The sequence below is a fragment of the Streptomyces sp. LUP30 genome (assembly GCF_001746365.1).
Classification (GTDB): Bacteria; Actinomycetota; Actinomycetes; order Streptomycetales; family Streptomycetaceae; genus Streptomyces.
Window position 1 is genome coordinate 1 of sequence record NZ_MJAJ01000044.1, and the last position, 53819, is coordinate 53819.

The window sequence follows — 53819 nt, forward strand, 5'->3', positions numbered from 1 at the left end:
CCCGCGGAGCGGGATATGCCCCGGCAAGCCGGGGCATAGAGCGCGAATTGCGCAAGCGCAATTCGAATTCCGGCGCAAGCGCCGGAATGGAATTCCGTAAACGGAATTCCGAAAGGAAGTCAATTCGCGCAAGCGCGAATTGAGGGCACCCGCGCAAGCGCGGTCGCCTGGGCTGGCGACAGGGGGAGGTGCATCACGTGCGGGCCTGTGTAGGGCTTGGGATTCCCAGCCACCACTCTCGCACCGAATGTGACGGACCATCGGCCTGACGGGGTGCCGGCTCCACCGCAGTGACGGGCTCCGCTGCGCTCCACCCGAACCCCTCCCTTATGCTCGAACCCGCCCTGACGCGTTCACCAATGCTCCGTCAGCATACAGGAAGACCGGCCGTCCGTGGGCGAGATTGAGTCATGTATCACCCTGGGGAGCGAAGTTGGCGCGCGGGTGATGCATCACGGGTCGCCACTGTGTAGAGTCTGGGAACAGACACCACACCCCAGCGCCGCGCACCTCGCGCCGGGATTCCCTTTATGATTACGCGCTGCTTTCGCGAAAAGGAGAACACGGGGCATGGCCGTGAAACTGCGTGACCACCAGATCGAGGCCGTTGCCGCTATCGTGCGCGGCTTCGATATCCCGTCGGGTGGTATTCCCTGGAACGGCCTTCGCGGGCAGGTGCATGCCGCGTGTGGCACGGGAAAGACGATTATTGCCGCCGCGTCGGCAAAGCGGATTGTGCCCAAGGGGCGCATTCTCGTTCTGGTGCCGACGCTGGATCTCCTGGCGCAGACGGTGAAGGCGTGGCACGACGCTGGGCACAAGGGGCCGGCGGTTGCGGTGTGCTCGCTCCAGGACGACCCGGAGCTGTGGAGCATGAAGGTGCGCTCCACCACGAACCCGGTGCAGTTGGCGCTGTGGCACGGGCAGGGGCCGGTGACCATCTACGCCACCTATGCGTCGCTGGGGGTGCTCACGGAGGCGTTCGAGGGCGTCTACGGGCAGCAGTTGGCCCCGGTAGACCTTGCGGTGGTTGATGAGGCGCATAGGACTTCCGGTTCGATGGGTAAGGCGTGGGCGGACGTCCACGACCAGGCGAAGATCCCGGCGTTCCGGCGGCTGTACCTGACGGCCACGCCGCGGATCTGGGAAGAGCGGCTGAACCGCGAGGTTGCCGAGGGGGTGCGCGACCCGCTGCCGCGTGAGATGGCGGCCTCCATGGACGACGAGAAGGTCTTCGGGCCCGTCCTGTACAAGCTCTCGCTCGCGTCGGCCGTGTCGCGCGGGTTGCTGGCGCGGTACCAGATCATCGTCCTGGAGCTCCAGGACCCGGTCGTCACGCCCGAGCGGCTGATGGGCGAGGAACGGCACACGGAGGAAGTCCGCGGGCAGCGGCTCGGGGCGCTCCAGGCCGCGCTCCTGCACACGATGGCGCAGCATGACCTGTCGACCTGCATCACCTTCCACCACCGGACGATAGAGGCACAGGCGTACGCGGAGGGCCTGGAGCGCGTGGCCGCGAAGCTGCACGCCGACCAGCCGGAGAAGTACCCCGCTCGGATCTGGGCGGACTGGCTGTGCGGCGAGCACGTTCCCGAGCGCCGGCGGGGAGTCCTGGGCAACTTCGGGACCACGGCTCTGCGTGCAATTCTTTCGAATTGTCGCGTTTTGGGTGAGGGTGTGGATATTCGGGCCGTGGACTCGGTGGCCCTGCTGGACCCCAAGGGCGCGCCGCACGACATCGTCCAGGCCATCGGCCGGGCACTCCGTCAGAAGCCGGGACAAGGAAAGGTCGCCTCTTTGATCGTGCCGGTTTTTCTCCAGCCCGGAGAGCAGCCGGAAGATATGTTCACGTCGGGATCGTATCGCCCTTTGGTGAAGGTTCTTGAGGGCCTTCGGGCTCACGATGAAGAGGCCGTGGAATTGCTCGCGATTCCACAGGAGCCGCAGAAGGACGTCGCTCAGCCGTCCCAGCACATCGGTTCAGCGCCCGAAGATGACGAGGAAGAATCCCGTCTGCTGCTCCGTTTTGCCGCTCCGCGTGACCCGGTGATGGTCGCGGACTGGGTGTCCTTCAACGTGATCGACACGGAGAAGCAGGACTGGGCGCGCGGCTGGGCGGCGCTCAAGAAGTTCACCGAGCGTGAGCTTCACGCCCGAGTCCCATATGGGCATAAAGAGGGCAATTACCCCCTTGGGCAGTGGACGGCAGAACAGCGACGCGCTTACGGCGCGGGGCAGATGACCGGCCTGCGCGCCCGGCGGCTGGAGAAGCTGGGCATGGTCTGGTCGCTGGCGGATGAGCGGTTCCAGGAGAACCTGGAGGCCGCGAAGGCGTACTACGAGCAGCACTGGAGCCTCTGTGCTCCGAGGTCCGCCGTGGCCCTGGACAGGCCGGTAGGACAGTGGTTGAGCAATTTGCGCCGTCCGGGTGCGCTGGACGATCACCCCGAGTGGAAGACGGCGCTGGAGGCCGTGGACGAGGACTGGAACCCGGACTGGCCGGCGGAGTGGCAGAGGCATTACGCCGCGCTGCGCGAACTGGTGGCCGGCGAAGAGGGCCAGGCGGAGGTTCTGCCCGGGTTCACGGTTCACGGCATGGACATCGGGAAGTGGCTGGCCCGGCAGCGGACGCCGAAGGTCTGGGAGGCCCTTCACGACGGGCAGCGCGGGCGCCTGGAGCAGCTCGGCATCACGCCGCTGGCTCCGGAGCCGGAAGAGCCCGCGAAGCCGTCCATGGCGCCCGTGAGTGCCTTCGAGAGGGGCGTTGCGGCCCTGGCGCAGTACAAGGCCCGGGAGGGCTCTGTGACGGTCCCCAGGGGCCACGTAGAGGCGTTGCCGGACGGGTCGGAGGTGAAGCTCGGGGTGTTCCTGTCCAACACCAAGAGCCGCCGGGCCAAGCTGACCGTCGACAAGCTCGCCGCGTTGGCCGGCCTCGGGCTGGAGTGGGCGGCAGCGGAAGGAGCAGCGTGATGACTGCGCCCGAGGAAGAGCGGCGTGTGCAGGAGGCCGTGCGGCGGCATGTCCGCACCAGCGCCTTCGCGGAGGCGGAGAAGGTGATCTCGGCTCTGATGTCCGACCCCGGGGTGCAGGAGGCGCGGGCACAGGTCGAGGCGGCGGAGACGGAGCTCGGCATGGAGCTGCGGGCCCAACTGCAGCCGTTCCAGGACCGCTACGACCAGGCCGTGCGCGACGGCGACGCGGCCCGGCTCACCGGGATCTGTCCGGGCAAGCACGGCCGCTGGGGACGGATCTGCGTCTTGGGCGACGGTCACGAGGCCTCGATGGAGGAGCCGCATTGGGGGCGTAACAGCGAGGGCCAGCCGATCGCGTGGGTGGGCAGTGCACCCGACGACTGGTGAGTGGCGGATGACGCTGGCAGGCAGGACCCCGGGGCGCGCGGGCGGCCCGGGGTCCTTCGCTGTCCGGGGCCAGCGGCGTCGTGCCCCAGGCCCTACACGCACTTGAGTGCGATGCCGTGGGGTTTTGAACTGCGGCATCGCACTGGTGTGCGTGTAGGGCCTGGGATCTTGGGGCGCTCCCCCTGCCGAACTACGTGGCGGCCGGGGCGGGTTCGGTGAGGCGGTCCAGGCGCGTGTAGAGGGCCCGAACGAGGCGGGCGCGGTTCTGGACGCAGTGGGCGGTGCCTTCCAGAGGGGCTGCCAGGCGTCCGTCGGCTTCGCGGAGGACGACTTCGGCGAGGGCGCCGCGGCCGTCGTTCTTGGGCAGGGCGGCGGCGTGGTGGCGTACGTCGGCGGCCACGGCGCGGGCGTGCCCGGTGAGCTGGAGGGCGATCTGCTCGTAGTCGCGGGGCGCGAGGTCCGGGTTCTTCCATGCGAGGACGGCGGTGACGAGTGCCTCGTGCGGGGCGCGGTCCAGGGGGAGGTTGGCCTCGATCAGGCCGCGCGGGTCGTAGAGCACGGTGTGGGTGTCGCTCATCGGGCGCCCGCCGCGTCGTCGTCCTGGCCGTGGTCGTCGGTGTCGGCGTCGGGGGCCTGGACGGCGAGGAAGCGGGCGTAGCCGCGGTCGGCGCGGGCGATCAGCGCCGGGGAGGGCCGGCCGAAGGCGGGCGGCTGGGGGCCGGGGCCTTGTGGTGCGGGTCCGGCGGGTGTGGGTGCGCTCATGGGCACCGCCTTCTGTTGCTGGGTGCGTCGGTGTCGTTCGACGCTACGGAGGCGGCGGGCCGTTCCTCAACGAGATTGCGGAGAATTGCGGAGGTTCACTCCAAGGCGTCGATCGCGGCCTGGATGCGCCCGCGGGCGGCGTCGCCGTACACGGCCATCTCCGCGAGTCCGGTGAACGCCTTGGCGTAGTCGGCCAGTTCGCGCGGCTGCGTCACGTTGATCTCTGCGGTCAGCGTCTCCACCACGGCCTGGACGTCGTCGTGGAGGTAGAACGCCTCGAGCGGCCACACCGTGCGCTGGGCGGTGAAGGGGATGACCCCGAGGGACACGGACGCGAGGGGCATCACGGCCAGGAGGTGGCGCAGCTGCCCGCGCATGGCGTCGGGGCCGGCGGTGCGGAAGCGCAGGACGGATTCCTCCATGAGGACGACGAAGCGGTGGCCGCCCTCGTAGAGGAACCGGGAGCGGGCGACCCGGGCGGCGACGGCCTCGGTGACGTCGTTGGGGGTGCCCTGGAAGGCGGTGATCTGCTCCATGAGGGCGGTGGCGAAGCCGGGCGTCTGCAGGAACCCGGGCGGCACGTTGGAGAGGTACGCCCGACAGACGCGGGTGCGCTCGTACAGGGCGTAGAAGTCCTCTTGGACCTTGCGCATCCCGGTGCGGTGCAGGCGGCGCCATTCCAGATACATGGAGTCGACTGCGCGGGCGGTGGCGATGAGGTCGTCGGCCTGGTCGTCGGCGCCGCAGGCCGTGCACCAGGTGCGGATGTCCGCGTCCGAGGGCGGTGCCTCGCCCTTTTGCAGGCGGGTGGTCTTCGCGGGGTGCCAGCCGCACCGGGCGGAGAGTTCCTTCCCGGTGAGGCCGGCGTCCTTGCGCAGGTGCTGCAAGCGCACGGCGAGCGCTTCGCGGGCTCCTTGGGCGCTGGATGAGGGGGAGGCGGTCATAGGGCGGCTCAGGGGGTTCAGACGGTGTACTTCTCGTGGGGGATGCCGCGATCCCACACGGTCTCGAACGCCGTGGCGCACAGCCGCACCGCAGCCGGGTCCTCGGTGAACTCGAAGCCGGGGTTCGCCCAGTCGCCGTCGCCGGTGAAGTAGTGGAACACGGCCAGGCGGTCGTCGATCAGCCAGAAGTCGTTGCCCGGCAGAGGGATGTCGGAGGCGTGCCGCCTCGGCAGCCAGCGCACTTGTTCGCCGGCGCCCAGGTTCAGCGGGGTCACGGCGTGCTCCCACCGGATGTAGTCGGTGACCGGCTCGGAGACGATGCGGGCGCGGCGCATGACGACGCCCCTCGCGAGGGTGTCCTTCACGATGGCGAGCCACTCGGGCCAGAACGAGGCGGTGGGATCCAGGGTGATCTGGCCGGTGCGGGTGAAGTGCTCGATCTCTTCGACCTCGTCACCGACGCCGTAGACGTCGCGCATCTCCAGATGCACGGCCGTGTGCTGTGCGCCGCCCAGCAGTTCAGCGAAGTCGGGCACGCTGTTCTGCGACATCACAGGCCTCCCTCAGAATCGACACCATGCGGGCGGGAATCCGGATCACCGTCTCATGCGGCGGGATCCCCACCTGATGGCCGGCGACCCACTCGGTTCCGCTCACCTGTGCCTTCAGCAGTTCCTCGGCTTCCTCGCCCTGAAGGACCAGGTCCGCGCTCTCCTCTTCGACCCACACCGTCGGCGATCCACCACCGCCGGTGTTCGGGTCGATCCCGACGAACCGTAACGTCATGACCGTCTCCCCTGTCGAGCTGGTTGCGGATAGTTGCGCACCGACCGTCCCGCGCCGCTACGGCAGCGGTCAAGGCCCCGGGTGGGTTCGATTCCTCGCCTCCGATTCGAACGATCCGACTCGGATTCGAGTCACGCGGACCCGGCTTTTGTAGGGACGCCCGTGCGAGGACGTTCCCTTCAGCAAGATGGTCTTGTTGGGCACTGTTGCGGCTTGAGAGGGGATCAGATGCCTACAGGAGTGGCTGTCGTGTGCGACACCGACGACTGCTTCGCCGTCTACCTGGCGGTGGAGACCGGCGACGACGAAGACGCGCGCTCCGCATCCGTGGTCTCGCAGCTGGCGCGCGACGCTGCCCAGGGCGAGGGGTGGGTGGTCAGCTTCGGCTTCCGCCAGCCGGTGATGACCTGCCCGGGCTGCGCGGACGGCCGGGGGCCGGTGCGTGAACGCGGGGACTGCCGACGGTGCATGGGCCGCGTCGACTCGGAGTCGAAGTGCGTGTACTGCCTGCGCCAGATCGAGCCCGCCCAGGACGGGGAAGGCTGAACGCTCCATCCGGGCCCCGGGGGCGATGGCTGTTCCCCCGGGGCCCGTGGCGTGCCCGGCCCGGGGTCAGGACGTGTCGGTGGAGCCGATGGCGCCGCGGGGACGGTTGCGTGCCCAGCGCTTGAGGTCGCCGACGCGGTAGAGAAGTTCGGCGCCGCGCTTGCCGACCGAGCCGGGGAAGTCGGGGTCGTTCGCGCGAGCCCAGCGCAGGGCGGCGAGCGTGATCTCCGGCAGGTGGTCCTGCTGAGCTTTGCGCAGTCCGACCACGGCGTCATCCGGGTCTGCGGCCGGGGCCGGGTTCTCCGGCGACGTCCCCGTGGTGGCGGCCGCGACGTGACCGTGGTCGGCGGTCGGCTCGGTGGCAGGTGCGGGCGTAAGGGCCTGGGCGCTGGTGCTTCCGGCGTCGGTGATGAGGTTTGTGGCCGGGGCGTCAGGGACGGGCGGCTTCTCCAGGGCCGGGCCGGTTTGGCCGTTCGCGTGGACGCCGGACATCGCCCACTCGCGGGCCTCCGCGTTCGACAGGTTCAGCACCTGCGTCTCGTGAGCCCGGCCGCGCAGGACGACTTGGACGCGGCCGGGATGCTCGGTCGGCATCGGGATGGGACTGACCTCGGGGACCAGCATCCGCCAGGCGTTGAGCGTGTAGCGGACCAGGATCCGGGTGGAGAAGTTCTCGCGCATCTCCGGCCCGCCGATGGCGCGGGCAGTGGCGGACTGCGCGACCAGCAGCACGTGCAGGCGGACCTGGCGGCCCATGAACAGGATCTCGGCAAGCGCGTCGACGGCCGGGGAGTCCTTGGGGTCGCCGCTCTCCCGCGTCTTCGCCCAGTACCGCTTGAGCTGCGTCATGGTGGCGTTGACCTCTTCGAGGAGGATCACCAGCCGCGGGCCCACCCGCCAGGGCTCGCGCTCGAGGACGTCGTCGCCCAGCTGCTCCGCGAGGCGGATCCGGCGCCGGCCTTCCTGCGCGAGGTGGATCAGGGCATCGTGGATCTCGGCGATGTCGCGGCAGTAGGTGAGACCGGGCACGCCACGCGCCCAGGTATGGGAGATCCGCTTGAAGTCCAGGACGAACGCGAGAGCGCCGTTGTGGACGAACTGGCAGCAGATGCAGCGCAGGATGGTCGACTTGCCGCCGCCGGTGCCTGCGGAGATCAGGACGTGCGGGGAGTCGGCGTCCAGGTCGACGCAGACGGCCCTGCCGCCGGATCCGACGCCGATGACGGGTGCGGACTCCTTGGCCTTGGCCACCAGCTCCCGGATCTTGGGGTCCTTGAGGAGGGCCTTCGCCGGGGGCTTGCGGGTCTTCTTCACCAGCACGTACGTCTCGCGGCCGGCGGTGTGCCAGGAGAACGTCACGCCCTCCAGGGCGAGCTTCTCGGTGATGAGGTCGGCGACCAGGTCCTTGGAGAAGTTCAGGCGTCCCGGCACGTCCACGCGTATCTCCGCGTCATCGTCGGAAAAGTTGCGCGGGATGTGGAGGTAGCGGCGCGGATCGGTCTGCTCCGGCAACCTGAGCGGCAGCACGAGCGCTTCGTGCAGCGGAACGACCCACTCGCGCATCAGCTCCCGACGCTTGCGTGTCAGCAGCCCGTACGCGATGCCGCCGATAGCCGCGGCGCAGCCCGCGCCGATCCCGCCGGTCTCCAGGGTGGCGAGGGTCGCCTCCCGGTTCTCCCAGAGGTCTTGGGCAGTGGCGAAGGTGGAGTCCTGGTTCTCCCACAGGGCCCGGTAGCCGGTGGTGCCGGTCGCTCCCAGGGCGCTGACGCGGAAGATCAGACGCTGCCACCCGGCCCGGTACGACGAACGAGCCACGCGGCCTTCCACCTTCGGCAGAACACGGTTGCCGGAGTGCCAGAACGTCGCGTCGGTCCGCTTCACTCCGTCCATGTCCCGGCCGCCCAGGAACCGGCCGATGCCGAACATGAGGACTTCGGCGGTCTCTTCCACCTGCTTGTCGAACTTCGTCTGCGCCATCGGCCGTGCCCTTCGGTATGCGTCCCGGCACCTCACACCCGGAAGCGGACTCCGACGCTAAAACGGCGGGCCTGTGGATAGATCCTGGCGAGCCCGACCCCCGACCCATCCGAAACTTTAGTTGTCACGCGATCGGTGCGTGATCTATGGTTGTCGCATGACGGACATGTGGGATCTCGACAGCGAGGCCATCGAGGAGCGAGTCGCCTTCCGGGCGCAGGTGCGGGATCTGGTGTGGCGCGAGACGAAGAGGCGGATGCGCTTCCTGGGCTTCAGCGAGCAGGAGGGCCCCGCCACCCCGAACGCGCTCGCTCCTACCTCTGCGGCCGCCAAGGCCGTGCACCTCATGTATTTGGAGGTCGCCACGGAGGTCGGCAACGCTGCGCGGGAGCTGGCCACCGATGCCGCCACCCGCGCCGGCCGGGCTGCCGCCTCCTACGCGGACCTGGGTGAGGCTGCTGGGATCACCCGGCAGGCCGCACGCAAGCGGTGGCCCGACGCCGTCGGCACCTACTGGACCCTGTACACCCTCACCGGCAAGAGCCGCCCGCACGGCATGGCCGTCAAGGTGTTCCGCAGCAGCGGCAAGGCGATCGAGGCCGGCCGCACCGCCGTAGACGAAGGCGCGCTCGCCGACGACGGGGCCGTGGGCGCCACCGTCGTCAACTCCACCCACGAGGCCGTATGGGCCTGCTACTTCAACGATGGCACGTGGGCCCCGGAAGAGATCACCCTGCCCGAGAACCTGCAGACCGTGCCCGCCGCGGACAGCCCCGAGCACGGGGACTGGCTGCACAAGTGGGACCAGTTCATCACCCGCAACCTCTGACCGCCCGCCGGTCACACGCCGGGCCCGGACCTCCTGCGGGAGGTCCGGGCCCGGCTGCTTGTCTGTCGTTCGTCAGGAGGCGCTCTCGATCGTGACGGGGACTTCCAGCGGGACGGTCCACTCGCTGCCCTGGGACCTGGCGGTGATGCTCAGACGTACCGGCTCGTTCGCGTAGTCGGCCTGCCAGACGTCCATGGTGGTCGCCGACCACGACGGTGGTGAGGTGGGGGTCAGGCCGAACCGAGTCCACTCGCCGACCGCCAGCTGCTGCGCGGCGACCGTGCGGCCGGTGTCGTCGCGGCCGTCCGCGCTGAACTTCCACGGTCCCCAGATGTGCGCCCGCACCGTTTCGGGAGATTCGGTGCCTGCGAGTTGGGGCCCGTTGCCCCGGTGGGGGCTGTCGTTGCGGATGGACACGGTGATCTCCACTACGTCGTGAGACAGCAGCCCCGGCGGGCCTTCGAGGTGGACCCGCAGCGTCGCGGTGGAGCAGGCCTCGTTCGCCACGATCGTGCAGCGGAAGTCCGGGGTGAGATCGGTGTGCAGGCGCTGCTGCTCGATTCGGGACATGGTCTTGGCGGCCTTGTCGGAGTTGCGCGCCGCCTTCCAGGACCCAACAGCAGCAACAGCAGCAACGATCGCGGTAACAAGGGCCAGAGCCGCGATCGTGTCGGTGGTGGTCATGAGGCAGGACGCTATCCGTACACCGAGCATGTGGACTGGGTGCCAGACACAATCGTCGGGCCTGGTCCTCTGGTGGGAGGGCCGGGCCCGACGATCGTGAGAGCGCCGCCTCAGCGGGTCTCGGTGTTGCCCTGCGGCTGCACAGCCTTGTTGAGCGTGGGCGTGTCGCTCTTCTTCTCGGTCCCGATCATCGCCGGATTGGTGAAGGCGTCCACGAAGTCGGGCTGAGGCGCCGGGGCGGGGGCGGAAGCGGGGGTGGGCTGACTACTCCCCTGATTCTGTGCGTCGCTCATGGGGTCAAGTGTGCAGCAGCAGTGCGACAGTCGACAGGCCAAGTCCCACAACCAGCGTCGACAGGCTGACCGCCCAGTACCGGGCCTTCATCTCATGACGCCGCTGGTTCTCCTCGAAGATCGACGCCCGGGTTGCCGCCAGGGCGGCCAGTGCTTGGCTCTTGGGGAAGCCGACGTTGTCGGTGAGAATCACGCGGGGCTCCAGGTCCTTGTGCTCCGCCACGCGCATCGTCTGCACTCCCGCGAGCAGGGTGATGGCGTACGCGGCGAAAGCACAGTAGGCGAGGACGTCGTGGTGCTTGTGCGTCGCCAGGAACTGGGCGGCGGTGGCCGCGAACCCGATCAGGAACACCGACTTGGTGTCGATCTTCGCCAGTGAGTCCGATTGACGCGTCAGACGTGCGGCCACCTCGTTGTTGAGGAGCTCCAGCGTGTCTTTCTGCGCCTCGAGTTCAGCCGGTGTCATCGCCATGCCGAGAGCTTATGAGCCTCGGGCGGTATCGGGGTCATGGCGACCAGTCCCCTTCCTGCGTGACGGCGGGCGCTCGGCACCGACATGCTGGGGTTATGGATGACACCCTGCTGGACCGGCTGGAGACGGCGCTCAACGAGCTCAACGGCACTCCCCCGGACCGCACGCGCTTCACGAACGTCGACGAAGGCGTGCTCCAGGTCCTGGTCGACGCTGCCGAGCGCGCCGTCCGGGCACAAGCCCAGGTATGGGCGCTCGTGGAGGCGACCGCCGACCCCGAGCCCTCACTGGTGATCTGGCGTGCCCGCAGGGTTGATGATGTCCGGGCGACCGGTGAGGAAGCCGAGCGCGCCGACGCCCAGATCCGGGAGAACACCGCCGAGGCCGCGCGCACCCTCGCCCAGTCGCGGCGTGAGGCGCTCGACAGGGTGAGCCAACTGGTCGACGAAGGCCGCACGCGGCTGCAACAACAGGTTCAGCAGGCCGAAGCCGAGATCGCTGCCGGGCCGCCGCCCCGCCCGAGGCTCTTCTGACGACAGCCGTGGCAGTCCGGCCGGGATGTATGCGTGGCGCGGCGTTGTGGCGGCCGCGTCGGCCCGGCTCGCTCCTCCTGTTCGACGGCTGCCCGCAACAGCCGCCCGCTTACCGTAGGGCGGTGACGACGCCTACGGATGACACGGTCGGAACCGAGCCGGTGCCTGTGCGGGTCGTGCTGCCCGCCGATCCGGTGTTGGGGACCGAGCCGCAGGAAGTCGTCGCGCGGCTGTGGAAGCGGCGGCAGACGGAAACCGGGTGGGTCTATCTCGTGGGGTTGCCGTCGTTCCGAGACCGTGAGGACGGCGGTGTGGAGGCCGCAGAGTACCGGGTGTGGGTGCGCGCCCCCGACCACGTACGGCCGGTCGACGGCGTCGACTACGACCAGGTCGTCACCGAGAAGCTGGAGCGGTCACCGCAGGCGGTGGTCCGTGAGGTCCTCGGGGAGCGCCGGCCTTCGGGGTGGGTGCTGGCGAAGGTGCGCGACCGCGGCCCGGCCCGCTCTGTCCTGCACGCACCGGACTGCGAGGAAGCACCGCAGGGTGCGCCGCTGCTCGATGTGGACCGCGCCCTGGACGCGGCAGAGCACCCGGGCACCCAGCTGTGCACGCTGTGCGGAGCCGCGCAGGAGCTGACGCCGCTGCTCCGTGGCTTCGACCACATCACCGACTCCGCACCCGCCGACTCCTGACCCCGGCCGCCGCACCATCGGCGGCCCTGGCGCGGCGGCCCCGCCCGGCGCGCAACCCGGCGAGCGCGCCCCGATCCCCGGCTGCGTCCGCGCCGCCCATTCCTGCCCTCCCTCTCCTCTAACTCCAGCCAGAGCATGGGCAAAAGCGGTCGCAACGGGGATGTCAAAGGCCCGACCACGCCCGTACGGTGGGGGTGACCTGCACGGATGCGGCGGCGCCGGTGGGGCTCGCGCAAGAGAAGTCGCAAGAGATGCCGCAGGAGAAGGCGCAAGGGTTGGCGCAGGAGATGGTGCCGCGCGGCGAGCCGGAGCACGGTTCGAACAGCAGTACCTTTGTCTCGTGGCAGCTTCGTACGACTTCCCCCAGGACCTGACCGACGCGCAGGACGAACTCCGTCAGGTCCGCGCTGATCTGCAGACGGTCTACCGGCGGGTGCCGTGGTCGGCCGAACCGCTGGACGCGTGGGAGACGCACGAGAACGCCTGGCGGCCCGCCTCCCGTCCCGCCTCCCCTGGCTGGGATCCCCAGGACGCGGCGGAGATCGCCCGGCTGCGGGCACGGGAAGTCGAACTCGCCACGGCGATCGTCACGCACGCGTACTGGAGCGAGTTCGCCCCGGGCGACGTCCTCACGGCCCGTGACGCGCTCAAGCGCCACCACGAGCAGCAGCTGGCCGACGCCTCCAGCTAGCCGCCGACCGCTTCCCCGGCCGCCGCACCGTCTGCGGCGCTGGCGCGGCGGCCCCGCCCGGCGCGCAACCCGGCGAGCGCGCCCCGATCCCCGGCTGCGCCCGCGCCGCCCATTCCTGCCCCTCCCACTCCTCAACTCCAGCCAGGGCATGGTCGAAGGGGGTCGCAACGGGGATGTCAGCAGCCCGACCACGCCGTACGCCTGCGGTGACCTGGGCGGACTCCAGGACGCGGTGCCGGTCTGCGCAACCTCTACCGCAACACCCAGCGCAACACTTCGCGCAACCTCTACCGCAACTCCTAGCGCAACACGGGGCCTTACTCGGTCGGGTGAAGACGCCAGGATCGGAGAACTTCTGCGGGCCCCGGCGCGTAGTGCCAGGCATGAGGCAGATCACTGACGCGCACGTGGCAGAGCCGGGCCTGGCTGTGGTGGAGATCGCGGCCGCCGATGACGCAACCGCCTTCGTCATCCAGGAGCTGCTCGCCGCGCGGTGCGCCATCGCGCCGGCGGACCGTACGACCCGGGAGCCCGGCGAGCCGGGCGTGCGGTTGCGCTGCTATCTGGACCTGCGCCAGGAACCTGACTCCGAGCACCAGGCGGTGGGAGAGCCGGACCCGGTATTGGGCTGACCAGCTGTGGACGCCGACAGCGGCCCCATGGTCGGGGCTGTGGTCGGGGGTCCCCCTGGGGTGCGACCACAGGCCCGACCATGACCGGTCCGGCCGTGGCGCTCACCCGGGCGGCCGATGGTCAGGGGGGAAGGCATGGTGCGTGACGTGGACGCTGCCCGAGCCGATGCTGGCCACCCCCGTGCCTACCCCTGCCCTGCTGCCCGGGTGGGCGGGGGAGCCCAAGTGGGACGGGTTTCGGGCCCTGGTCTCCGTCGACGCGGGCCGGGTGGTGCTGCGCTCCAGGCGCGGCACCGAGATGCTCCCGGCGTTTCCGGAGCTCGGGACGGGAGCCGCGCAGCTGCCGGACGCGACGGCGATAGACGGCGAGCTGGTCGTATGGGATGCCGCGGGCCGGCTCGCCTTCGAGCAGCTGCAGAACCGGCTTCAGCGGCGCGGTGCCCGGGCGGCCCGGGCCGCTGGCGAGTGGCCGGCCTACTTCGTGGCGTTCGATCTGTTGCGGCTGTCCGGGACCGACACGACGGGATGGCCGTATCGGCGGCGCAGGTCCGCCCTGGAGTCCGTGTTCGCTGCCCGCCGCCTGTCGGCGCCGTGGGTGTTGTGCCCGTCGACCACCGACCCGGACACCGTGCGCGAGTGGCTGACGTGGGCGTCGGTCGGAATGGAGGGCGTGGTCTTCAAAAGGCTGGACGATGCCTACCGTCCCTCGAGGGGCTGGCAGAAGTACAAAGTGCACGAGACCACGGAGGCGATCGTCGGCGCGGTCACCGGCTCCCTGACAGCTCCCCGCAGTCTGCTGCTCGGCAGGTACGACGACGACGGGCGCCTGCAGTACACCGGCCGCACCACCACCCTCACCCGGACGGCCAGCACTGCGGTCGCCGGACTACTCGCCCCGGCGCAGCACGATCATCCGTGGACGGGCTGGTCGTTCTCCGCCGGGTGGGGCAGCCGCGAGACGCTGAACGTCACGCTGGTGGAACCGGAGCTGGTGGTGGAAGTCGGCGTCGACGTCGCCCGCGACGCCTCCGGCCGGTGGCGCCACCCCGCACGCCTGCACCGCGCCCGCCCCGACCTCTCCCCCACCGACGTCCCCCAATGACCACGCCACCGAACTGACGGCGGCTGCGGCAGCACAGCCGGGGGCGACCATGCCCCGCTGACCAGCCGTGGTCGGGCTCATGGTCGGGGGCTCCCACCGAGCCGACCACGCCCGCCGGTAACCGGCGCAGAGCGTCTTCAGGCAGCACTCCACTGGTGTGCGCGGCCGCCGCGCCACTCGATCCACCGGTCATCGTCCAGGATGCTGTCGGCATCGTGGATGCCCGCCCCTCGAGGAACACCACCAGGTCGTGATCGCTGTAGGCGGTGCCGAGGATTTCGTCGCGGCCGTGGGAGTGCACGGTCACCCTCCGGCCTCCCGTGTCTGCGGGCGGGTGTACGACGATCGGCGTGCTGCTCACGCTTCCCAGCGTGCATCCGACAGGCCGGCGCGGCGAGCCGCAGCAGTGGTCAGGGCGTATCGCCGGAGTAGTAGAAGCGGCAGCTGACGCCGGGGCCGGGTGTGCGGGGCTCGCCGGGGCGCGGGTCGTACAGCGACCGCCCGCCGGGGAACTGCCCGAGCTCGGTGGACAGGGCCACCACGTCGTCGACTTCCACGGTCCGCCATCCGTGGATGTCCAGCAGCAGACCGTCCAGCGGGCCGCCGACCAGTTCGGCGTAGGTCCGGTGCGGGAGCGGGCCGGGGTGGGGGTCGTCGTGGTCGCGGCCGTAGACGCGGCCGTTTCGCAGCTACTCATCGCCGTTCATCCGACCAAGCCTTCCAGCCGCCACCGACAACGAGAGCGTGAAGACGGCGGTGGGCCCGGCCCGGTGGAGGCCGGACCCACCGGATCACCGTGCCTTCGGCAGCGCGGCCAGAGAGCAGCGGTCCTCGCCGCGGCCGTTGCCGGCAACCCGCCACACCGACCCATCGGCCCCGCTGCGGGTCAGCAGGGGCAGGGTCGTCGTCGCCACCGTCATCCGGTAGTTCACGCCCCCGACGCGGCGGGCGCGGTCGTGGAAGGCGGCCTCCCTCGTTGCCGGGGCCGCGCGGCGCGGGGCGGGGGCGAAGACGAACAGCACCGGCGGGAAGGGCCTCTCCAAAGACGGCCCGGCGTAGGTCTCCTGCCAGTGGCTGCGCGGAGCTCGGGCGGCGTTCCCGCGCCCGGACGCAGGCGCGTTGCGGTAGGCGTCGTAGCGCTCCAGCTTGGCGACCAGGCGGGCGTAGGACATCGTGCGGTCGATCTCCACGAACGCGCTGGAGCTGTCGTTCAGGAGCACCACGCCGTCGGGCACCAGGTTCCCGGCCGGAGTGGGGTGGGCGACTTCCACGCGCCAGTCGGCGTGGTCGGCCATCTCCGCCTGGTGGAAGGCGATGACGGTGTCGACCAGGGCGAGGCCGTGCTCCCGCAGGCCCGTCTTGCTGGCGGCGATGCGCTTCCCGGTGGCGTGGCCGGCCCTTGGTGCGAGTTCGCCGGAGGCGGCGGCTTCGGCGAGGCCCGCCGGAGTGCAGTACCAGTAACTCTGCTGGGCCCGGTTGGTCCGGCCGACCAAAGCGGGGGATTCGGCGAGCAGGTTACGCAGCGCACGCCGGACGTGGTCGGTGTCCTGCTGGTGGGGCAGCAGCAGCGCCTTGAGCTGGCGGGGTGTGGCCAGGCGCAGCTGAGCGAGGGTGAGCAGGACCTCGCCGCGGATCTCCGCTCCGGCCTTCGCCGCCGCCTTGCGGGCCCGGGACGCTTCTCCAGGTACATCAGTAGTGGGAGAAGAGGAGTTGCAACCGGCCGGGGCGGGTGAATCGGGGGTCTGATCAGCGACAACGGTCAGACGGCGGCTCGGGGCTGCGGGGCTGGGAGCGGGGCTTGCTACAGGGCTCGCAGTGGGGCTCGCCGTCGCAGCGGTGTCCGCCGGGGCCGGCGGAGTGTGCGGGGTGGGTGCGGTGGTCATCGCGTCCTCGGGATTCTCCGGCCGTACGCGGCCGGATCGGTGACAGGTCCGGCCCGCACGCGAAGTGGTGCGGGCCGGGGCCACCGTGCGAAACCACCCCTTGTCCTCGACCTGACGATCACCGCCGATCGGCGTCCGCTTTCACCTGGTTGACCCGATAGACCAACGGGTTTGTCCGTGATCGACGTCACGACCGCCGCCTCCCGGCTCCGGAATCTATCCACAGGCAAGTGCCTGCACCGTAGGGCGACCGGCCGGGCGCAGCAGGCGCCCGGTGTGCGAACAGTGAGGAAGCGTCATGGAGACGACGACGTCGAAGCTGCCCGAGCTCGCCCCGGAGCAGATCGCGCGGGCCACCGACTACATAGAGCTGGTCTGGCGGTCCCAGGGCAGCGAGCAGGACCAGGCCGCGCTGGCGGCCTTCCACGCCGACGGCCTCGAGCTGGCACTGCTGATGGGTGAGTTCGGCGCGCTGCTGCTGGCCGACTACATCAGCGTCGTGCCCGATGAGCACACCGACTGCGACGCCGGGCACGTCCTCGGGAACCTAGTGGCCGTCACCAGCCGGTACCTGAGGCGCTGGTGCCACGCAGGCGGCGGGGCACAGGTCGCCTACACCGCGGCCGTGTTCCTGATCGAGTGCATGCAGGAGGTCGACCAGGTCCACCAGTTCCTCGTCGACATCCGCGGCAACGTCGGCGCCGGATACGGGCAGGCCACGACCTGAGCGGAGCGGAAGCCGGGACAGCGCCCGGGGGAGGGAGACTTCTCCTCCCCCGGGCGCTGTCCCGTTCGGGCGGGATGTCGCACGTAGCGAACCGGGTCAAGGAACGATGTACCGGCCCGCCCCGGCGATGGACATCGGATGCCGTGCGCTCCCCCACTGCGATGTCGTGCACTCCCGGCCGATGTCGTACATCGAGTGGAGTCCACTCTGTCCGGGCATCGGGTGCGGTGGCGCCCACCGAGTGGGATCCACTCCGCGCGATGTCGTCCACTCTCGGGCCGGTGGTGCGCGCACCCGGTGCGCATCGTCGGTGCGGTGGTGCGCACCCGGTGCGGGGCGGTGGTGCGCACCGTCGGCGCGGCGGCGGGGATGGTGCGCGCACCGCCCGCACCTGGCGCGTATCGCGGCGCGCGGCACGCTCGGAGTGGCGCGCGACGCCGCCGCCAAGAGGAGCCGGATCGAGCCGAGTTCCTATATCACACAGCCCCTTGTCCGCTGTCCGGCCAGAGTCCCGAATGCGCGATATGGGGCCCGCGCGTGTGCGGCAGGTCACATGGAATGGGTTCGAGGGCGGTCCGGCGGGCGCGCGCCGCATCCCCGGCCGGGCGGTGCGCACCTTCTCGGGCAGGCGGTGCGCTCGGTGCGCGCACCGAGGATGTGGTGCGCCCGCCTGGGGCCACCGGTGCGCGCACGATGCCGTGCATCGTCATCGCTGGTGCCCGCGATGCAGTGGATGCCGGGATGTTCCACTCCCCACCGGCGAGCGCTCACCAGAGTGGAGCCCACTTCCACTCGATGCGCACCACGGTGGACTCCACTCTCCGGGCGGTGCATCGTCGGGCTGCACGCCGGACGCCTGGTGGGGTCCGCCGTGTCCGCTCACCTCTGACGGCGTCGGCGCAGGCGCGCGGTCCGCCACGGGTTCGGCCGGCCACCGGGGTACAGCCTTGATCGGCGCCGGACCGGCGGCGGCTTCGGGGACCGGTACAGCGCCGCGACGCGCAGCCTGGACGCGTCGATCAGCTGCTGCAGGTGCTCCAGTTGCTTCGGTGAGAGGTACGGCGGGGTCGGGTCGACCATCGGGGCCTCCGTGCTTGGCGGGTCACTTCCCGCACCCTCGCCGGTCCCCGCCGTGTCCAAGACGCGCGCTGCGGCCATGTCCCCACAGGTGGCCCGGTGACTTCGTCCCCCGTCCCGCCGGACGGGTCCGCAGCTCTCACGGCTGCAAGCTCTGGCCTTGGCCAGGGCCGGGCTGCTGGCGCTGCTGCTCGTGCTCCTGGCGGCGCCGGTCGACCGGTCCGGTCGGGTCGGCGGCCGGGGCCGGGATCTCCCCCTCCTCGATGGCGCGGCGGCGGGCGTTGGCCGCGCGGGTGAAGGCGGCGAACCGTTCCAGGTTCCTTGGTGTGCGCATCCACGTCTCCGGGTCGGTCGTCCGGCCCTCCAGGTACTCCTGCGGCATCGCGGCCTGCTGGTGGGCTTGGATGGCGGCGGCCCGCTGCGCCGGAGTGAGCGCGGTGTCCCGGCCCGGGTGGTCGACGTCGTGCGGCGCGTCTGATGCCTGGTCGTGGTGCGGGTCTTCGGTGTGCGGCGCGTCCGACGCGGTCGCGTCCGGGGCGTCGTCCCGTGCAGCGTGCTCGGGACGGGCGGCGCGGATCGCGTTCTGCACGGCGAGGCTGGCGACCCGGGCCCGCTCGTACCGGCTCGACTCGCGGGGCGGCTTGCCGTCGGCACCGGCGATCCACCAGCGACCGGGCTCAGCGAAATCGGCGGCGTAGAAGAACTGGTCGGCAGCCGGGATCCGGCGGCCGGGCTGGGGAACGGTGAACTGGCGGGAGTAGTCGGACAAGGCGCGAGTGGCGATGTAGTCGTCCAGGCCGCGCGTGAACTCCTGGCCGCGCAGGGTCTCCAGCAGATGCCGGCGGGCTTCGGCCAGGACGTGACGGCGGGCGAACTTGCCGCGGACGGTGGAGACCACCGCGGCGACGTCGATGGCGGCGAGTACGGCGTCCACGTACGGATCCACCCGGGCCCGGATCGCCGCACCCGCCGCGCGGCAGCGCTGAACGAGCCCGTTGACCATCTGCTTGCCGAACTTCCACAGCGCGGACGCCCGCCACCACACGAGCAGCTGCTTCAACGGGCGCGGAGTCTTCTTCTCAGGGCGGGTGTCCTGCGCCGCCTGCCACCCGAGGCCGTTGCGGGCCTTCTCTCCTGGCAGCCGTCCATGTTCCTGCGCGTACTTGTAGGTGAGGCCCTCCAGGACGTCCTCGATCCGCTGACGGCGGGTGGAGGACCAGTCGATGAGCTCGGAGTCGACACCGGCTACCTCCATCACCGGGCGCAGGCCCGGCGTCACCTCCCGGGGCACCGTCGCCATCCCCAGCTCCTCACACACCTCGGTCGTCATCGCGAGGGTGTAGAGCGTCCCGGCCGCCACCACATTCCGGTAGAGGCGGAAGGTGTCCAGGGCGCCCCACACCGGCTCGCCGTCGTCGCCCCTGCGCTGCACGCGGTTGAGGATCAGGCAGTGGTCGTGCAGGAGCGGGAATCCGTCCCGGTTGTCGAAGTGCCGGAACGCCGCGACGACCAGGGCCGGCGTCTTGGCGCGCCCGCGGCCCGAGGACCACCGGGTCTCCGCGACTTCGTCCTCCAGCCAGCGCAGCGCCTTGGCGATGGCCCGCTCGTGCGCCCGCTCGATGACCCGGCGCGTCTTGGCGTCTCCCAGCGCCCACAACACGATCAGGGACGCCTGCGGCCGGAAGGTGAAGTCGAGGGCGAGCAGCGGTGTCTGTTTGCGGGCCTCGATCTCCTCGATCGGCTGCCCGAGCACGGTGGCCAGCCGCGCCGTAGCGGGGTCGGCGCCGTCGTCCAGGAGGTCGCGCTCGATGCGGTCGGCATCCGGGTGCCGGCCCTGACCGAACAGAAGCTCCATCTGTCGCTCGGACACCTCCGCGCCCGCGGTGAGCCCGAGCGCGACCAGGCCGCGCCCCAACCACCTCCCCGGCGGGAGGCCGGCCATCTCCTGGGCGTCCTTCAGCGACTGGCCGACCGGACGGCGGCCGTCTCCGAACGCGACTCCGCGCACGTAGTACCGCCACGCATTACGCCTCTGGACCTTCGCGACACTCAGCATCCCCACAGAGGACACCGACTCTGACCTGCGAAAAAGCGCGATCCCGTGGGGCGGGAGAGTTCAGCGAACCTTCACGGCACGTCCCGCCTCACGGGCAACAGCAGCGACATCGTGCCCACCCGGCGGACACCGACTTCTGCTCTCACCGCCCCTATACGGAGCCATGTAAATGCTGCGCACCCATCTCACCGACTCCAGACACCGACTCCGCCGTCAACTAAGCCGCCGCCCAGGAGTTCACTAATCCGGCCCGCTATCTGCAGTTGGCCCTCGATTGTCAGTGGTGAGGGCTAGCCTGCCGCTCAACAGCGGTCACGAGGGGGGCTGTTAGTGAACCTTGATCCACAGCGCTTCTTCAACGCCAGCCAGCGCCAGATCCTCTACTCGCTCGCCAACGGACTCTGTGAGCTCTGCGGTGACGAGCTCGACATCGGTTGGCACGCCGACCATCGCATTCCTTGGGCCTCGGGCGGCCCGACAGAGATCGAGAACGGGCAGGCCCTGTGCGCAGGGTGCAACAACAAAAAAGGGCGTGAGATGCAGTTCCAGGACAAGTTCAAGCCGCGGCCGTTTCAGGCTGATGTTGTCACCCAGGTGATCGACGGCATTGAGTCCGGGCGGGACCGTACGGTCGTTCTCGCCTCGCCAGGCTCCGGAAAGACGCTCGCGTACTTGTCGCTGGCTACCCGTCTGTTTCGTGAGGGGCGCATCGACCACGTCGCGGTGTTCGTGCCGCGGGTCGCTCTGGCCCAGCAGTGCGAGATCGGATGGCAGCATCTGACACAAGACAGGCGCACTGAGGGACTGTGCACGCTCTTCGAGCAGCCGCGGTTCGGCAAAATCTGGCATCGCACTAACGAGGTGCCGCTGACAGCCGGGAAGGGGACTGGCTTCGTCGCCACGTACAGCGCGCTGGCGACGAGCGAGGTGATTTTCACTGAGTGGGCTGCCAAGCATCAGGGCCGTTTTCTCCTGATCGCCGATGAGGCTCAGTTCTGTGGCGACTCCAGGGACAGCGACGGGGGCGGCACCCGGGCTGGCACGCTCATCCAGAAGCTCCACGAATTCGCGCTGCACACGTTGCTTCTGACGGGTACGCCCTACCGGGCGGACAACAACCCGCTGGTGTTGGCGGACTACGAGGATCCGCTGAACGGAGACCCGAAGGGCCTGCGGCCACTGGTCAAGCATGCCGAAGCCACCTACGCGGACGGCATCGCGGAGAACTACCTGCGCACGTTCGAGATGCACCTCACGGAGGCACGCGTCTCGCGTCGGACCCTTGGCGATCCCTCCGACCGCATGAGCGGTGACAGCCTGCTCACCTACAACTTGTCCGATGACGGTGACGGCCTGGCTGAAGTGCTGCGTGATCCCAAGACCTGGGAGCCTCTGGTTGAGCAGGTGGTCTCGAAGGTACGTGACAAGCAGAAGTTCAACCCGGCCTACCGGGGACTCATCTCGTGCATGGGGCAGAGCGAGGCAAAGAAGGTTCAGAAGTATCTGCAGAGCCGTCACCCGGGACTTCGTGTCGGCATCGCCGTCTCGTCTGACACAGATGCTCCGCGGGCACTGGCCGAGTTCCGGTCCCTCCCCATGGACATCCTCGTGACCGTGCGCATGGCCTTCATCGGCTATGACTGCCCGCAGATCAGCGTCGTAGGGATCCTCACCCACTATCGCGACCGCGGACACCTGATGCAGCTGGTCGGTCGCGGTTTGCGCGTGTGGAGTGACATGCCGCCGCGTGAGCAGTCCTGCTTGATCATCGCCCCGGACGACCCGAAGATGAAGGAGTTCCTCGAGCACCTGCGCGGCCAGAGAGAAGAAGGCTTGCGCCGCGTCGAGGAACGAGAGATCGCTGGAGAGACGGCAGGTCCGTCTCCGGAGCAGCAACTCGCCCTGTCTTACGTTGAGTCGGCCGTGGCGACGACCACGCGTGCTGCCAGCAACGACACTGATGTCGAGTCCGACGAGCTCATGCTCATCGAATCCATCAAGGTGGAGGTCGACTCTGCCGAAGACGCTACTAAGTTCGCCAGGTTCCTGGAGCTGTACGGCATCAGGACGAAGCGGGCAGCCGAGGTGCCGGGGCCGCGCAGCGACCTGGACAATGAGGTCTTCGTCCAGGTGCCTCAGCCACCGCGCACCGACAAAGAAATCATTGAGGACCTGAGGAGCAGGACCAGTAGCGCCATCACCAAATACCTACACACCTGCGGCGTGACACCCGGCTCCCCTGGCTACCAAGACGCCGTCACCAAGGCCACCTTTAGGGTGAACGAATCCGCCGGCTACACCGCGAAGACGGCCAACACCGTGGACCGCGCCGAGAAGCGGCTCAAGGCCGCACTAGCCCTGAAATAGGAGGGCATCATGAGCGTACGCATAGAGTCGAACTCGCAGCTCACACCAGAGCAGGAGCGCGTCTACAGGCTCCGGAACGCTGCAGAGCGCGACGGCGGAACGCCCGGCGGGTTCTTGGAGCTCCTTGCTGCGGTTGTAGCGGACGACACGTGGCGCCAGATTCCGTCGGGCATCAACACCGAGGAACCGTTCTCGTCCTTCGCCGACTTCATCGAGGCCAAGCCGCCTTTCGGACTGGGGCAGCGTGTCGAGGACGTTCACGTCCTGCTTCAGATGCGCCATCCGCACGAGGCGGCCGCTGACTTCCGGGCGAAGATGGAGGCCATGCGCGCCGAAGTGCGGCGCCTCCTGGCAGAGGACGGCATCACCGGTTACTCCGAGCAGCAGCGCGACCGTGACATCCAGGCATGGGCAGCACTGGACAAGTCCGGCAGCTGGTGGTTGGCGTTCTTCGTGGCCTGTCAGGTGCGTTCGTCGAAGGCGGGAACCGCGGAAGACGGAAACCGCAAGACCACCTCGAAGATTCCCGCCAGCGAGTTCGCCCGCCGCGCTGGCACATCCCCGGAGCGTGTCCTGCGCTACCTCAGGGCGTGGGATGCGGCGCATGCCGCCGGCGCTGTGCCTCTCAGCACCGATGACCTCTACCCGGGACACGAGGCGATGGACCTGCCTCCTGCAGACGACTGGACCCTCTACTACAGCAGCCGTCGCAGCGCTTCAACTGACCGAGGCGCTCTGATCAGTGCGGCGGCCGAGACGGAGGGTATCCGACCCACCAAGGCCCTGGAGGTGGCGGAAAACCCCACAGCACTCCGTGCAGCGATTCTGGGTGACCCCAAGACAGCCGACGCCGCACGGGCCGCGCTCAAGGCACTGACTGCGGAGGAACGACGCTCTGAGCATCTTGACTATGTCCGGCAGGTAGCCGAGGGCGGGAAGGCTCAGGTTTCCTCGGGACAGCTGATCGAGCTGCCCGAGCAGATCAGGGCCAAGGTGTCCGAACAGCTGGCCGCGGTCACGGAACACCCGGCTGATCCCGAGCTGGTGACAAGCGCGTACGAAGCGGTGCAAGGACTCATCACGAAGGCTGTCGAAGCGGATCCGGAACTGCACGCCAATGAACAGCGAGTGCGGTTTCAGACGGCCCTCAAGGCCACGCGGAGAAGCATCGCGGCAATCGACCCCGTTCGCCTCCCCGCAGTCGTTGACGACGGGCTGCGTGACGAGATCACCGCACTACATGAAGCAGTCAGCGCTCTCGTGGCGAGCATCAACAAGCAGTGACGAGCGCCGAAGCAGCGCTGCCCCTACCCGCTGGACGGGTAGGGGCAGCGCCATGTTCGGATCACATCAGCGTTTCTGTACGACATCGCTCCGGCGCACCAGGTAGTGCCGCTCGCATACCTCGGGGTCGCTCACCAATGTGGTGTCACCGACTTGCGTCCAGTGACGCCAGTAGGCGGCGCCTCCATGATTCTCCCCCATGCAGGAGCACACACAGTCATCTCCACCGGCGCGTTGGCATCTGGTGTCGCACCGCTGCCGGGTTGAGAACTCCAGGTACACGTCGACCTGACCGAAGCGCAACGCCATCGCCTCGATGAGAACCCGGAGATGCGGCCGGGCGATCTCCCACTGGCCGACGGTTGAGTTCCATGTCGGCCGCATGAGGTCGCCCAGTTCCGCCTGGATCCATCTCCTGTTCGAGCCCCCCTCGTACGGCATCCATGCTTGAAGTCGGCCTGGTCCTACAGGGCGTCGTACCCACGGACTCGTCACCCAGATGTCTCCCTTCGCTGCGAGAGATCCGATTTTCACCCTGCAGGGCACACCTGGCCAAACACGGGGACTCTTTGGAGTGGATGAGCAGAGATGTCGGGCAGTCAGATGACCCGCTATGGCGGGTGGACCTAGTAATGTTCGGCCGTATGAGCATCCCCAGCCCTCGTGGGGAGCGAGAGAAGCTAATTACATCCCTCACTCCCCAGCTGCGCAGACACCTGAAGATCCGCGCCTTTGAGCACGGAATGGACATCCAGGACGCCACCGAGCGCGCCATCAATGCCTGGTACGCGGCGGACGGTCTCCCGGAGGTCAAAACCGACGGCGCGAAGACGTGGGGAACATTCCTCCCGGTCGGCGAACCAGACAAGTTCAAGGCCATCTGTGCCGAGCGCGGCGTCACGTACGTCCAGGGGCTCGCGCAGGCTCTGACCTTGTGGCTGGACAACCACCCTTCCCCCACCGCGCCGTTGGTGGCGCAGCCCGTTGTGCGGGTCATAGTGGCCAACCAGAAGGGCGGTGTCGGCAAGACGTTCATCTCCTCCGGCGTCGCCCAGGCCCTCGCAGAGGCCGGCCACCGTGTTTTGCTGGTCGACTACGACCCGCAGGGACACCTCACGGCTGAGCTCGGCTTCGAAGACCTCATGTACGAGGACGATGTCGAGACGCTGATGATGCACATGGACGGCACCGCCAAGGGCGACATACACGATCTGCTGGTCGCCTTGGACCAGAAGATCTTCGGCGATCGGCTGCATCTGCTTCCCGCGTCCGACGACGCGTTTCTGCGGGACGTCGCCCTGTCCAAGGTCAGCTTCAGTGAAGCGGCACTGGAGCGCGCGCTCGAACCGCTGGAGGCCGACTACGACGTCATCATCATTGACGGCCCTCCCAGCCTGGGGCTGAACATGGACACCGCGCTGTACTACGTACGCCGCCGTGACGGGGAGCTCGCCGACCGGTCCGGTGTCATCACTCCTGTGTGGGCCAACAAGGCGTCCCACCGGGCATTCCGGCTTCTGAAGTCGCAGAAGGACGACCTGTGCCGTAAGGGTCGCATCCAGGTCGACTACCTCGGATTGGTCGTCAACGCCTACGACAGCCGGCGCGGCAAGCTGGTTCAGGAGAACAAGGATCAGTGGGAGAAGAGCAGTTCTCCTGGGGTCCTTGCCGTGATCGGTGACTTGAAAGAGGGGCGTGAGGCAGCGGACGGCGAGATCCCGCTGTTGGAGTACGCGCCCGACAGTGAACACGCGCAGGTGATGCGCGATCTGGCGAAGGAGCTTGCGGTATGACGCCCCCTAAGCAGCAGCGGGTCACTCGCGGCTTCAGCATGGATGAAGACGGAGAGGACACTGGCAAGCCGGCCCCGCGTCGCGTTCGTACCCGCCAGCAGATCATGAACGGCGAGGGTAAGCGGCCCCCCGCCAAGGTGGCGCTCGCGCTGCTGACCCACAACCCGTTCAACCCGCGCGAAGAACTCACCAACATCGAAGAGACCGCGGATTCGTTGCGGGCCAAAGGGCAGATCCAGCCTGTCACCGTGGCACGGCGAGCTGTCTTCCTGACGGCGCACCCCGGGCAGGAAGACGCTCTCGCTGAAGCCGAGTACGTCGTCATCGACGGCAACCGGCGTCTGGCTGCCGCCCACCTGGCTGGGCTCGAAGAGCTGCGGATCGACGTCAACGACGACCTCGCGGCGAGTGCGGCGGACCTCCTGGAGTCCGCGCTGATCGCCAACATCCACCGCGAGGATGTGGCGCCCCTGGACCAGGCGAAGGCGATCCAGGAGCTCGTACAGGTTCACGGGTCGCAGGGCGAGGTGGCCCGGAGGTTGGGGAAGACCCCGCCTTGGGTGTCGCAGCGTCTGGCGCTCCTGGAGCTCACGCCCGATCTCCAGGAGCAGGTGGAGGCGGGTGAGTTGAAGGTGGAACCGGCTCGCCGGATCGGCCGGCTTCCCAAGGCGCAGCAGGCGGGCGAGGCGAAGAAGGTCATCGAGGCCGCGAAGGCCCCTCGTCAGCGGCGCAAGCCTGCGGTGGAACAGACGAGCGAGGCCTCAACCGTTAACGCCGTTAATACCCTCGAGGGCGGGGCGTCGGCTGGCTCCCCCGCGCCGCCGGCCGTTAACGCCGTTAATACCCAGGAGCCGCAGGCTCCCGAGAGCGCGGGGCGGTCCGAGGCCGAACAGCCGGGCCAGTTGTCGTACGGCGATGCCCTCTCTGTGGTCACCCACCTGCACCTGAAGATGGAGCCGGAAGTCTTCGCTGACGGTGCTCGCGTGTGGCTGAGGATCCTGCGCGAGCAGCACCCGGACGCGTACGGCACTCTGCTCCAGGAGCTGAACCAGCAAGAGCAGCAGCCTGCCTGAGTTGCCAGAGCCCCGAAACGCAAGAAGGCCCGTACTCCCGCGAAGCGCTGCGGGGAGTACGGGCCTTCGTCGTGCTCAGTCGTGTGCGTCAGGGTGCCCAGGTAGCGGGCGCTCCTTGGTCAGGGTTGGGGAGGCCGGTGGTGGTTGCCGGGGCGGCGGGGTGCCGCATGGCGGTGATCGGGACGGCGTCGGGCTCGGCGGGCGGTGCCCAGACGAGGCGCCAGGTGTCTTCCCACTCGCAGCCGCACGGGTGGTCCGGGTGCGGGTGCCGTAAGAAGACGCCGTGCGTGTGGACGGCGCGCGGGATGCGGGGGATGAGCACCGAGGGGTCGTCGCCCGGGTACAGGTGCAGGGTCCGCCAGTTGTGGACGCGGTCCATGTACGCGGCCGCGGCCTCGATGATGTCCGCCCACCGCTGGTGTCCGAGCACGACGAACCTGTCCGGGTGCGGGCGGTCGTCGTTCGGGGCTCCGATGCCAGCGACGTACAGCCCGCCGTAGGTGATGAACCCGTTGTCGGCCGCGTCCTCACTGCTGGGGGTCCAGATGCCTTCGGCGGGGACCGTCGTGCCGTCGTCGGCCTCGCTGGTCTCGATCTCGTACAGGGCCGTGGTGGTCACGCGCTCACCCCCGCGATGGCGTCGGCCAGGAGCGCGATGATGTCGGTGTCGTGGGGGTCGGCGTAGCTCTCGTGGTCGCTGACGTGGAACACGGCGTCCTTGGCGGTGACGGTGAAACCAGGGATGGCGGTGGCCGCGCGGCCTTCCAGCTCGGTGTTGAGGCGGTCGGCGTCGCGGGAGGCGAGCCAGGTCTGGGTGTAGGGGCCGAGGCGGAGCAGCGTGTAGCCGGTGTTGTCGCTGCGTCGGGCTTCGACGTGGACGCCGTAGTGGGCGGGGGCCATGCCGACGTCGTCGGGAAGGGGCAGGTTCGCCGCGGCGTGGGTGAGCATCGCGTAGGCCGGCTGCCAGATGCCGAGGATCGCGGTTGTCTCGCAGCGCAGCCAGCCCCGGTTGGTGTAGCCGAGCTGGTGGCCGTGGAGGTAGGCCGCGGCGTGCGGGGTGTCGGGGTGGACCAGGGCGACGGCGATCAGGTCGGGGCCGTGGTCGTCGCCGGGGCGGGGCTGGGCTCGCTCGAGGAACGGGCCGACCCGTACGGCGACGTCCTGGTTGCAGCCCGGCGTCCAGGGCTGCGGATTCTTGCGGGCGGCGAGCAGCGCGCGGAAGGAGTCGACGACGGCCTGGTCCTCGGGGGAGATGGCGCCGGGGGCGGGGCCGCAGCGGCGGAAGGAGGGTCGCTTCATCGGGTGGGCTCCTGTTCGGGGGTGTGGTGGGCCCTTGTCGTCGACACGGGCGGGCTCAGGTAGCGGGCGGCGGTGTTCACGAAGTCGTCGTGGGCGGCCTTCGCGGCCTCGCGGGCTGCGGTCAGTTCCTCGCTGGTGGCGTACGCGTTCCGCATCGCGTACGTCAGCGTGATCATGCGATCGGCGGCGGTACGCACGGCCTGGTCCTCGATGAGGACGCGCAGCGCGACCAGCGGGCGGGTGACCGCGCTGCGGGTCATGTGGCTCTCGCCGCGCAGGGCTTCGATCCGCTCGGTGCCGGCGTTCTTGAGGACGGCGTCGCCGCGCATCCACAGTGCCCGGCGGTGGTCGCTGGCGGCGCAGGCCAGCGCGGTGACGGCCTCCAGGCGGTCGCGGCGAATCGACTCGCCGTGGTTGACGCGCACGGACCGTTCGGCGGCGCGCTCCTGGAAGCGGCCGGACACGATCGCTCCCAGCAGGGTGGCGACGATGGCGAGAACGGCGGGGCCAAGGGTGGCTAACACGGAGGCAACCTCCTGGGTGTGCTGATGGAGGGTGGGAATGGGGAAGCGCCGCGCCCAGCCGGGAAGGTCGGGCGCGGCGCTCCTGGTGGCGCTACTGGGCGGTGGCGTCGGTGACCACGAGGAACTGGTCGCTGCCGAGGTCCATCACGACGTGGGCGTCCGTGCCCTGGGCGCGCTGGGCGGCGGCGTACTCTTCCGCCGGCCATGAGCCGCGAGGGCCTCCGGCGGGGAACCGCTCCAGGACGGTGCGCTGCGCGGTGACCGCATCCATCAGCCGTCACCGCCGTTCTCGTAGGTCTCGATCAGGTCGCCGATGGCGTCGGGACTCGCGGCCTCGCCGACCCAGGCGCCGTTCTCGGTGAACACCGGGACGGTGTCGGTGTCGACGTCGAACACCACGAGGTAGGGCCCATACCTGTCGAGAACCATGTCGCGCAGCTCCCGCATCGGTGCGGCGGCCAGGACCTCCAGGGCGTCGACGGTGAACAGTGCGCCCTCGCCGGTAGCGACAGGCGGCACCAGGGTTCCGGAGACGTGCAGCAGGTCACCGGGCTGTATGTCGGTGAGCAGCGCGTACGCGATGCGGGGCTCTTCGGTCGTGCAGAAGAACACCGTGTCGTCCGCAGGGTCGTCGGTGGGTGAGGAGATCAGCTCGAACCGGGCGGTGCCCGGGCAGGTGCCGGGGGTGGGAACGGCGTAGAGGAAGCCGTCGACCGTGAAGGGCTTGGTGTCCATCAGCCCACCAGCGCCAGGTTGGTGGCGGCGTGGGCGGCGTCGTAGGCGTCCAGGACGGCCTTGGCCGGGGTGCCCTTGTCGGCGACCTGGTGGCCGTTGGCGCGCGCCCACGTCCGGATCGCGGCCAGCTGCTCCTTGCTGCGCTTGGTGCCGGTGGTCGGCGCGGGAGCGGCCGCGGGGGCCGCAGGGCGGCCGCCGGCCTTCACCGTGCGCAGCGTCTCCTGCGCCTTCTCCAGTTCCGCCTTGAGGTTGGCGACGCGCTCTTCGGCCTCGCGCTGGGCGTCGTCGCTCTCGCGGCGTGCGGTCAGCTCGTAGAGGTCGCTGCGGATCCGGGCGGCCTTGTTACGGATCACGGCGGCCGGGTGGTTCTTCGCCCAGGAGAGCAGGGCCTCGATCCCGTCGCTGTCCACCGGCCCGTCGGACGCGGGGTCGGCCGCCTGCGGGGCGTCCGTGCCGGTGTCCGGGGTGGGGGCGTCCTGGTCGGTGTACTGGAGGGCTTCGGCCAGTTCGCTCTCCGACAGTCCGAGGGTCTCGCGGACGTGCTCGGGGCTGTCGCCGTTGTTCAGCATCGAGGCGGCGGTGGCGGTGAAGGCGTTGGCGGGCATGGTGTCTCCGGTCGTCGGGGTGTCAGGGCTGGTGAGGTGCGGGAGCAGGGTCACGAGGTCGTCCTCGCCGCAGGGCAGTCCGAGCGCGCCCAGCAGGTCAGCGAGGTCGTCCTTGTCGCGGGCCTGGTGGGCCACCACCAGGGACGCGGCGGCGCTCTGGCCGCTGCCGATCGGGGTGAGTTCGAGGGCCTCCGCTTCGAGGGCCTCTTTCATGTCGGTGAACATGACGGGGTCCTCCTACGCGGCGGCGGTGCGGGGCTTGCGCTGCGCGAGGTCCAGCAGCTCGCGGTTGCGCTTCTGTTGGGCCTCGGTGAGCGGCCGTGCCTTAGCGCCGTGGCGGTGCCAGAGGGGGGAGGCGGGCGGCTCGGGGTAAGCGAGGGCGTGGTCGACGTCGCGTTGGGTGCTGCTCAAGGGAGCCTCCAGGCGGAGGGGTTCAGGCGTGGTCGTCGGCGCGCTTGCGTTTGGGCTGGAGGTCGGAGGCGAACCGTCCGAGGCGGGCCTCGGTGGGGTTCGCGGCGATCCAGTCCTCAGCGCACGCCTTGTGCACGGGCTCCCCGTCGTGGGAGCGCATGGGCGTGGGCTGCTCGCAGAGCGCGCAGGGGCGGTCCTGCCAGTGGTCGAAGTGCTGGCTGTCGCGCCAGTCGAGGAGGGCGCCGGGAGCCGGGATCAGGCCCGGCTCGAACGGCGGCTTCTCCTTCTTGCGTCGCGTGCTCACGGCCGGAAGGCGGCGATACTCACGCGGCTCGCCCCCACGCAGCGGTGCCCGGTCGGCCCGCGCGCCGGCCGTTGATGGACGGCACCGTCGCGTGTTCCTTGGTGGCGAGGACCGCGCGGCCGGAGTGCTTGCCGTCGTAGAGGGCGGCGTCGGCGGCGCGCTGCGCCACGGACAGGTCTCGGGTGCCGATCACGTCCAGGGCCGCGGCGCCGACCGAGGCGGCGACGTCCACGGCGTGGCCGTCCTCGAGGACCACCGGGATGCGCAGCATCCGCACCAGCTGCGCGAGGCGGACCTCGCGGCGGCCGGCGGGCAGGTGCAGCACGGCGGCGAACTCGTCTCCACCGAGCCGGCCGACGGCCGTGCCCGGGCCTGCCCAGGCGGTGAGCCGGTCGGCGGTCGCCCGCAGCACCGTGTCCCCGGCCGCGTGGCTCAGGCTGTCGTTGACGGCCTTGAAGTGGTCCTGGTCGACCAGGACCACGACGGTGTCGTCGCCGTGGCGGCGCAGGACCTGTCGGGCCCGGGCGGTGTAGGCGTCGCGCCGAAGGAGCCCGGTGAGGGGGTCCTTCTTCGCGGCGGCGAGCCTGCGGTGCAGTGCGAGGGCGTGCACGGTCCAGCCGGTCAACGGCACGGCGGCGGTGGTCAGTAAGAGTGCGCGCTGCCCGAACCGGGCCTGTACGCGCAGGTTGGACGCCATACTGGGGTCCTCCGTCTCGTCTTGTACGGGATGGGTGGACCCGGGACGGGCGACTGGTTTTCCGGCCTGTGACGGCCGTCCCGGGGCAGAACTGCAGCTCGAAGGTCTTGGAGTTGAGCCACCTGTACGGGCTCCTGCTGGAGCGTCCGTCAGCCGTGGACCGCTTCCAGGGCCTGCGCCTCAAGGTCGGCGCGACCGGTCAGGTCGTCCTCCTGGTCGCTGTTGTCGGCGTGGTCGTCGGCCTCCTGGTCGACGTCGTCGGCCCCGCCGTGGACGGTGCAGACGATGTCCTCGTGACCGTCCAGATCGCCGTTCAGCGCCTGGAACAGGCTGGTGATGCTGTAGGCGGGCGCCCACGCGTAGCCGGTGCATTCGTCGTCGAACGGGCACGGGAGCATCACGTCGAACCCGATGTCGCCCTCGCCGTCGACGTTCTGCCGCAGCGCGAGGGTGAGGTACATCTGACCGAGGCGGATCTCGCCGACGCGGTCGCCGCCGGCGACGTTCGAGCCGGGCTTCCACCGCCACAGCGGCACGATTTCCGGCCCGAATACCCGGCGGACGAGCAGCAGATCGCCCAGGCCGTCGCCGTCGTCCAGCCCGAGGTCGGAAGTCCGCGCCTCGCTCAGCCGCTTCAGGTACGGCAGCAGCCGGTAGAGGCTGTCGGCGAAGACGACCTCGTTGAAGCCCTCGGAGAGCAGCTGCGGGTGGGAGTGGACCATCGCCTTGTGCTGCGCGAGGACCGTGCCGTCTGGCACTGTCCGGTTGTCCGGCCTCGGGACCTGGCGCTCCACACATACAGAGGCCGGGGTGGCCACCATGACCGCGATGACGGGCATGTTGTGCCGCTTGGCTGCAGCAACCAGCGGCTCCCGCGCCGACCTGGTGACGTTCGTAGCGTCGACGATCGTGAACTTCCGCCGGGCCATCCTGCGTTCCAGGAGCAGGTGCAGGGCGTCGACGGCGTCGGCCGTCGCCTCCTGGCAGCCTTCATCGTCGCTGACCGCGCCCCTCAGGGCATCGAGCGAGAGGACCTGGGAGGCGGGCCAGGTGCCGGCCAGCGTCGACTTGCCCGCACCGGACGCGCCGATGAGGACCACCAGGCAGCTTTCCGGCAGCTGCGGATAGGTCAGCGAGGTCATGTGAGATCTCCTTGCGGGGCGAGGGAGTTGGCAGCCCAGATCAGGCGCTGCCCGGCGTTGTCGGTCATCAGGGCGGCGGCCTCGTGTAGCGGGCAGGAGGCGTCACCGTCGCGGTCGGGCTCGATCTGCTCAGCCCTGAGCGCGGCGGTGGTGACCAGCTGCGCGACGGCCGGGATGAACCCGCCGGGCGGGTCGGTGTCCTCGATGAGTTCGCGCAGGATCGCGGCGAGCTCCGCCTGGTCGACGTCGTCCGCTTTGAGGTCGTCCTCGATCTGTTGGAGGGCGAGTTGGGCGATGCCGACCGAGGCGCGGATGCGTTCCAGGCGGGTGCGGGACCGGGCGGTCGCCGTCACAGCGCGAGGCCGGTGGCGGCCAGCGCGAGCAGGGCCAGGGCAGCGAGGGACAGGTCGACCGCGCGCCGCAGGTGGGTGAACTTCCGTACGGCGAGGGTGGACAGGACCCGGATGCGGGCGGCTCGGGTGTCGCCGTCCATGCAGCCGCGGATCCCGTCTTCGTCCAGGCGTGCCCAGTACGGGAAGGACGCCTTGTCGTCGCCGCGCAGGCGGGGGCGGACGACCAGGAGCAGCAGCACGGCGGCCGCGCCCAGGGCGAGGACGGCGAGTGCGCCGAACACCTTGGTCGGCAGAGGCAGGTCCTTGTCGGCGACGGACGCGAGGCCGGCGAGGACCGCGCCGTTGAAGGCGAGCAGTAAGGACGACTTGCCGTCCGTTCGTCCAATCTCACTTGCGACGGAGGCGCAGGCGGTGTCCAGGTTCTTGTCGATCACGGAGGCGGGGACCATGACGGTCGTCATGCGCGGGGTTCTCCTTGCGGAACGTAAAGGGCGGGACGGTGCATGCTGGAGTTCCTCTGATCTCGCAGAGGGTGAAGAGGAGTTGGGGGCGGCTGGCGCGGTACGAGCGCGCCAGCCGCCCCCTTCTCACTGTCACGGCCGGGCGTCGCCCCAGGCGCGCAGCCGGTGCTGGCTGTCGCAGTCGAGGTCATCGCCGTTGTGCGGGAAGCGGCCGCCGGTGGCGCGCAGTTCGGTGAGGACCTGCAGGAGGTCGCGCTCACCGTCCAGGACGGTGTCGATGTAGCCGTTTCCGCAGGTGCAGGGTGCAATGAGGGTGAGGACGTCCTGCTCCTGGTCGCCGTCGACGGTGTGGTGCAGCCATAGGCCGCCGTCCAGGTAGGCGATGGCGCACGGCTCCAGGTCGGCCCCCGCGTGGGCGGGCCGGCCGGACCAGTCGTCGTCGTCCAGGGCCTTGCCGAGGGTGTCGGGGTAGACGTTCCAGACGTGGTCCAGAGCGGCCGTCTCCGCGTCGTCACGCTGTTCGTCCTCGCCCTGCACGCCGATCTCCAGGGCGATGTCGAAGAGCAGGGCGAGCGGTGAGTCCGCGCCGGCGGCGGCGGTGGGCGGGGTGAGGGTCTCGGTCACGTGCAGCTCCTTCGGGTGTTCCGGGCGACCGGGCTGTCCGGTCCTCCGTGCCGCCCCCGGCCAGCTCAGGAGGCTGACCGGGGGCGGCACGGGGAGCCGTCAGAACGGGGGTTCGTCCGGCCAGGGGTCCCGGACGGGCCGGAGCCGGAGGGTTCGCGCGGGGCGGTCCCAGCACCAGCACATCTCGCCGCCCGGGTAGAGGCCCTCGGACCACCAGCCGCCCTCACCCCGGCAGTCGGGGCAGTTCGGGCGGGGCCTGGGGGAGAGCCGGATGGCGTTCCGGGAGACGGCCAGCTCCCAGGCGCCGGCCTTGAGAGCAACGGCGGCCGCCGTGGCGGTGAGCGGTACGGCGGCCGCGAGCAGCAGAGCGGTTCGGGCGCGCACCGCGTTCAGTTCCGGGGCGGGTGCGGCAGGACCAGGAACTGGGTGCCCGTGCCGCGGCGCCGGGCGGCCAGGAAGTCGGGCTCCGCCTTGACGAGCTGGAGCATCGTCTCCTTGATGAAGTCCGACGGGCGCTGGAGGTCGACACGGTCCGCGTGGAAGTCGCTCAGGTAGACGGGGTGGCGGCCGGTGCCGGGCATGCGCAGGCCCCACAGCCGGTCGCGCACGATCTTCGCGGCCTGGTCGTCGTCGGGCGCGGCCGGGATGCCCCGGTCCAGCGCGCGGCAGTTGGCCGCGTGCGTGTTGGCGAGGTCGGCGGCCTCCTTCTCCGTCAGCCGGCTGCTGCGGCTGGTGCTGGCTGCGCGGTAGGTGCAGCCGAGGCACGCGGCGGCGAAGGACGACGTCCCTCGGTCGCCGTCGGCGGTGTAGACGAGGACGATCGCGCCCTCTCGTTCTCCGACGACGCCGCGGTATCGCTGGACGACGATCGTGCCGTCCGGCGTCCACGTCGCCGTCTCCTGCGCCTCGGGACGGCGGGCGAACAGGGTGCTGAGCATGGGTGACTCTCCTTCGGGATGGTCGTTGGTCAGGCCGCGAGTCGGTGGGTGGCCGGGGAGGTCATGACCGTTTCGGGGCTGGGTTCGAAGCCCTTGTGGCACGGGTCGCAGACGCCTTGGGTGCGCAGCGGGAGGCAGAAGTAGTACCGGCGCCTGCACCGGGGACAGGTGCTCCTTGCGGCCATCGCCTGGTCCAGGGCCCGCTCCTGAGCGAGCGTCGGGACGCGCTTGGGCGTCGCCAGATCGACACGGAGCAGGAAGCCCCGGGTGGGGTGGTTGCACGACTGGTCGGGCCGGTACGAGCAGTACTTGCAGCGCAGGATCGCGACCGGGCCGTCGTTGGCGCCGGGGCTGAGGCCCATGTCCCGAAGCTGACGCCTGGTGGCTAAGCCTTCGGGGACCGCGGCGCGGTCAAACTCGGGCAGCAGGGCCTCGCTGCGCGGCACCCGCTTCACCTCGCGGCGACGGCGCCGCTTCCTGGCGCGCGGCATCACTGCCTCCAGGTGCCGGGCAGCCGGACGGGGCGCTGCGGGTAGCGGGGGCCGGGACGCATGGGCCGGGGCCGGCCGATCCGGCGGCGCGGTCGGGGGATGAGCACGGGCGGTTCCTCCAGCGGGTCGGTGGCAGGGACGGCCGCGCCCCGCCGGCGAGGTGGCTGCCGGGCGGGGGCGCGGTGGTGCGGTGCGGCTGGGGGGGCTGCGGCTACGGGGCGTCGTCGGGGGCCGCCGTGGTGGGCGACGTCGTGGCCGACGGGCTGTGGGACGGGGAGGTCTGGCCGTCCGCGTTGGCGTGGGAGGCGAGGACGACGGCCAGGGCGACCCCGGCGGCCAGCAGCAGGCGCAGCAGGAGCGGCGTCTTCGCCTTGGACGGGACGGCGTGCCCGGTGGGTATGAACCATCCCTGCACCGGCTTCGGCGGGGTGTTCTGCGGCATGACGGATCTCCTTGCGGATCGGCGGTGTTGGGGGTGGCGCGCAGGCCGGTCGGCCAGTGAGGCCCTCGGGCGCACGGCGGCGCTCGAGGACCAGGCGGGTCGACGGGATGTCAGCGCTGCTGGAACTGGTGGACGTTGTCGGGGGTGTCATCGCCCGGGGCGTGCGGGGCCGGGAGGTGGATCTCGGCTTTGACCTCGGGCCGGAACTCGGGGGCCGGGTTGTGGATGTGGGTGACCCTGATCGGGCGCAGGCTCAGCCCGCGCAGCGCGAGCACCGAGGATGCGGTCCAGGCGAGGGCGGCGAGCCCAGTGGCGATGGTGCGGCCGTCGGCGGGGGCGGCACTCCACACCATGGCGATGCTGGCCGCACCCCAGGCTGTCCAGGTGAAGCGGGCGCCGGTGTTTCCGGCGAACCCGCCGATCAGGCCGAACAGCCCGGCGAGCTGCCAGACGGTGTAGACGGTGGATCCGCTGATCGCGAGCGAGGGGGAGTGGGCCGCGATGTACGAGCGGATCGGCTGGTCGATCACGGCGAAGACGCCACTGGAGGTGTTGGCGCCGACCTGCACGCGCGGCATGGCGGTCAGCAGCCGGTGCAGCGCGTCGGCCAGGACGTCGGTCGCGCCGTTCAGCAGGATGATGACCATGCAGATGCCGGCGAGTCCGACCGCCGCCTTCACCCAGTTCGCCATGCCGTGCCAGCCGAGTTCCGGGGCCTGGCGCAGGTCCTCCCAGCGGTCGTGCAGCATACCGCCGTCGTCCCACGCGTCGTCCCACCACTCGCGCAGTGCGGCGAGGCGCGGCTGCTTCGCGCTCTGGTAGTTCCCGGCCGGGGGCGGCGGGAAGGCGAAGGGCTGTTCCACGTTCTGACCGAGCTGGAGGAAGTCCGGCTGGTCGGCGTTCGGGGCCTGGCGGTCGCGGTCGTTGTGGTCAGCCACGGTCGGGATCTCCTTGGGAGTCGTTGGTGAGCGCGCGGTGCGGGCCGGGCGGCCTGCTTCGGCACCCGCTTAGGCGCACAGAGCGGCAGGTTCGGGGGCCGGGGCGGGTTGTCCGGAGGTGTGCGCGGGGATCTGTTGGAAGGGCCTGGTGGTGCGTCAGGCTGTGTGCCACAAGGTGAAAGGGGGCGGCGCGATGGGCTGGTTCACGCGCGATGAGCCGGAGGGCGTCGTGTTCGACTCGGTGATCGCCGACGGGGTGATCTGGCCGGCGTACACGGACGACGACGGCGTGCTGTGGCTCGATGTCGAGGACGACGTGGAAGTCGTCGTGGACGGCGCGATCGTCGACGGCGTCATCTACGACGCGTGGGTCGATGACAACGGGCGCATCCTGATCGACCTGGAGAGCTGACCGCTCCGGGCCACCTGGCCCGTACTCGACACCCGGCGTGCGGGGTTCGAGTACGAAGCAGGCGGCCCGGTCAGTGGTTGTTCGTCGTCGACGACGTGGACCGGCCGAACCAGCGGCTGGTGTTGTTGTTGGTCACGTGCGTCTCGTTGTGGATGTGCGTGCGGCCGCCGCCCCCGCCACCGCCCGTGACCTTGATGAGCAGCCACAGGGCGAGCCCCACGACCACGGCCCCGGTGCCGCCGGCGGCCGCTATGCCCGCGAAGGCCTGCCCCAGGCCCCAGCCGATCCCGGCGCCGGCTGCCCCGGCGCCGATGCCGCCCGCGGCGACCAGTTGGGCGCGCGGGTCGAAGAGCGGGACAGGGGTGAGGTCGCGCTGGGGCGGGGCGGGCATCGTCTCGTAGTGGCGGTAGCCGGCGGGCAGCATCTCGCGCGGCACGGCCATGAACTGGTTGCCCGGGCCCGGGATCCACACCATCTGGGCGCGCTCGCCGGAGAGTTCCACGGTGCCGGTGGAGGCGGCGAGGATCTGGAGCGTGCGGGCCTGCGCCATCGCTTCGGCCACCGGGTCGACGGCGACGGGCAGGTGCTGGGGGCTGGTGACGGCCCCCTCGTGGGGGCGCTGCGTGCCGGAGTCGTACATGGCGGTGGTCCTCTCGGATGCAGGCTGCCCGCCGCACCCGGAAGGGGTGCGGCGGGCAGCAGGGGGTGCGGGGCGGTCGGTTACGCGTTGCCGCGCCGGACGGCGGCGTCCAGGTCGGAGAGCGTCAGGTACTGCGGAAGCGGCCGGGTCGTGGCGGGCTCCGGGAGCTGGACGTGCGGCCGGCGGCCGGTGTGCACCAGGTCGTCGATGAGCGCCTGGACGTCGGGCTGCCCGGGTGCGGTGGGCCAGCCGACGATGGTGGTGGCCGCATCGAGCGTGAGGCGGATGCGCGTGACGGGGCGGCTTGTCGGTTCGGGCACGGGGATCCTTTCGCGGGGCCGGGTCAGAGTGAGGAGACCCAGCCGGTGATGTTGGTGATCGCGCCGTTGATGGCGGGTGCGATGCCGGTGGAGGCGAGCAGGAACCCGAGCAGTGCGGCCGCCAGGGCGGGCCACAGCCGCAGGTAGCCGGTGCGCAGCAGCGCCAGGACGATGACGGCGGCGACGACAACGAGGGACAGGGAGATGACCACGGCGGCGCGGGCTCCTTCGCTTGAGGGGAGGGGCTAGTTGTTCTTGAGGGCGGTCAGGGTGTTGCGGACGCTGCCGAGTCGGACCTGGCGGCCGCCGTCGGCGTTGACGGCCTCGAGGACCGCAGCTGCGTCCATGTCGCCGTCGGAGTCCTCCAGGACGGCCTGGACGCGTTCGGCGAGCGTGCGGGTGCGGGGCTTGGTCGGCTCGGGCATCGCGGGGCCCGGTGCGGCGGCGCGCTTCTTGCCGCCGGAGCGGCGAGCGCCGCCTCCGCCTTCGCCGTCCTCGTCTTCCTCTTCCATGGGGAAGATCGCGGCGTATGCCTCGGGGCCGTCCAGGCGTCCGGCGTAGGCGTCGCCCGCGTCGTCCCAGGAGGCTTTCTCCAGCTGCGCGACGGGGCCGTCGCCGTACAGGGCGAGCATCTCGGGGTCCAGGCCCTCCACCGGGGTGGTGCTGCCGACGTTGAAGAACCGGAAGCGTGAGGTGGGGGAGGGGCCGGACAGCAGGTAGCCGCTGCCCTGGGTGCCAGGCGCGTCTTCGTCGGCGGCCTCGTCGAACTGCGAGACGAGCTTGATGGCCCCGGAGTACTTCGGGATCGGGGCGAGGGACTGCCCGGCGGCCAGCAGGCCGTCGGAGACCAGCTGGCGCATCATCGTCGACGTCCAGCGCAGCAGGATGACTTCGCCGTCCTTGAGCATGCCGCGCAGCGTGTCCGAGCCGCCCAGCTCCTCGAGGTGGCCGGCCTGCGCGGACAGGTGCACACCGATACCGAGCGAGCGGCCGGTGCGGCCGATGTCCTTGATGTAGTAGGTCGCCTCGTCGCGGAACGGGGCGCCCTTCTCCAGCAGCCGGTTCGCTTCGTCGATCCGCAGGGACAGCAGCGGGTCGGGCCGGTTCATCAGGAACTTGGAACGGCCGGCCTCCGCGTAGCGAATCTGGCGTCCCTGCATGACCAGCCACATCGTGCGCAGCTGCGCCATCGCGCCTTCCGGCGTGGTGACGAACCAGTCGACGTTGTCGCGGGCCTCGGGAACGGACTGGCCGCCCTTGAGGTCCGAGAGGAACGTGACGATCCCGGAGCGCTTCTCCGCCGCCAGGATCACCTGCAGACCGGTCGACTTGCCCGCGCCGGTCGTACCGAACAGCAGACCGCGCTGCGCCGATCCGGCCTTCGGGTCGTACAGGCGCATCCTCGCGGGGCGGCCGTTGTGGTAGCTGCCGACCCAGATGCGGCCCTGGTCGTCCATGGCGAGCTCGCGGGGGTCGGGCAGTTCGACGTCGGCGAGCGGGTCGGACGGATAGATCGTGACCAGGGCGTGGTTCATGCCGTCGGTCTCGATCGCGAGCCTGCTGGGGTCCTCGATCCGAAGGGCGGAAGCGAGGCGGATCGGGTCGTAGGCGATCAGGTCCCCGGGAGGGGCCTCAACGGTGAGTTCGTAGATGGTCTCGGCAGTCATGCGCCCAGCTCCTTTTCGATGTTGACGGCGCGGATGGAGGTGATGACGGTGCCGGGCATGCCCTTGGGGGCGACGTTCTGTGCCCAGTGCGTGTACGGGTCGTCGGCCTCTTCGGCGGGGGCCGTGCCGACGGTCAGGCGGCGTACTCCGGCGCCCTGCCGGGGCACGGGGGTGATGGCCAGTTCGTCCTCCGGCCAGTTCAGGGCGGCGGACAGCTCCAGCAGGTTGATCGTCGGGACGGGCTTGCCGGGGACGGTGGAGCGGATCACGGCGCGCATCGAGCGGCCGCCGGTGTCCTCCACCTGTTCCAGCACGGTGTTGGGGGCGGCGCCGTCCTCGATGGCGACGCGCTGCGCCCAGAACGCGGCGGCGGGGTGCTGCGGTCCGGCCGGGGCGCTCTCCACCAGGAGCTCCCGGCTCTGTTCGACCGCCTGGGGGGTCAGCGACGGCTCACGGCCGGCGAGGACCTTCGCGATCCGGGCGGGGCGCACCCTGAGGACGACCGCCGTCCACACGGCGTCGGCCAGCAGGTCCCACCACCAGTCCAGGCCGGACCAGATCCGCTGGGTGGTGAGCATCGCGGCCAGCGAGAGCGACGGGGACAGGTACAGGGCCATGGCCGCGTCCAGCGCGCGGCCCTTGGGCAGCGTCGCCGACCAGACGGTGCCGTATCCGGCGGCCAGGAGGGCGCCGCACACGGTCGTGCTGTAGGTGTCCGGCCAGAAGGCTCCGGCCGCGAGGGCTCCGGTGCCGGCCACGGTGGCGGCGCGGCCGAAGACGTCGCGGGCCAGGGCGATCCGGCCGCGCAGGGGACCGAGGGGAATCATCGGGGTGCAGCTCCTTTGCGGGCATGGGGAAGGGCGGCGGGCCCCTGGGTGGGGTCCGCCGCCCTTGCGCGATGCGGGGGTTGGGGGCCGGTCAGCGGTTGCTGTAGAAGCTGCGGTCGGCCATGGGTACGGACATCCGGTTCGCGGCGTCGGCGACGGGTCCGTAGTCGGCGATGTGGGCGTCGGCGGTTTCGTGGAAGAGCGTGGACATCTCCTCGCACTCCGCCGCCATGGCTTCGGCCTCTTCGAGAGCCGAGAGCATCACGGTCGCCGCGTCGCGGTGTTCGGCGATGGTGTCCGTGTCGACGGTCTTCGCGGCGGCCAGGTCGGCGAGGCGGTTCACCTGCTTCGCGCAGTTGTCCACGTACTTGAAGGTGGAGCGCACCGTCTCGGACAGGCCGATCATCTTGGCGCTGGCGGCGGTGAGCTGCACGATGACGACGCCGTAGCGGATGCCTTCACCGAGCACCGCGCCGGTCTTGGCGAGGGCGCCGCCGATGCGGGGGACCAGTTCGGACGACGACATGGGCGTACCTCCTATTCGTTGTGGTAGTCGGCTTCGGCCGGGGCGGCGTGGCCCTGGTCGCGGGTGACGTCGGCCAGCTCCTTGTGGCGGTCGGCCGCGTTCTCTCCGGCGACGCGGATGGCCTCGGAGGCGGCGGGGAGCTTCTCCGCCACCGCCTCCGCCCGTGCCTTGACGTTCTGCGCCTTCTCCGCCAGGAGCAGCACCCAGCCCTCCAGGACGCCGGGCACCTTGAGGTCCATGATCTTGGCGTGCAGGAACTCCAGGCGGGTCGTGAGCTTGTCGCAGCCCTCCGCCGCCTCCTTGGCGTCATCCGCGCCCGCCATGATTTCTTCGGCCATGTCGGCGTCGGAGTCGATGACGTCGTAGATCGTCAAGTCGGAGTCGGCGTACTGGGTGTTGGGCGCCTTGCGCGGCACGGGCACGGTTCCACTGGCGGTCACGGGTGCTCCCTTTCTGTTTCCGGCCGGCAGCGCGGCCGGGCCGGGCGTGGTGGCCTTGGCCTTGTTGCGGCGCTCCTGTGCCCCCGGGCCGCCATCGAGGCGTTCCAGCGTCACGGTGGTGTTCACGACGTGGCCCCAGCCGGGCGGCGGAGCGAATCCGCCGCCCGTACCCGGGCCAGGGACGTCGCCGGGGCCGTGGCCGCGGCGGGCGTTCGTGCGTTCCCACCGGTCTCGCGTGCCTCGCCCCTTGTTCGGGTCCTTGCGCCGCCAGCCCCTGCGCTTGCCCTTCGGCTTGGGCGTCGCGGCACCTGCGCCGGGCGGGCCGGAAGGGCCGGGACCGGTGCTCCCGGCGGCGGGCCCCGTCGCGCCGGCGGCGGGGCCGTGCTTCCCCGGGCCCTTGGTGCCGGGCTTCTTCTTGAGGTTGACCCTCGGCTTCTTCCGCAGGTTGACCTTCGGCTTCGCCGCCCCCGCGGTGCCGCCCGAGGGGGCGGGCCCGGTGCGGGGCGTCTTCTTCCGCAGGTTGACCTTCGGCTTCGCCGCCCCCGGGGTACCGCCCGACGGGGCGGGCCCGGTGCGGGGCGCCTTCTTGAGGTTGACCTTCGGCGGTGCGGGCGGTGCGGGCGGCTTGGGCTTCTTGGTCAGGCTGACCTTCGGAGGCGTCGGCGCCGTCCCGGCCGGTGTCATCTTGCCGGGCTTCTTGGACTTCTTGCCGCTGCGAGGCCGGGCGATGACGGGCTGCAGGCGCTTGCGGCGCTTGTTGAGGCGGCGCTCGGATTCCTTCGCGATCGCCTGCGGCAGCGTGGTCCGCCCCGTGCCGGACCGGGGCGACGACCCGGACTTCGTGCCCGATCCCTGCGTTCCCGGTGTCCCGCCGGAGCCCTTCGTCCCCGGCTTCGGGGACTTCGGGGACTTCGAGCTGGAGCCCGGTGTCGTACCCGGCCCGCCCGACCCGGTCTTCTTGCCCGACGGGCCGCCGGAACTGCTGCCGGGGGTACCGGACTTGCCGCCGCCGGACTTCGACGGGGGGCCGTTGCGGATACGGTCGGCTGCCCTCTGCCGTGCCGCCTGCCGAAGGCTCGGTCCGCGGTCGCCGTTCGGGCCGCTGGAACCGTTGCGGATCCGGCCCGAACTGCGGTCCGTGGCACCCGAATTCCGGTTCGTGGTGCTCTTTCCGCCCGGCCCGTCCAGCAGCCCCTTGCGGCCCCGGGAGCCCCCGGACTGCCCAGGAGTGCCCGAACCGCCCGAACGGCCGCCAGAGCCGCCGCCAGGGCCCTTGCCGGTCGTCTTCTGCCCTGCGCCGCCCGTCCGGTTCGGCCCTGCTCCGGACTTCAAAGACGCCGGAACTGAATTCTTCCCGGAATTTGAGCGGCCTGCCGAACCGGTGGAATTCCGGGACGACTTTCCGAATTCAGGGCCCGACTGAATGCGCGCCTTCTGGCGGGCCGCGTCGGCTCCGATCCGGGCCTTGTCCAGCTCCAGACCGGCTTTTCCGGCCGCCGCGCTCTGCTGATCCGCGATGGCCCGGTGGTGATCGTGGCGGGCTTTCAGGTAGGCGGCCATGTGATAGGCGCCGCGCATTGCGGCGACGGTGATTCCCGCCATCATCACCACGGACATTGCACCCACGCCCTGACCAGGGGATTCGGAATCCCCGGAAAGGCCCGGATCGTGGTTTGTGGTGGTGGTGCCCGGCGCCGTGCCCCCGGAAAGGGTGGGGGTGCTGGCGACGGAAAGCGAGGCGGGAGGGGCGAGGGTGGCCACGGGGGCCAGGGCCGGGAAGCCGCCGGAGGCCGGCGGCGGGTCGTCCGCCACCGCCCCCGGGATCCTCAGCCCGGGGAAGGGGTGGAGCGTCCCTCCGGTGTCGTCGTCGGCCATCGGCCGCTCTCCTTCGGTTGGTTACCCTCCGTGACCGATCCGGGGTCGCTTCACGCGTACGCGTACACGCGTACGTGGCGACCCCGGATCACGGGGATGGAGTGATGATGATGAGCGCGGAGCGTTACGGCTTGCCCTGGCCCTGCTGCTGCTCGGTCCAGGTGCCGAGCAGCCGGACCAGGTCGGCCCACACGGCGTCGTCACGGCCGGCGATCGTGCGCGCCAGGTCCCACATCGTGCGGGCGCGGTCCGGGTTCGTCCGGGCCGCTTCCAGGCGCTTGTTCCAGTAGTCGAGCTGGCCCGGGGAAAAGGCCATCGGTTATGCCCTCCTCTGGTTGTCGAGGTAGTCCAGGAACGTCGGCTCCTGTCCCTCCGTGGCGTTCTTCTGGCCGCCCGGCTTGCCGTCTTTCGTCGGGTCCTCAAGTCCCAGGGCCACACCGTTGAGCTGACCGGCGGTGTTCACCGCGCGGGAGTGGGCCAGGCCCTTCTTCTGGGCCTTTTCCAGCTCCTTTTTCTCCGCCTGCTTCTCGCGCTTGGCGGGGAGTTCGACGTAACGGCGCTGGAATTCCTTGTCCAACTTTCCGGCGTCGTTCACCGCGTCACGCAGCTCCTTTTCGAGGCGGGCCAGCGGGCGGGACGCCAGATAGGCCCGGATGCGGTTCTGGAGCGGCTTGTCGCCGTCGAACTTGATGCTCTCCAGGTCGGAGCGGTATTCGCGAAGCAGCGCCTGGACCTCGTCGGCCATCTGCCGCAGCCGCTCGCGCTGCTGGGCGCCGTACAGGGCGGTCCCGCCCGGCTTCATCAGGTGGTCCGACGTCCACCGGGCGTTGTTGATCTCGGTCATGCGAAAGACCTCCAGGTCTCGGGGGGTTGGGGTGGGGAGGTAAGCAAGGTCCCCGAGGCTGTTGCGCGGGGCCGGGGTGGTGCTCGGTTCGGGCCTGGCCCGCCGCGCCCGCGCTCGGGGCGCGGGTGCGGGTGCGGTTGAACTGGCCTGCCGGCCGTGGCCGTCACCGGTCCGCGCTCACGCTCACGCGTGGGCTCGGGCCGGTGGCGACCATGAGCGGCAGGTGCCGTGCGATGGGGCGGGCGCTCAGGTGTTCGCCGGGGCGCTCGCCTTGGCGCTCATCGGGGCGCTCGCTTCGACCTGATCGCGCAGGCGCTGCGCGGTCGGGCGGGAGACCGGCTCATCGGACAGGCCCGCCTTGGTGAGCGCGTCGCGGATCTCCGTCCACTGGGGGCGGCGCCCGAGCTCGGTGTAGAGGAGCCGGACGCGTTCGTGGCGGCGCTCGGTAAGCGCGTCCCGCTCGCTGCGGCTGCGGGGGCTGTCCGCTCGGTGAGCGTCGTCGCCCTCACTGGCGCGCTCACCGGAGCGAGCGCCCGGGGCGAGCGCCGGACGCTCACGCTCACCCTCGCCGTTGCCAGAGGTGAGCGCGCTCATCTCCGGGCGAGCGTCGTGAGCGTCGCCGGTTTCCTCAACGCGCTCGATGGTGTGAGCGTCCTCGGGGGTGAGCGTGTCGGCGAGCGCGGCGGGCGCGGTGTTGAGCTTGAGCGCCATCCGCATCTCCAGCGGGGCCTTCCACCGCCACGCCATCCATCCGTACTTCTGGCGGAGCTGCGCTCGCAGGTACGTCTGCTCCTGGAGCCGGGTGAGCGCTTCCTCGTAGGAGGTGATCTCCCACAGGATCATCCGGCGGCGAAGGCGAGCGGTGGGGATCGGGGCGAGCAGCCAGCGGCTGCGGCGCACCGTCTCCATCCGCACCTTGCCGGTGACCGCGCCGATCCTCGTGGCGTACACGTGAGAGGCGATCTCCGAGAAGATCACCCACAGCAGCGTGAGGGCGGCGTGCCCGAGGCGGCCGGACGCGCTGTGCGAGGCGTTCCAGTTCAGGTAGACGGTCACCGCCGTGAGTGCCCTCGGCACCCAGCGGATCCACCGGAGCTCCATCCCCATGCGGATCAGGAACAGGTTGGCGCCGGTGAAGGCGGGGATCGCGACGTCAATGCCGACCGGCAGCAGCCACGGCCACTCCCAGCCCCACCCAGCCGCCTTGGTCTCCAGCGCGGTGTAGGAGGACAGCAGACCGAGAGTGGAGACGGTCGCGGCGGCGAGCACGATCGCGATCGCCCCCAGCAGCTCCTGCCCGGACAGCGGCGGGACACCGCCGGCGGGCCGGGCGTCGTGGCGGGCCTTGCGTCGCGCGGCACGGGCGTCGGTACGGATCTGGCGGCGCCGGGCCCGCTGCACGGTGCGCTGCGTCGCCTCGTGCAGGATCCGCTCGCCATCGGCTCGGGCCTGCGCGGCGGCGACCTGGTCGGCGGTGGCCTTCGCCGTTGCCTCCCTGCTCGTCTTCGCGTCCGTCTCCGCCTGCTCGCGCAGCCGGACGACGTCCTTTGCGGCGGAGGCCCGCAGCTCCTCAGCACACGTGCGGGCATCGGCCAGGGCGCGGTCGGCGTCCTGGCGGAGGCCGGCGGCGACCTTCTCAGCTCCGGAGCGGACCTGCGCGGCCTGGCCGTCCGCGCTCTCGCGCATCCGGTCGGCGTCCGCGCGGGCCCGCTGAAGGACCTGGTCGGCGTCCCGCGTGGCACGGGCGCGGGTTTCGGTCGCGATGCGGTCGGCGTCGGCCAGCAGCTCGGTGCGCCAGGCTTCGGCGTCCGCGCGGACCGTGTCCGCGTCCTGGTCGGCGGCGGACCGCAGTTCGCGGGCCGTCTCCTGCGCCGCGGTGACGACGTCCTGCGCCTGACGGTGCGCGTCGGCGAGGACCTGGTCGGCCTTGCCGGTCGCGGCTGCGGTGAGGGTGTCGGCCTCCGAGCGGGCGTCGGCGAGCAGCTGCTTGGCCTTCGCTTCGGCGTCGGCCAGGACCTGGTCGGCGTCGGCGGCCGCGCTGGTCGCGGCCTCCGTGCGGACCTGGTCGGCGGCCGCCATGGCGTCGGTGAGGATGCGGGTCTGCTCGGTGGTGGCCGCCTCAGTGATCGAGGCTGCCTCCGTCCGGGCCGCGTCCAGCAGTTCACCGGCGCGCTCCTGGCCATCGGCGAGGATTCGGTCGGCGTCGGCGGCGGCCAGGGCCAGGAGGTCGGCGGCGCGGTCGGCGGCGTCGGCCAGCTGCGGGTCGGCCTCGGAGTACACCGCCGGGGCAGCGGTCTCCGGCTCGGGCGCGGTGGACTGGGCGGGAACGGCCACCGCCGTCGTCGCCTTGCTGCGCCCGCCGCGGGGCTTCGGGGCCGCTGCGGGCTGGCGCCTGCGACGGGGGGTCTTGGTGTTGGCCACGGGGGTGTCCTTTCTTCTCGGGCGCCTCCGTGCAGAAGGGGCACCGTGGATCAGTGGCAGTCGGTAGGGTCGTGACCAGGCCCTCCGGGGCCCCGGCAGCTTCAATGCCGGGGACTCGGAGGGCCGTTCTGCCGTGGGCAGCTGGTCAGCGCTGGGCGTGCAGGATCGCGGCCGCCGCGCCGGTCTTCCCGCTGCCGGACGTGCCTGCGATGAGCGCGTGGCCGTCCGTGAGCCGGAGGGACAGCGCCCCGTCGGTGGGCCGGTGCGGGTTGACGATCCGACCGTCGGGGAGCAGGTCGCCGGTGTCGTCGAAGACCAGGACGCCGTTGCACAGCAGGTTCCAGCCCTGCTCCGGGTGGCTGGCCACGATGAGCGCGGCCTCGTGGTCGGAGCTGTCGGCCGACGGGCACTTCGGCGTGTGCGTGCACAAGGAGTCCGGCAGCCGACGGGCCGTGCCGGTGTCGAGCTGAGCGCTGCTGGTCATGGGCTCTCCTGCGGGGAGGATGCGAGTTCGGGACTTTCCCGGGCTCGAGGCGTGCGAAAGGCCGGCCGCCCGTGGTGTGGGCAGTTGGTCGGCGGCAGTGCTGCAGGGCAGGCAGGGAGTTGCCCGCCGCTCCCGTCCTGCGGGAGTCAGGCGGAGCTGGCCGCGGCGTGCTTGCGGGCCGCGCGGCGCTTGAGGGAGCGGCGCTCCTTCTCGGACATGCCGCCCCACACGCCCGACTCGTTGCGGTCCAGCGCGCCCTGGAGGCAGCTGTCCATCAGGGGGCAGCGGCGGCAGACGGCCTTGGCCTCCTCGATCTGGAGCAGCGCCGGGCCGGTGTCGCCGATCGGGTAGAACAGTTCGGGGTCCTCACCGGCGCAGGCCGCGCGGGGCCGTTCCGGGGCGTCGGTGGAGACGGGCGCGTAGGCGTGGCTGCGGATGACGGCGACGGACACTCGCTTCATTGGGGCCTCCCAGAAGATCCGTGAACGAGGCAGCCCCGGGCGGTATCCCCGGGGCTGCCTCATGTGTTGGCGGCGGGCTGAACTACCTGGCGTCGATGCGGCAGCGGATCTGCTTGCCGACCGGAGAGGACACGACGTCCCAGCCGGGCGCCAACATGTCCAGCAGGCCCAGGCCACGCCCGGACTCCGCGTTGTCGCTGTCCATCGCCACCGTGCTGCGGCACGGCAGCACGTCGGCGGCGGGGTCATGCACGTTCACCTGGACGCTGCGCCCGGTGACGTACACCTCTACGACCAGCGGCACGTGGTCACCGCAGGCCCGCACGGCGTTGCCGAGCAGCTCCGAGACGAGCCACTCAGCGGTGTCAGCGGTCGCCTGGCCGGCCCCGTACGCCATCGGCACCGACGCGGTCAGACCGCGCACCGTGCTGAAGGCGGTCTCGGAGGCCGTGATGTGGGCGACGAAACCGCGGTCGCGGTGCTGGACGTACAGGCCGGGGACGCTGGCCGGAAGTGCCGGCTGCTGCGAACGGCGCTGGTCGTTCATACGGGCCCGGCGCAACATGTCGTCCATGTCCAGGCTGCTGTCTCCCCGTGCACCAGGAGGCGCGGGAGATGTCATGATGGAACTCAAGGTTTTCCTCTCACGGAGTGACCTGCTGAACGGCCCTGGGGCGCAATCCCGGGGCCGCTCGTTTTGGCTGTCGTACGAGCAGCCACGGCCCTGGCCGACCCGAGGTGATCGGGTCGGCCAGGGCCGTGGTCGTTCGTCGCTGCGGCAGTCAGAGCGCGTACACGTAGACCGCGCCAAGGTCGGTGTCCTGGTGGGCCTCGGGCACCGCCTTCAGCAGCACGATCCGCAGCGGCGCTCCCGCGCGGTCCGTGGCGAGGTACTCCTGCTCGGAGACCGTCTCGCCCATCGCGCGGGACAGCGCCAACTGGTCGTCGGCGTCCTCCGCGGGCATCTGGTCCCAGGGCTTCCTGAGCTCACCGGCGGGCGTCCAGTTCAGGTCCCAGTCGATGTCGTGCACGGAGACGGTGCAAGCGGTGTTCGTCATGATCAGCTCCTCACGATGACGGGTCAGGGTCGGCGTGTTCGGTGCGGGACGGTTCAGCGCGTGGAGCGCTTGGGGTGGAGCGTCTCGAGCGGGACCGCGGGGCCCTCCGTGGGAGCGTCACCAGCGGGCACCACCCGGCGGTTCTTGTCGGTGTCTGCCACGTGGCGCAGTGCCGCGTCCCAGTCGGCCAGGCGCCCGGCCGGCGTGCGCTCCGCGCGAGCCCGCAGGGTCCGGTCGGTCTGCGGGCTGAACGCCTTGGGCAGCACCGTGGTGGCCTGACGGCTGGAGGCTTCCTTGACCGCGTCGGTCAGGGCCTGGAACCACTCAGGGATCGTCATGTCGAACTCGACACGGCGGTTGCTGCCCCGGCAGCGGACCGCATCAGCGACACCGGCCTCACCTTTGTGATGCGGGACCAGCTTCTGCACCTTGTCCCGCATGCCGGTGATCGGACACCAGGTCTTGCAGTACTCGCAGACCAGGACGGCCTTGAGCGGCTGCCGGAGGTCAATGTGCGACGGCGGAAGCTGGGAGAGCTTGATGGCGGGGAGGCTGCTGACCCGCTTCGTACGGGTCTGGGTCTTCCGCTGTTTGGCCTTGGGCATCGCGGACGTGATGGTCATGCGGAATCTCCTTGAGTGCGGAGGGGGTTCGGGCTGCGTCGCGGTGCTCTCTCCGCCCGCCAGGCGCACGGGAAGCCCGGCGTCCTGGAGGACGGACAGCGCATCAGCGCTGCGACGTACATGCAGGGAGTCGAGAACCCGGGAGTTTGGTGGTGCCACATCCCGGCCGGCCTCTTACGAGGCGGACGACCTCCTGCGTCTTGCGGCCGGTGACGTGCCCAAAAGTGCAGGTACAGCACCGGCTACGCCCCGCATCCGGTTACTCACCGCTTGCTGGGGCACTTCGATTAGAACCCTGCTATCCCCCCACGGTCAACCTGTCTAGCTAACCTGTTTTCAACACCGGCTCTGACCTGCTAGTTCTTGCGTGTCATTAAGCGGCTGCGAGTCTCGGCTTTCGAGAAACAACTAGACATGCAATGCTGTGCGCACCGGGCAGCGAGATCCGCTGACCGCACGATGCGCACGGGAGGGGGAGCAGTGGCCACCAAGCAGAAGGAACCCGGGAAGGTCGAACGGATCGCATCCGAGATCCGGGACAAGATCGAGCGAGGCGCACTCGCACCTGGGTCGCGCCTGCCTGGCGTGCCTCAGCTCCAGAAGGACCACGGCATCGCGTACCAGACGGCACGCGACATCTACGGCCTGCTCGAGGACGAAGGCCTTGTGTTCTCGCGCCGCGGCAAGGGGACGTTCGTTTCCCTGGTGATCGGAAAGATCATCTCCGATCGCACCACCCGGTACCTGGCCGTACTTCGCGAGGCCGGCGGCGCAGCCGGAGCCTACGAGGCGGAGATGAGGGCGAGGGGACTCGATCCCAAGAACACCGTCGTCATCGACCGAGATGTGCCGCCCAAGAAGGTGGCGGAGATCTTCGAGATGCACCACCGCGCCAAGACCCTGAAGCGTCAGCGGATCATGTCCGCAGGCCTGCCTGGCAACGACGAAGCGATCGAGGTTGTCCAGGTGGCCACAAGCTGGTTCCCTCCGGACGTCGTCGACGCGGTCCCTGCGCTTGCCGAGATGAACACGGGCGTCGGTGGCAGCAAATCGCGTATGGCCGAAGCCGGCTTCAAGCAGGTGCGCCTTCGCGAGGAAGTCGAGGTCAGATCCCCGACTGCAGACGAAGCTGCTGCGCTCGGCATCCAGGTTGAACAGGCCGTCCTGGAGATCACGCACAAGGGGATCACCGTTGAAGGCCGCGTTGTGGAGGTCTGCATCCACGTGCTGCCGCGAGCCAAGTGGCGACTCGCATATGAGTGGCCCATCGACTCCCCGGAACCCGGGTGACATGTAGGAAGTCCCGCCCAGCTCCGGCAAGAGCCGGGGCAGACCGAATACCCATTGACTACAACAGCTAGGAGCTTGCACCACATGGCTAGCAACCGCATCGACGAGACCGGCACGATCCTGCGCGACGCCAGCACCCGGTACACCACGGCCCGGCGTGAGGAGAACGGCGCGCACGGTGCGTTCGACGCTGAACTGCAGCGTGCCGGTCGGACGCCGGTTTCCGAGGTCTCCGTCAGCCGCGCGGCCGCCCCGGCCGACGTCGCAGAGCTGCTGGGCACCGATGGCGAGGTTGTCGTCCGCGCCCGGGAGATGTCCGACGGCGACCGCCTGGTCCAACTCGCCACCACGTACATCCCCGTCGATGTCGCCGAAGCCGCTGGCATCGAGCAGGTCGACACCGGCGTGGGCGGCATCATCAGCCGTATGAAGGAGGCCGGCTTCGACCAGGGTGACGCCGCCACTGAGGACATCGCGCTGCGGCCGGCCACCGCAGACGAGGCGGCTCGCCTCGGTCTGCCGGACGGCTCGGACGTTCTGACCATCACCCACATCGGTCGCACGGTCGACGGACGGGTCGTCGAGGTGACCCAGCACGTTCTGGCTAAGGGCTGGACGCTGCGGTTCTCCGTGCCGCTGGCCTAACTCCGCACAGCACTTGTCGGCGCCCTGCCATGGGCAGGGCGCCGACAAGCACCCTCCTTCTGAACCTCTGGAGACTGAGCCCCCCATGAACGCCGGAAAGCGCCTGACCAGCGATGAGCTGGTGGAAGAGCTCCGCAGCGCGCTGGATGCTGAGAGCGGCTGGCTCCCGGCCCTCGTAAGCCCCGAAGGTCCCGTCGGGATCTCCAAGGAAGCAGCACTGGACGTAGTGGTCAGGCGGCTGCAGGAGTTCGCGGAGGCACCCACTGTGCCCGAAGCCGTCGCCCGCCAGCTCAGGAACGCGGCCGACGCCGCCGACGCCGCCCTCGTCACCGAAGGCAGCGCACAATACGGGGCTTTGGGAGCCGCGTACGCGTACATCCTCCAGGCCCACCACGCAGCGTCTGAATGAGTCGGCTCCCATTCCTCACGCTGTTCCGCACGACATGCGCCGCCCGAGCGTTTCAACTCACGCACCTTGGCCCCCCTTTGACTGCTCGTCTTGTGGGGGCCATCACACCGGCCGGAGCGGCGGCGCAGAATCACAGCCGCTTGTCGAAGCCTGTGCACGGGCTCGTTCACACGTTTTCAACATCCGCGTACACACGGGATTTCGGGATCCGGCCATAGGGTCCGGGACCATGGCGACTACGGAGGCAAGCGGCGTGGGGAAGCACCTGGGGTGGAGGCCCGAGCGGCTGCGGGAGCAGCGGGAGGCTCACGGGCTGACGCTTGAGCAGGCTGGCGAGCGGCTACGAACGCTCGCGGAGCAGGCCAAACTCAAGGGCATCCCAGCGGCAAATCCGCAGACTCTGTGGCAGCACGAACAGGGTGAGGTCTACCCGGGACCGCACTACCGCCGGGCGTACTGCCTGCTGTACCGGGCCACCGATCCCGAGCTCGGCTTCCGCAACCCTCTGCCGGGCGAGGACACCCAGTTCAAGCTGACTCCGATGAACGACCAGCGCAACGGCTCGCACGTCCTGGCCGTGGAGCGCGCGCTGTTGCAGATCGGGGCGGGCACTGCTGAGTCGGATCCTCTCGGGCTGCAGCAGCGGATCCTGGATGCCTGGAAGCGTCGTCACACCGGTGGCGACCCGCACCGCCCCTCGGTGGTGCTGGTCGGCGGGTTCGCCGGCAGCGGGAAGACGGAGTTCGCGCGCTTCCTTACACAGCTCACCGGCTGGCCGTTGCTGGACAAGGACCCGCTGACCCGGCCGCTCGTGGAGCAGCTGCTGGTCGCGCTCGGAGGCGACGCGAACGACCGGCATACCGATCTGTATCGCGAGCACGTGCGGCCGGTGGAGTACGACTGCCTGATGCAGGCCGCCTACGCCAACATCAACTGTGGGATCAGCACGGTGCTGACTGCGCCGTTCATCGGAGAGATGACTTCCGAGGCGTGGATGAACCGGCTGATCAACAAGTGCAGCGCCCTGGGAGTGGACGTGTCGCCGGTCTGGGTGCAGTGCGATGCGGAGTCCATGCGGGAGTACATCGGCTTCCGGTCGGCGGCGCGCGATGCCTGGAAGCTCCAACGCTGGGATGAGTACATGGCGACCGTCAACCTGGAGCTGCGTCCGGTCGTGCCGCACCTGGTCGTCGACAACAGGCTGGGCACAGCGATTTCGCTGGCCGACCAGGCTCGTCACGCCCTCAGGGCGGTGCACGGATGAGCCCCACGAAGCCGGGCGTCGTCCTGTACGGACCGCCTGCGGCCGGGAAGGACACAGTTACCCGGGTCCTGACGGAGCTCCACCCCCGGTACGGCCAGTTCGCACGGTTGAAGATCGGTTCTGGCAGGAGCGTGGGCTACCGGATGGGAACGCCCGCACAGTTGCGGGACCTGAAGGCCTCCGGCGATGTCGTCTACGCGAACCGCCGGTACGGCAACACCTACGTCCTGGACCGGCCGGGCCTGGACGCCGCGTTCGCGGCCGGGGTGCCGGTCGTGCATCTGGGGCAGATCGACGGCATCCGCGCCCTGGTCGACGGCTATCCGGCCGACTGGTTGGTAGTGCTTCTGTGGTGCCCGCGCGAGGTGACTGCGCAGCGGTCTGCCGGGCGTGGTGACAGCGACACCGCGGCGCGCCTGGCGGCGTGGGATGCGACCCGCGAGGACTTGAACGTGCACCCGGGCACGACCTGGGACCTGACCGTGGACACCACGGCGACGTCTCCGCAGGACGCGGCGCGGCTCATCGACCAGTTGCTGGCGCAGCGGGCGGGAGCAGCAACGGCATGAACGCGGGCTACGGCTGGGCGAGCCGGTCCAGGGCGTCGGTGAGCGTGAGCTCGCGGTCGTCCTTGACGTCGTTCCACCGTGCCAACGTGGACGCAGCCGCGCGCAGCATCTCCGGGGGAAGGCCGGCGGCCGCGAGCGCGTCGGCGGCTTCCTCCAGTTCAGGACCCCACCGCCAGGCCCGCGCTGCGGTCTTGGCGACGTACTGCGGCTCGGACAGGTACGAGTCGGTGCGCCGGGAGGCGACCTCGATGAGCTCCTGGTCGACGCCGTGCTCGCGCGCCATGCCGACCGCGAGCGCCACCAGCACCCGCGACGTCTTCTGGAAGCTGGCGTACGACAGTTTCAGCGCGGAAGCCTTCCCGATCTCCGCTCCCAGCGTCCTCGTCTTCACGGCGGTGCCCGCGAAGAGCGCCTCGATCCGCGCGGTCGCGGCGGCCGGACCAGACAGGTACAACACCGGTGTCTTGCCGTGTACGGGCGGGGAGCCGACGACGCCGCCGTCCACGACGGTCGCGGCC

The 53819-nt window shown here is 70.3% G+C and carries 65 protein-coding genes and 2 pseudogenes (1 of these 67 running past the window's edge); 20 read left to right on the forward strand and 47 right to left on the reverse strand.

Features of this window, described 5'->3' with window-relative positions:
* Window positions 1-570 precede the first annotated feature (570 nt).
* Both BG482_RS29190 and BG482_RS29195 read left to right on the forward strand, forming a co-directional pair.
* The gene (locus tag BG482_RS29190) at window positions 571-2970 is read left to right on the forward strand and encodes a DEAD/DEAH box helicase (RefSeq protein ID WP_069772162.1); all 2400 of its coding nucleotides are present in this window, start codon (window positions 571-573) and stop codon (window positions 2968-2970) included.
* The gene (locus BG482_RS29195; RefSeq protein WP_079142274.1) at window positions 2970-3359 is read left to right on the forward strand and encodes a hypothetical protein; all 390 of its coding nucleotides are present in this window, start codon (window positions 2970-2972) and stop codon (window positions 3357-3359) included. Before BG482_RS29190 ends, BG482_RS29195 begins: the two co-directional genes overlap by 1 nt.
* A 190-nt stretch (window positions 3360-3549) precedes the next feature.
* Here BG482_RS29195 and BG482_RS29200 read toward each other — a convergent pair whose 3' ends face one another.
* The 5 genes from BG482_RS29200 to BG482_RS41570 all read right to left on the reverse strand — a co-directional run bounded on the left by BG482_RS29200 (window position 3550) and on the right by BG482_RS41570 (window position 5851).
* Window positions 3550-3936 carry a DUF6415 family natural product biosynthesis protein gene (locus BG482_RS29200; RefSeq protein WP_069772163.1) on the reverse strand — a complete coding sequence of 129 codons (387 nt, stop codon included), beginning with the start codon at window positions 3934-3936 and terminating at the stop codon, window positions 3550-3552.
* Window positions 3933-4121 (reverse strand): hypothetical protein, encoded by a 189-nt coding sequence (locus tag BG482_RS29205; protein WP_069772164.1) that lies wholly within the window; start codon window positions 4119-4121, stop codon window positions 3933-3935. Before BG482_RS29205 ends, BG482_RS29200 begins: the two co-directional genes overlap by 4 nt.
* Window positions 4122-4216: 95 nt before the next feature.
* Entirely contained in the window at window positions 4217-5065 is an 849-nt protein-coding gene (locus tag BG482_RS29210) for a helix-turn-helix transcriptional regulator (protein WP_069772165.1), read from the reverse strand.
* 17 nt (window positions 5066-5082) lie between these two features.
* Entirely contained in the window at window positions 5083-5616 is a 534-nt protein-coding gene (locus BG482_RS29215) for a DUF6879 family protein (protein WP_069772166.1), read from the reverse strand.
* A complete protein-coding gene (locus tag BG482_RS41570) occupies window positions 5585-5851 on the reverse strand; it encodes a hypothetical protein (RefSeq protein WP_079142276.1) in 267 nt (88 codons plus the stop codon). Before BG482_RS41570 ends, BG482_RS29215 begins: the two co-directional genes overlap by 32 nt.
* Before the next feature lie 249 nt (window positions 5852-6100).
* Between BG482_RS41570 and BG482_RS29220 the strand changes: the two genes are divergently transcribed.
* On the forward strand, window positions 6101-6397 hold the full coding sequence (locus tag BG482_RS29220; protein WP_256096502.1) for a hypothetical protein: 297 nt from the start codon (window positions 6101-6103) through the stop codon (window positions 6395-6397).
* A gap of 66 nt (window positions 6398-6463) precedes the next feature.
* On the opposite strand, the gene BG482_RS42900 is transcribed toward BG482_RS29220, so the two are convergent.
* Window positions 6464-8374, reverse strand: a complete 1911-nt coding sequence (locus BG482_RS42900) for a helicase HerA domain-containing protein (RefSeq protein ID WP_069772168.1) — start codon at window positions 8372-8374, stop codon at window positions 6464-6466.
* 157 nt (window positions 8375-8531) lie between these two features.
* Between BG482_RS42900 and BG482_RS29230 the strand changes: the two genes are divergently transcribed.
* Window positions 8532-9203 carry a hypothetical protein gene (locus BG482_RS29230; RefSeq protein ID WP_141746668.1) on the forward strand — a complete coding sequence of 224 codons (672 nt, stop codon included), beginning with the start codon at window positions 8532-8534 and terminating at the stop codon, window positions 9201-9203.
* Window positions 9204-9275: 72 nt separating this feature from the next.
* Here BG482_RS29230 and BG482_RS29235 read toward each other — a convergent pair whose 3' ends face one another.
* The 3 genes from BG482_RS29235 to BG482_RS29240 all read right to left on the reverse strand — a co-directional run bounded on the left by BG482_RS29235 (window position 9276) and on the right by BG482_RS29240 (window position 10652).
* Window positions 9276-9887, reverse strand: coding sequence for a hypothetical protein (locus BG482_RS29235; RefSeq protein ID WP_141746669.1), 612 nt, complete (start codon window positions 9885-9887; stop codon window positions 9276-9278).
* A gap of 110 nt (window positions 9888-9997) precedes the next feature.
* The gene (locus BG482_RS44155; RefSeq protein ID WP_176741488.1) at window positions 9998-10180 is read right to left on the reverse strand and encodes a hypothetical protein; all 183 of its coding nucleotides are present in this window, start codon (window positions 10178-10180) and stop codon (window positions 9998-10000) included.
* Between the two features lie 4 nt (window positions 10181-10184).
* Entirely contained in the window at window positions 10185-10652 is a 468-nt protein-coding gene (locus BG482_RS29240; protein ID WP_256096503.1) for a hypothetical protein, read from the reverse strand.
* Window positions 10653-10747: 95 nt separating this feature from the next.
* Between BG482_RS29240 and BG482_RS29245 the strand changes: the two genes are divergently transcribed.
* The 5 genes from BG482_RS29245 (at window position 10748) to BG482_RS29265 (ending at window position 14302) form a co-directional block, all read left to right on the forward strand.
* Window positions 10748-11185 (forward strand): hypothetical protein, encoded by a 438-nt coding sequence (locus BG482_RS29245; RefSeq protein ID WP_069772171.1) that lies wholly within the window; start codon window positions 10748-10750, stop codon window positions 11183-11185.
* A 161-nt stretch (window positions 11186-11346) separates the two neighbouring features.
* A complete protein-coding gene (locus BG482_RS29250; protein WP_069772172.1) occupies window positions 11347-11877 on the forward strand; it encodes a DUF6233 domain-containing protein in 531 nt (176 codons plus the stop codon).
* Between the two features lie 340 nt (window positions 11878-12217).
* Entirely contained in the window at window positions 12218-12568 is a 351-nt protein-coding gene (locus BG482_RS29255) for a hypothetical protein (RefSeq protein ID WP_069772173.1), read from the forward strand.
* A gap of 383 nt (window positions 12569-12951) precedes the next feature.
* Window positions 12952-13200, forward strand: a complete 249-nt coding sequence (locus tag BG482_RS29260) for a DUF6207 family protein (RefSeq protein ID WP_069772174.1) — start codon at window positions 12952-12954, stop codon at window positions 13198-13200.
* A gap of 142 nt (window positions 13201-13342) precedes the next feature.
* Window positions 13343-14302, forward strand: coding sequence for an ATP-dependent DNA ligase (locus BG482_RS29265; RefSeq protein ID WP_079142280.1), 960 nt, complete (start codon window positions 13343-13345; stop codon window positions 14300-14302).
* Window positions 14303-14439: 137 nt separating this feature from the next.
* Here BG482_RS29265 and BG482_RS45445 read toward each other — a convergent pair.
* From BG482_RS45445 to BG482_RS29275, 3 genes and pseudogenes are all read right to left on the reverse strand, one after another.
* A pseudogene (locus tag BG482_RS45445) lies at window positions 14440-14663 on the reverse strand (hypothetical protein).
* Between the two features lie 49 nt (window positions 14664-14712).
* Window positions 14713-14991 carry a hypothetical protein gene (locus BG482_RS29270; protein WP_256096509.1) on the reverse strand — a complete coding sequence of 93 codons (279 nt, stop codon included), beginning with the start codon at window positions 14989-14991 and terminating at the stop codon, window positions 14713-14715.
* Window positions 14992-15093: 102 nt separating this feature from the next.
* Window positions 15094-16185 (reverse strand): replication-relaxation family protein, encoded by a 1092-nt coding sequence (locus tag BG482_RS29275; RefSeq protein WP_069772175.1) that lies wholly within the window; start codon window positions 16183-16185, stop codon window positions 15094-15096.
* Window positions 16186-16483: 298 nt separating this feature from the next.
* On the opposite strand from BG482_RS29275, the gene BG482_RS29280 reads away from it, so the two are divergent.
* Complete coding sequence (locus tag BG482_RS29280) at window positions 16484-16912, forward strand: hypothetical protein (RefSeq protein WP_069772176.1); 429 nt, start codon at window positions 16484-16486, stop codon at window positions 16910-16912.
* A gap of 1216 nt (window positions 16913-18128) precedes the next feature.
* Here BG482_RS29280 and mobF read toward each other — a convergent pair.
* Window positions 18129-20045 (reverse strand): MobF family relaxase, encoded by a 1917-nt coding sequence (mobF, locus tag BG482_RS41590; protein WP_079142282.1) that lies wholly within the window; start codon window positions 20043-20045, stop codon window positions 18129-18131.
* Window positions 20046-20375: 330 nt separating this feature from the next.
* On the opposite strand from mobF, the gene BG482_RS29295 reads away from it, so the two are divergent.
* From BG482_RS29295 to BG482_RS29315, 4 genes are all read left to right on the forward strand, one after another.
* A complete protein-coding gene (locus BG482_RS29295) occupies window positions 20376-22412 on the forward strand; it encodes a DEAD/DEAH box helicase family protein (RefSeq protein ID WP_256096504.1) in 2037 nt (678 codons plus the stop codon).
* Window positions 22413-22421: 9 nt separating this feature from the next.
* Window positions 22422-23696: a hypothetical protein gene (locus tag BG482_RS29300; RefSeq protein ID WP_069772179.1), complete on the forward strand. Its 1275-nt coding sequence runs from the start codon at window positions 22422-22424 to the stop codon at window positions 23694-23696.
* Window positions 23697-24340: 644 nt separating this feature from the next.
* Window positions 24341-25489 carry a ParA family protein gene (locus BG482_RS29310; protein WP_069772239.1) on the forward strand — a complete coding sequence of 383 codons (1149 nt, stop codon included), beginning with the start codon at window positions 24341-24343 and terminating at the stop codon, window positions 25487-25489.
* Window positions 25486-26562, forward strand: coding sequence for a ParB/RepB/Spo0J family partition protein (locus BG482_RS29315; protein ID WP_069772181.1), 1077 nt, complete (start codon window positions 25486-25488; stop codon window positions 26560-26562). The genes BG482_RS29310 and BG482_RS29315 overlap by 4 nt, the downstream gene beginning before the upstream one ends.
* An 88-nt stretch (window positions 26563-26650) precedes the next feature.
* Here the strand turns inward: BG482_RS29315 and BG482_RS29320 are convergent, their stop codons facing one another.
* From BG482_RS29320 to BG482_RS29400, 18 genes are all read right to left on the reverse strand, one after another.
* Window positions 26651-27181, reverse strand: a complete 531-nt coding sequence (locus tag BG482_RS29320; protein ID WP_069772182.1) for a hypothetical protein — start codon at window positions 27179-27181, stop codon at window positions 26651-26653.
* On the reverse strand, window positions 27178-27861 hold the full coding sequence (locus BG482_RS29325) for a hypothetical protein (protein WP_069772183.1): 684 nt from the start codon (window positions 27859-27861) through the stop codon (window positions 27178-27180). The genes BG482_RS29320 and BG482_RS29325 overlap by 4 nt, the downstream gene beginning before the upstream one ends.
* On the reverse strand, window positions 27858-28385 hold the full coding sequence (locus BG482_RS29330; RefSeq protein WP_069772184.1) for a hypothetical protein: 528 nt from the start codon (window positions 28383-28385) through the stop codon (window positions 27858-27860). Before BG482_RS29330 ends, BG482_RS29325 begins: the two co-directional genes overlap by 4 nt.
* A gap of 91 nt (window positions 28386-28476) precedes the next feature.
* Window positions 28477-28656, reverse strand: coding sequence for a hypothetical protein (locus BG482_RS29335; protein ID WP_069772185.1), 180 nt, complete (start codon window positions 28654-28656; stop codon window positions 28477-28479).
* Window positions 28656-29120, reverse strand: a complete 465-nt coding sequence (locus BG482_RS29340; RefSeq protein ID WP_069772186.1) for a hypothetical protein — start codon at window positions 29118-29120, stop codon at window positions 28656-28658. Before BG482_RS29340 ends, BG482_RS29335 begins: the two co-directional genes overlap by 1 nt.
* Window positions 29120-29950, reverse strand: coding sequence for a histone-like nucleoid-structuring protein Lsr2 (locus BG482_RS29345; RefSeq protein WP_069772187.1), 831 nt, complete (start codon window positions 29948-29950; stop codon window positions 29120-29122). The genes BG482_RS29340 and BG482_RS29345 overlap by 1 nt, the downstream gene beginning before the upstream one ends.
* A gap of 12 nt (window positions 29951-29962) precedes the next feature.
* Entirely contained in the window at window positions 29963-30136 is a 174-nt protein-coding gene (locus tag BG482_RS44160) for a hypothetical protein (RefSeq protein ID WP_176741489.1), read from the reverse strand.
* Window positions 30137-30158: 22 nt separating this feature from the next.
* Entirely contained in the window at window positions 30159-30440 is a 282-nt protein-coding gene (locus BG482_RS29350) for a hypothetical protein (protein ID WP_069772188.1), read from the reverse strand.
* 19 nt (window positions 30441-30459) lie between these two features.
* Window positions 30460-31137 (reverse strand): GGDEF domain-containing protein, encoded by a 678-nt coding sequence (locus tag BG482_RS29355; protein ID WP_069772189.1) that lies wholly within the window; start codon window positions 31135-31137, stop codon window positions 30460-30462.
* A gap of 149 nt (window positions 31138-31286) precedes the next feature.
* Complete coding sequence (locus BG482_RS29360; protein WP_069772190.1) at window positions 31287-32279, reverse strand: ATP-binding protein; 993 nt, start codon at window positions 32277-32279, stop codon at window positions 31287-31289.
* Entirely contained in the window at window positions 32276-32632 is a 357-nt protein-coding gene (locus BG482_RS44165) for a hypothetical protein (RefSeq protein ID WP_069772191.1), read from the reverse strand. The genes BG482_RS29360 and BG482_RS44165 overlap by 4 nt, the downstream gene beginning before the upstream one ends.
* On the reverse strand, window positions 32629-33093 hold the full coding sequence (locus tag BG482_RS29370) for a Pycsar system effector family protein (RefSeq protein WP_069772192.1): 465 nt from the start codon (window positions 33091-33093) through the stop codon (window positions 32629-32631). The genes BG482_RS44165 and BG482_RS29370 overlap by 4 nt, the downstream gene beginning before the upstream one ends.
* A 132-nt stretch (window positions 33094-33225) precedes the next feature.
* Window positions 33226-33717 (reverse strand): hypothetical protein, encoded by a 492-nt coding sequence (locus tag BG482_RS29375; protein WP_069772193.1) that lies wholly within the window; start codon window positions 33715-33717, stop codon window positions 33226-33228.
* A 99-nt stretch (window positions 33718-33816) separates the two neighbouring features.
* Window positions 33817-34101: a hypothetical protein gene (locus BG482_RS29380; protein ID WP_069772194.1), complete on the reverse strand. Its 285-nt coding sequence runs from the start codon at window positions 34099-34101 to the stop codon at window positions 33817-33819.
* Between the two features lie 5 nt (window positions 34102-34106).
* Window positions 34107-34655, reverse strand: coding sequence for a hypothetical protein (locus BG482_RS29385; protein ID WP_069772195.1), 549 nt, complete (start codon window positions 34653-34655; stop codon window positions 34107-34109).
* 29 nt (window positions 34656-34684) lie between these two features.
* Window positions 34685-35110 (reverse strand): RRQRL motif-containing zinc-binding protein, encoded by a 426-nt coding sequence (locus tag BG482_RS29390; protein WP_370745909.1) that lies wholly within the window; start codon window positions 35108-35110, stop codon window positions 34685-34687.
* 247 nt (window positions 35111-35357) lie between these two features.
* A complete protein-coding gene (locus BG482_RS29395) occupies window positions 35358-35588 on the reverse strand; it encodes a hypothetical protein (RefSeq protein WP_069772197.1) in 231 nt (76 codons plus the stop codon).
* Between the two features lie 110 nt (window positions 35589-35698).
* Window positions 35699-36526, reverse strand: a complete 828-nt coding sequence (locus BG482_RS29400) for a hypothetical protein (protein WP_069772198.1) — start codon at window positions 36524-36526, stop codon at window positions 35699-35701.
* 193 nt (window positions 36527-36719) lie between these two features.
* On the opposite strand from BG482_RS29400, the gene BG482_RS29405 reads away from it, so the two are divergent.
* Window positions 36720-36938 (forward strand): hypothetical protein, encoded by a 219-nt coding sequence (locus tag BG482_RS29405; RefSeq protein WP_069772199.1) that lies wholly within the window; start codon window positions 36720-36722, stop codon window positions 36936-36938.
* A gap of 70 nt (window positions 36939-37008) precedes the next feature.
* Here BG482_RS29405 and BG482_RS29410 read toward each other — a convergent pair whose 3' ends face one another.
* From BG482_RS29410 to BG482_RS29480, 15 genes and pseudogenes are all read right to left on the reverse strand, one after another.
* Complete coding sequence (locus BG482_RS29410; RefSeq protein WP_069772200.1) at window positions 37009-37578, reverse strand: hypothetical protein; 570 nt, start codon at window positions 37576-37578, stop codon at window positions 37009-37011.
* A gap of 80 nt (window positions 37579-37658) precedes the next feature.
* A complete protein-coding gene (locus BG482_RS29415) occupies window positions 37659-37898 on the reverse strand; it encodes a hypothetical protein (RefSeq protein ID WP_069772201.1) in 240 nt (79 codons plus the stop codon).
* A 23-nt stretch (window positions 37899-37921) separates the two neighbouring features.
* Window positions 37922-38110: a hypothetical protein gene (locus tag BG482_RS29420; protein ID WP_069772202.1), complete on the reverse strand. Its 189-nt coding sequence runs from the start codon at window positions 38108-38110 to the stop codon at window positions 37922-37924.
* Window positions 38111-38143: 33 nt separating this feature from the next.
* Entirely contained in the window at window positions 38144-39565 is a 1422-nt protein-coding gene (locus tag BG482_RS29425; RefSeq protein ID WP_069772203.1) for a hypothetical protein, read from the reverse strand.
* A complete protein-coding gene (locus tag BG482_RS29430; protein WP_069772204.1) occupies window positions 39562-40392 on the reverse strand; it encodes a hypothetical protein in 831 nt (276 codons plus the stop codon). Before BG482_RS29430 ends, BG482_RS29425 begins: the two co-directional genes overlap by 4 nt.
* Window positions 40393-40483: 91 nt before the next feature.
* A complete protein-coding gene (locus tag BG482_RS29435) occupies window positions 40484-40918 on the reverse strand; it encodes a hypothetical protein (protein WP_069772205.1) in 435 nt (144 codons plus the stop codon).
* A gap of 11 nt (window positions 40919-40929) precedes the next feature.
* Window positions 40930-43233 (reverse strand): hypothetical protein, encoded by a 2304-nt coding sequence (locus BG482_RS42905; protein ID WP_069772206.1) that lies wholly within the window; start codon window positions 43231-43233, stop codon window positions 40930-40932.
* 124 nt (window positions 43234-43357) lie between these two features.
* Window positions 43358-43549, reverse strand: a complete 192-nt coding sequence (locus tag BG482_RS29445) for a hypothetical protein (protein ID WP_069772207.1) — start codon at window positions 43547-43549, stop codon at window positions 43358-43360.
* 3 nt (window positions 43550-43552) lie between these two features.
* On the reverse strand, window positions 43553-44077 hold the full coding sequence (locus tag BG482_RS29450; RefSeq protein ID WP_069772208.1) for a hypothetical protein: 525 nt from the start codon (window positions 44075-44077) through the stop codon (window positions 43553-43555).
* A 246-nt stretch (window positions 44078-44323) separates the two neighbouring features.
* Window positions 44324-46498, reverse strand: a complete 2175-nt coding sequence (locus BG482_RS29455; protein ID WP_069772209.1) for a DUF2637 domain-containing protein — start codon at window positions 46496-46498, stop codon at window positions 44324-44326.
* 256 nt (window positions 46499-46754) lie between these two features.
* A pseudogene (locus tag BG482_RS46235) lies at window positions 46755-46928 on the reverse strand (DUF5999 family protein); the annotation flags it as partial.
* A gap of 200 nt (window positions 46929-47128) precedes the next feature.
* Window positions 47129-47443 carry a WhiB family transcriptional regulator gene (locus tag BG482_RS29465; RefSeq protein ID WP_079142288.1) on the reverse strand — a complete coding sequence of 105 codons (315 nt, stop codon included), beginning with the start codon at window positions 47441-47443 and terminating at the stop codon, window positions 47129-47131.
* A gap of 82 nt (window positions 47444-47525) precedes the next feature.
* Window positions 47526-48017, reverse strand: a complete 492-nt coding sequence (locus BG482_RS29470) for an ATP-binding protein (RefSeq protein ID WP_256096506.1) — start codon at window positions 48015-48017, stop codon at window positions 47526-47528.
* Between the two features lie 208 nt (window positions 48018-48225).
* Window positions 48226-48501, reverse strand: a complete 276-nt coding sequence (locus BG482_RS29475) for a hypothetical protein (protein ID WP_069772211.1) — start codon at window positions 48499-48501, stop codon at window positions 48226-48228.
* 53 nt (window positions 48502-48554) lie between these two features.
* Complete coding sequence (locus BG482_RS29480) at window positions 48555-49124, reverse strand: hypothetical protein (protein ID WP_069772212.1); 570 nt, start codon at window positions 49122-49124, stop codon at window positions 48555-48557.
* Between the two features lie 480 nt (window positions 49125-49604).
* On the opposite strand from BG482_RS29480, the gene BG482_RS29485 reads away from it, so the two are divergent.
* From BG482_RS29485 to BG482_RS29505, 5 genes are all read left to right on the forward strand, one after another.
* Window positions 49605-50414 (forward strand): GntR family transcriptional regulator, encoded by an 810-nt coding sequence (locus BG482_RS29485; RefSeq protein WP_256096507.1) that lies wholly within the window; start codon window positions 49605-49607, stop codon window positions 50412-50414.
* Between the two features lie 84 nt (window positions 50415-50498).
* Window positions 50499-51059, forward strand: coding sequence for a UTRA domain-containing protein (locus tag BG482_RS29490; protein ID WP_069772214.1), 561 nt, complete (start codon window positions 50499-50501; stop codon window positions 51057-51059).
* Window positions 51060-51144: 85 nt separating this feature from the next.
* Window positions 51145-51468, forward strand: coding sequence for a hypothetical protein (locus tag BG482_RS29495; RefSeq protein ID WP_069772215.1), 324 nt, complete (start codon window positions 51145-51147; stop codon window positions 51466-51468).
* A 229-nt stretch (window positions 51469-51697) separates the two neighbouring features.
* On the forward strand, window positions 51698-52732 hold the full coding sequence (locus BG482_RS29500; protein WP_069772216.1) for an AAA family ATPase: 1035 nt from the start codon (window positions 51698-51700) through the stop codon (window positions 52730-52732).
* The gene (locus tag BG482_RS29505; protein WP_069772217.1) at window positions 52729-53301 is read left to right on the forward strand and encodes a hypothetical protein; all 573 of its coding nucleotides are present in this window, start codon (window positions 52729-52731) and stop codon (window positions 53299-53301) included. The genes BG482_RS29500 and BG482_RS29505 overlap by 4 nt, the downstream gene beginning before the upstream one ends.
* Before the next feature lie 7 nt (window positions 53302-53308).
* Here BG482_RS29505 and BG482_RS29510 read toward each other — a convergent pair whose 3' ends face one another.
* A protein-coding gene (locus tag BG482_RS29510) for an NAD(P)-dependent oxidoreductase (protein ID WP_079142292.1) crosses the window boundary here: on the reverse strand, window positions 53309-53819 show its 3' portion. It continues 329 nt past the right edge of the window; the window shows 511 of its 840 coding nt (coding positions 330-840); the start codon falls outside the window, past its right edge; the stop codon is at window positions 53309-53311.

Bases quoted from the DNA above. Each gene is read 5' to 3' on its own strand.
- BG482_RS29475 (WP_069772211.1), bottom strand. From the start codon at position 48,501: ATGACGAACACCGCTTGCACCGTCTCCGTGCACGACATCGACTGGGAC.
- BG482_RS29245 (WP_069772171.1), top strand. From the start codon at position 10,748: ATGGATGACACCCTGCTGGACCGGCTGGAGACGGCGCTCAACGAGCTC.
- BG482_RS29240 (WP_256096503.1), bottom strand. From the start codon at position 10,652: ATGGCGATGACACCGGCTGAACTCGAGGCGCAGAAAGACACGCTGGAG.
- BG482_RS29425 (WP_069772203.1), bottom strand. From the start codon at position 39,565: ATGACTGCCGAGACCATCTACGAACTCACCGTTGAGGCCCCTCCCGGG.
- BG482_RS29280 (WP_069772176.1), top strand. From the start codon at position 16,484: ATGGAGACGACGACGTCGAAGCTGCCCGAGCTCGCCCCGGAGCAGATC.
- BG482_RS29430 (WP_069772204.1), bottom strand. From the start codon at position 40,392: ATGATTCCCCTCGGTCCCCTGCGCGGCCGGATCGCCCTGGCCCGCGAC.
- BG482_RS29345 (WP_069772187.1), bottom strand. From the start codon at position 29,950: ATGTTCACCGACATGAAAGAGGCCCTCGAAGCGGAGGCCCTCGAACTC.
- BG482_RS29235 (WP_141746669.1), bottom strand. From the start codon at position 9,887: ATGACCACCACCGACACGATCGCGGCTCTGGCCCTTGTTACCGCGATC.
- BG482_RS42905 (WP_069772206.1), bottom strand. From the start codon at position 43,233: ATGGCCGACGACGACACCGGAGGGACGCTCCACCCCTTCCCCGGGCTG.
- BG482_RS29470 (WP_256096506.1), bottom strand. From the start codon at position 48,017: ATGGACGACATGTTGCGCCGGGCCCGTATGAACGACCAGCGCCGTTCG.
- BG482_RS41570 (WP_079142276.1), bottom strand. From the start codon at position 5,851: ATGACGTTACGGTTCGTCGGGATCGACCCGAACACCGGCGGTGGTGGA.
- BG482_RS29445 (WP_069772207.1), bottom strand. From the start codon at position 43,549: ATGGCCTTTTCCCCGGGCCAGCTCGACTACTGGAACAAGCGCCTGGAA.
- BG482_RS29410 (WP_069772200.1), bottom strand. From the start codon at position 37,578: ATGTACGACTCCGGCACGCAGCGCCCCCACGAGGGGGCCGTCACCAGC.
- BG482_RS29500 (WP_069772216.1), top strand. From the start codon at position 51,698: ATGGCGACTACGGAGGCAAGCGGCGTGGGGAAGCACCTGGGGTGGAGG.
- BG482_RS29230 (WP_141746668.1), top strand. From the start codon at position 8,532: ATGACGGACATGTGGGATCTCGACAGCGAGGCCATCGAGGAGCGAGTC.
- BG482_RS29335 (WP_069772185.1), bottom strand. From the start codon at position 28,656: ATGGATGCGGTCACCGCGCAGCGCACCGTCCTGGAGCGGTTCCCCGCC.
- BG482_RS29310 (WP_069772239.1), top strand. From the start codon at position 24,341: ATGAGCATCCCCAGCCCTCGTGGGGAGCGAGAGAAGCTAATTACATCC.
- BG482_RS29300 (WP_069772179.1), top strand. From the start codon at position 22,422: ATGAGCGTACGCATAGAGTCGAACTCGCAGCTCACACCAGAGCAGGAG.
- BG482_RS29360 (WP_069772190.1), bottom strand. From the start codon at position 32,279: ATGACCTCGCTGACCTATCCGCAGCTGCCGGAAAGCTGCCTGGTGGTC.
- BG482_RS29325 (WP_069772183.1), bottom strand. From the start codon at position 27,861: ATGAAGCGACCCTCCTTCCGCCGCTGCGGCCCCGCCCCCGGCGCCATC.
- BG482_RS29395 (WP_069772197.1), bottom strand. From the start codon at position 35,588: ATGCCGCAGAACACCCCGCCGAAGCCGGTGCAGGGATGGTTCATACCC.
- BG482_RS29355 (WP_069772189.1), bottom strand. From the start codon at position 31,137: ATGGCGTCCAACCTGCGCGTACAGGCCCGGTTCGGGCAGCGCGCACTC.
- BG482_RS29490 (WP_069772214.1), top strand. From the start codon at position 50,499: ATGGCTAGCAACCGCATCGACGAGACCGGCACGATCCTGCGCGACGCC.
- BG482_RS29275 (WP_069772175.1), bottom strand. From the start codon at position 16,185: ATGACCACCGCACCCACCCCGCACACTCCGCCGGCCCCGGCGGACACC.
- BG482_RS29205 (WP_069772164.1), bottom strand. From the start codon at position 4,121: ATGAGCGCACCCACACCCGCCGGACCCGCACCACAAGGCCCCGGCCCC.
- BG482_RS29435 (WP_069772205.1), bottom strand. From the start codon at position 40,918: ATGTCGTCGTCCGAACTGGTCCCCCGCATCGGCGGCGCCCTCGCCAAG.
- mobF (WP_079142282.1), bottom strand. From the start codon at position 20,045: ATGCTGAGTGTCGCGAAGGTCCAGAGGCGTAATGCGTGGCGGTACTAC.
- BG482_RS29210 (WP_069772165.1), bottom strand. From the start codon at position 5,065: ATGACCGCCTCCCCCTCATCCAGCGCCCAAGGAGCCCGCGAAGCGCTC.
- BG482_RS29370 (WP_069772192.1), bottom strand. From the start codon at position 33,093: ATGACGACCGTCATGGTCCCCGCCTCCGTGATCGACAAGAACCTGGAC.
- BG482_RS29195 (WP_079142274.1), top strand. From the start codon at position 2,970: ATGACTGCGCCCGAGGAAGAGCGGCGTGTGCAGGAGGCCGTGCGGCGG.
- BG482_RS29505 (WP_069772217.1), top strand. From the start codon at position 52,729: ATGAGCCCCACGAAGCCGGGCGTCGTCCTGTACGGACCGCCTGCGGCC.
- BG482_RS29215 (WP_069772166.1), bottom strand. From the start codon at position 5,616: ATGTCGCAGAACAGCGTGCCCGACTTCGCTGAACTGCTGGGCGGCGCA.
- BG482_RS29200 (WP_069772163.1), bottom strand. From the start codon at position 3,936: ATGAGCGACACCCACACCGTGCTCTACGACCCGCGCGGCCTGATCGAG.
- BG482_RS29385 (WP_069772195.1), bottom strand. From the start codon at position 34,655: ATGCTCAGCACCCTGTTCGCCCGCCGTCCCGAGGCGCAGGAGACGGCG.
- BG482_RS29260 (WP_069772174.1), top strand. From the start codon at position 12,952: ATGAGGCAGATCACTGACGCGCACGTGGCAGAGCCGGGCCTGGCTGTG.
- BG482_RS29495 (WP_069772215.1), top strand. From the start codon at position 51,145: ATGAACGCCGGAAAGCGCCTGACCAGCGATGAGCTGGTGGAAGAGCTC.
- BG482_RS29465 (WP_079142288.1), bottom strand. From the start codon at position 47,443: ATGAAGCGAGTGTCCGTCGCCGTCATCCGCAGCCACGCCTACGCGCCC.
- BG482_RS29315 (WP_069772181.1), top strand. From the start codon at position 25,486: ATGACGCCCCCTAAGCAGCAGCGGGTCACTCGCGGCTTCAGCATGGAT.
- BG482_RS29405 (WP_069772199.1), top strand. From the start codon at position 36,720: ATGGGCTGGTTCACGCGCGATGAGCCGGAGGGCGTCGTGTTCGACTCG.
- BG482_RS29480 (WP_069772212.1), bottom strand. From the start codon at position 49,124: ATGACCATCACGTCCGCGATGCCCAAGGCCAAACAGCGGAAGACCCAG.
- BG482_RS44155 (WP_176741488.1), bottom strand. From the start codon at position 10,180: ATGAGCGACGCACAGAATCAGGGGAGTAGTCAGCCCACCCCCGCTTCC.
- BG482_RS29190 (WP_069772162.1), top strand. From the start codon at position 571: ATGGCCGTGAAACTGCGTGACCACCAGATCGAGGCCGTTGCCGCTATC.
- BG482_RS42900 (WP_069772168.1), bottom strand. From the start codon at position 8,374: ATGGCGCAGACGAAGTTCGACAAGCAGGTGGAAGAGACCGCCGAAGTC.
- BG482_RS29340 (WP_069772186.1), bottom strand. From the start codon at position 29,120: ATGGACACCAAGCCCTTCACGGTCGACGGCTTCCTCTACGCCGTTCCC.
- BG482_RS29450 (WP_069772208.1), bottom strand. From the start codon at position 44,077: ATGACCGAGATCAACAACGCCCGGTGGACGTCGGACCACCTGATGAAG.